General features: G+C 71.4%; 53 protein-coding genes and 1 tRNA gene (2 of these 54 only partly in view). 30 read left to right on the forward strand and 24 right to left on the reverse strand.

The genetic code is table 11. From position 1 onward, the window contains the following. A protein-coding gene (locus FLL47_RS33365; protein WP_186316059.1) for a DUF2264 domain-containing protein crosses the window boundary here: on the reverse strand, positions 1–1453 show its 5' portion. 278 nt of this gene lie to the left of the window's left edge; only the first 1453 of its 1731 coding nucleotides appear in the window; the start codon lies at positions 1451–1453; the stop codon falls past the left edge of the window. 136 nt (positions 1454–1589) lie between these two features. Here FLL47_RS33365 and FLL47_RS33370 point away from each other — a divergent pair, with 136 nt between their 5' ends. Beyond that, positions 1590–3164, forward strand: a complete 1575-nt coding sequence (locus FLL47_RS33370; RefSeq protein WP_144126623.1) for a dolichyl-phosphate-mannose--protein mannosyltransferase — start codon at positions 1590–1592, stop codon at positions 3162–3164. Here FLL47_RS33370 and FLL47_RS33375 read toward each other — a convergent pair whose 3' ends face one another. Next, the gene (locus tag FLL47_RS33375; protein ID WP_144126624.1) at positions 3165–4079 is read right to left on the reverse strand and encodes a transglycosylase SLT domain-containing protein; all 915 of its coding nucleotides are present in this window, start codon (positions 4077–4079) and stop codon (positions 3165–3167) included. A 118-nt stretch (positions 4080–4197) separates the two neighbouring features. Here FLL47_RS33375 and FLL47_RS33380 point away from each other — a divergent pair, with 118 nt between their 5' ends. Next, positions 4198–4818, forward strand: a complete 621-nt coding sequence (locus FLL47_RS33380) for an L-threonylcarbamoyladenylate synthase (RefSeq protein WP_144126625.1) — start codon at positions 4198–4200, stop codon at positions 4816–4818. Positions 4819–4974: 156 nt separating this feature from the next. Then, the gene (locus FLL47_RS33385; RefSeq protein ID WP_144126626.1) at positions 4975–5679 is read left to right on the forward strand and encodes a suppressor of fused domain protein; all 705 of its coding nucleotides are present in this window, start codon (positions 4975–4977) and stop codon (positions 5677–5679) included. Between the two features lie 72 nt (positions 5680–5751). Here FLL47_RS33385 and FLL47_RS33390 read toward each other — a convergent pair whose 3' ends face one another. From FLL47_RS33390 to FLL47_RS43260, 3 genes are all read right to left on the reverse strand, one after another. Beyond that, positions 5752–6657 carry a bifunctional helix-turn-helix transcriptional regulator/GNAT family N-acetyltransferase gene (locus tag FLL47_RS33390; protein ID WP_144126627.1) on the reverse strand — a complete coding sequence of 302 codons (906 nt, stop codon included), beginning with the start codon at positions 6655–6657 and terminating at the stop codon, positions 5752–5754. Between the two features lie 109 nt (positions 6658–6766). Beyond that, complete coding sequence (locus tag FLL47_RS33395; protein ID WP_144126628.1) at positions 6767–7588, reverse strand: hypothetical protein; 822 nt, start codon at positions 7586–7588, stop codon at positions 6767–6769. 123 nt (positions 7589–7711) lie between these two features. Then, the gene (locus tag FLL47_RS43260; RefSeq protein WP_186316060.1) at positions 7712–7873 is read right to left on the reverse strand and encodes a hypothetical protein; all 162 of its coding nucleotides are present in this window, start codon (positions 7871–7873) and stop codon (positions 7712–7714) included. Between the two features lie 9 nt (positions 7874–7882). Here FLL47_RS43260 and FLL47_RS33400 point away from each other — a divergent pair, with 9 nt between their 5' ends. Beyond that, positions 7883–11398: an NACHT domain-containing protein gene (locus tag FLL47_RS33400; RefSeq protein ID WP_144126629.1), complete on the forward strand. Its 3516-nt coding sequence runs from the start codon at positions 7883–7885 to the stop codon at positions 11396–11398. Between the two features lie 74 nt (positions 11399–11472). On the opposite strand, the gene FLL47_RS33405 is transcribed toward FLL47_RS33400, so the two are convergent. After that, complete coding sequence (locus tag FLL47_RS33405) at positions 11473–12948, reverse strand: MFS transporter (protein ID WP_144126630.1); 1476 nt, start codon at positions 12946–12948, stop codon at positions 11473–11475. Between the two features lie 63 nt (positions 12949–13011). On the opposite strand from FLL47_RS33405, the gene FLL47_RS33410 reads away from it, so the two are divergent. From FLL47_RS33410 to FLL47_RS33420, 3 genes are all read left to right on the forward strand, one after another. Further along, positions 13012–13971, forward strand: coding sequence for a helix-turn-helix transcriptional regulator (locus FLL47_RS33410; RefSeq protein ID WP_144126631.1), 960 nt, complete (start codon positions 13012–13014; stop codon positions 13969–13971). 119 nt (positions 13972–14090) lie between these two features. Beyond that, a complete protein-coding gene (locus FLL47_RS33415) occupies positions 14091–14603 on the forward strand; it encodes a hemerythrin domain-containing protein (protein WP_144126632.1) in 513 nt (170 codons plus the stop codon). Then, on the forward strand, positions 14596–15471 hold the full coding sequence (locus tag FLL47_RS33420) for an LLM class flavin-dependent oxidoreductase (RefSeq protein WP_144126633.1): 876 nt from the start codon (positions 14596–14598) through the stop codon (positions 15469–15471). The genes FLL47_RS33415 and FLL47_RS33420 overlap by 8 nt, the downstream gene beginning before the upstream one ends. Before the next feature lie 51 nt (positions 15472–15522). On the opposite strand, the gene FLL47_RS33425 is transcribed toward FLL47_RS33420, so the two are convergent. The 3 genes from FLL47_RS33425 to FLL47_RS33435 form a co-directional block, all read right to left on the reverse strand. Next, complete coding sequence (locus FLL47_RS33425) at positions 15523–16329, reverse strand: MetQ/NlpA family ABC transporter substrate-binding protein (protein ID WP_144126634.1); 807 nt, start codon at positions 16327–16329, stop codon at positions 15523–15525. A gap of 147 nt (positions 16330–16476) precedes the next feature. After that, positions 16477–17097 (reverse strand): methionine ABC transporter permease, encoded by a 621-nt coding sequence (locus tag FLL47_RS33430; RefSeq protein WP_144126635.1) that lies wholly within the window; start codon positions 17095–17097, stop codon positions 16477–16479. Continuing rightward, entirely contained in the window at positions 17097–17804 is a 708-nt protein-coding gene (locus FLL47_RS33435; protein ID WP_281286763.1) for a methionine ABC transporter ATP-binding protein, read from the reverse strand. The genes FLL47_RS33430 and FLL47_RS33435 overlap by 1 nt, the downstream gene beginning before the upstream one ends. A gap of 485 nt (positions 17805–18289) precedes the next feature. On the opposite strand from FLL47_RS33435, the gene FLL47_RS33440 reads away from it, so the two are divergent. From FLL47_RS33440 to FLL47_RS33470, 7 genes are all read left to right on the forward strand, one after another. Next, the gene (locus FLL47_RS33440; RefSeq protein ID WP_144126637.1) at positions 18290–18919 is read left to right on the forward strand and encodes a hypothetical protein; all 630 of its coding nucleotides are present in this window, start codon (positions 18290–18292) and stop codon (positions 18917–18919) included. Continuing rightward, positions 18912–19274, forward strand: coding sequence for a hypothetical protein (locus FLL47_RS33445; RefSeq protein ID WP_144126638.1), 363 nt, complete (start codon positions 18912–18914; stop codon positions 19272–19274). The genes FLL47_RS33440 and FLL47_RS33445 overlap by 8 nt, the downstream gene beginning before the upstream one ends. Positions 19275–19317: 43 nt before the next feature. Beyond that, positions 19318–19827 (forward strand): PH domain-containing protein, encoded by a 510-nt coding sequence (locus tag FLL47_RS33450; protein WP_186316061.1) that lies wholly within the window; start codon positions 19318–19320, stop codon positions 19825–19827. A 153-nt stretch (positions 19828–19980) separates the two neighbouring features. Next, positions 19981–20793 carry an alpha/beta fold hydrolase gene (locus FLL47_RS33455; RefSeq protein ID WP_144126640.1) on the forward strand — a complete coding sequence of 271 codons (813 nt, stop codon included), beginning with the start codon at positions 19981–19983 and terminating at the stop codon, positions 20791–20793. Between the two features lie 251 nt (positions 20794–21044). Beyond that, entirely contained in the window at positions 21045–21980 is a 936-nt protein-coding gene (locus FLL47_RS33460; RefSeq protein ID WP_246158986.1) for a DUF2332 domain-containing protein, read from the forward strand. 130 nt (positions 21981–22110) lie between these two features. Next, the gene (locus FLL47_RS33465) at positions 22111–22491 is read left to right on the forward strand and encodes an effector-associated constant component EACC1 (protein WP_144126642.1); all 381 of its coding nucleotides are present in this window, start codon (positions 22111–22113) and stop codon (positions 22489–22491) included. A gap of 2 nt (positions 22492–22493) precedes the next feature. Beyond that, positions 22494–24416, forward strand: a complete 1923-nt coding sequence (locus FLL47_RS33470; RefSeq protein WP_144126643.1) for a caspase, EACC1-associated type — start codon at positions 22494–22496, stop codon at positions 24414–24416. A gap of 45 nt (positions 24417–24461) precedes the next feature. Here FLL47_RS33470 and FLL47_RS33475 read toward each other — a convergent pair whose 3' ends face one another. After that, positions 24462–25145, reverse strand: a complete 684-nt coding sequence (locus FLL47_RS33475) for a hypothetical protein (RefSeq protein ID WP_144126644.1) — start codon at positions 25143–25145, stop codon at positions 24462–24464. A 77-nt stretch (positions 25146–25222) separates the two neighbouring features. After that, on the reverse strand, positions 25223–26377 hold the full coding sequence (locus FLL47_RS33480; RefSeq protein ID WP_144126645.1) for an LLM class flavin-dependent oxidoreductase: 1155 nt from the start codon (positions 26375–26377) through the stop codon (positions 25223–25225). Between the two features lie 291 nt (positions 26378–26668). Here FLL47_RS33480 and ssuE point away from each other — a divergent pair, with 291 nt between their 5' ends. The 6 genes from ssuE (at position 26669) to FLL47_RS33510 (ending at position 32370) form a co-directional block, all read left to right on the forward strand. Further along, complete coding sequence (gene ssuE, locus FLL47_RS33485) at positions 26669–27220, forward strand: NADPH-dependent FMN reductase (RefSeq protein ID WP_144126646.1); 552 nt, start codon at positions 26669–26671, stop codon at positions 27218–27220. Positions 27221–27306: 86 nt separating this feature from the next. Then, entirely contained in the window at positions 27307–27525 is a 219-nt protein-coding gene (locus FLL47_RS33490; RefSeq protein ID WP_144126647.1) for a hypothetical protein, read from the forward strand. A 190-nt stretch (positions 27526–27715) separates the two neighbouring features. Next, the gene (locus FLL47_RS33495; RefSeq protein WP_144126648.1) at positions 27716–29512 is read left to right on the forward strand and encodes an ABC transporter ATP-binding protein; all 1797 of its coding nucleotides are present in this window, start codon (positions 27716–27718) and stop codon (positions 29510–29512) included. Between the two features lie 100 nt (positions 29513–29612). Beyond that, positions 29613–31562: an ABC transporter ATP-binding protein gene (locus FLL47_RS33500; RefSeq protein ID WP_144126649.1), complete on the forward strand. Its 1950-nt coding sequence runs from the start codon at positions 29613–29615 to the stop codon at positions 31560–31562. Positions 31563–31694: 132 nt separating this feature from the next. Next, positions 31695–32237, forward strand: a complete 543-nt coding sequence (locus FLL47_RS33505) for a flavin reductase family protein (protein ID WP_144126650.1) — start codon at positions 31695–31697, stop codon at positions 32235–32237. Between the two features lie 60 nt (positions 32238–32297). Beyond that, positions 32298–32370 (forward strand) — tRNA-Cys (locus FLL47_RS33510). 57 nt (positions 32371–32427) lie between these two features. Here FLL47_RS33510 and FLL47_RS33515 read toward each other — a convergent pair. From FLL47_RS33515 to FLL47_RS33540, 6 genes are all read right to left on the reverse strand, one after another. Then, positions 32428–33147 carry an ABC transporter ATP-binding protein gene (locus FLL47_RS33515; RefSeq protein WP_144126651.1) on the reverse strand — a complete coding sequence of 240 codons (720 nt, stop codon included), beginning with the start codon at positions 33145–33147 and terminating at the stop codon, positions 32428–32430. Further along, positions 33120–33974 carry an ABC transporter permease gene (locus tag FLL47_RS33520; RefSeq protein ID WP_144126652.1) on the reverse strand — a complete coding sequence of 285 codons (855 nt, stop codon included), beginning with the start codon at positions 33972–33974 and terminating at the stop codon, positions 33120–33122. The genes FLL47_RS33515 and FLL47_RS33520 overlap by 28 nt, the downstream gene beginning before the upstream one ends. After that, positions 33971–34936: an aliphatic sulfonate ABC transporter substrate-binding protein gene (locus FLL47_RS33525; protein WP_144126653.1), complete on the reverse strand. Its 966-nt coding sequence runs from the start codon at positions 34934–34936 to the stop codon at positions 33971–33973. The genes FLL47_RS33520 and FLL47_RS33525 overlap by 4 nt, the downstream gene beginning before the upstream one ends. A gap of 233 nt (positions 34937–35169) precedes the next feature. Beyond that, the gene (locus tag FLL47_RS33530) at positions 35170–36918 is read right to left on the reverse strand and encodes a DEAD/DEAH box helicase (RefSeq protein WP_144126654.1); all 1749 of its coding nucleotides are present in this window, start codon (positions 36916–36918) and stop codon (positions 35170–35172) included. Between the two features lie 200 nt (positions 36919–37118). Then, positions 37119–38315 carry an MFS transporter gene (locus FLL47_RS33535; protein ID WP_144126655.1) on the reverse strand — a complete coding sequence of 399 codons (1197 nt, stop codon included), beginning with the start codon at positions 38313–38315 and terminating at the stop codon, positions 37119–37121. A gap of 54 nt (positions 38316–38369) precedes the next feature. Then, the gene (locus tag FLL47_RS33540) at positions 38370–39110 is read right to left on the reverse strand and encodes a LysR substrate-binding domain-containing protein (protein WP_246158989.1); all 741 of its coding nucleotides are present in this window, start codon (positions 39108–39110) and stop codon (positions 38370–38372) included. A gap of 166 nt (positions 39111–39276) precedes the next feature. On the opposite strand from FLL47_RS33540, the gene FLL47_RS33545 reads away from it, so the two are divergent. From FLL47_RS33545 to FLL47_RS33560, 4 genes are all read left to right on the forward strand, one after another. Beyond that, on the forward strand, positions 39277–39756 hold the full coding sequence (locus tag FLL47_RS33545) for a DUF5997 family protein (protein WP_246158991.1): 480 nt from the start codon (positions 39277–39279) through the stop codon (positions 39754–39756). Between the two features lie 107 nt (positions 39757–39863). After that, positions 39864–40424 (forward strand): GNAT family N-acetyltransferase, encoded by a 561-nt coding sequence (locus FLL47_RS33550; protein WP_144126656.1) that lies wholly within the window; start codon positions 39864–39866, stop codon positions 40422–40424. 151 nt (positions 40425–40575) lie between these two features. Next, positions 40576–41379, forward strand: coding sequence for a hypothetical protein (locus tag FLL47_RS33555; protein ID WP_144126657.1), 804 nt, complete (start codon positions 40576–40578; stop codon positions 41377–41379). Between the two features lie 43 nt (positions 41380–41422). Further along, a complete protein-coding gene (locus tag FLL47_RS33560) occupies positions 41423–41998 on the forward strand; it encodes a barstar family protein (RefSeq protein ID WP_144126658.1) in 576 nt (191 codons plus the stop codon). 50 nt (positions 41999–42048) lie between these two features. Here FLL47_RS33560 and FLL47_RS33565 read toward each other — a convergent pair whose 3' ends face one another. After that, entirely contained in the window at positions 42049–42402 is a 354-nt protein-coding gene (locus FLL47_RS33565) for a hypothetical protein (protein WP_144126659.1), read from the reverse strand. 18 nt (positions 42403–42420) lie between these two features. On the opposite strand from FLL47_RS33565, the gene FLL47_RS33570 reads away from it, so the two are divergent. The 3 genes from FLL47_RS33570 (at position 42421) to FLL47_RS33580 (ending at position 44147) form a co-directional block, all read left to right on the forward strand. After that, entirely contained in the window at positions 42421–42936 is a 516-nt protein-coding gene (locus tag FLL47_RS33570; protein ID WP_144126660.1) for a hypothetical protein, read from the forward strand. A 140-nt stretch (positions 42937–43076) separates the two neighbouring features. Beyond that, positions 43077–43622: a hypothetical protein gene (locus FLL47_RS33575; protein ID WP_246158992.1), complete on the forward strand. Its 546-nt coding sequence runs from the start codon at positions 43077–43079 to the stop codon at positions 43620–43622. Between the two features lie 54 nt (positions 43623–43676). Further along, positions 43677–44147, forward strand: coding sequence for a GNAT family N-acetyltransferase (locus FLL47_RS33580; protein WP_186316062.1), 471 nt, complete (start codon positions 43677–43679; stop codon positions 44145–44147). 67 nt (positions 44148–44214) lie between these two features. On the opposite strand, the gene FLL47_RS33585 is transcribed toward FLL47_RS33580, so the two are convergent. From FLL47_RS33585 to FLL47_RS33600, 4 genes are all read right to left on the reverse strand, one after another. After that, complete coding sequence (locus FLL47_RS33585; protein WP_144126661.1) at positions 44215–45270, reverse strand: TerC family protein; 1056 nt, start codon at positions 45268–45270, stop codon at positions 44215–44217. Between the two features lie 370 nt (positions 45271–45640). Next, complete coding sequence (locus FLL47_RS33590; protein ID WP_144126662.1) at positions 45641–46312, reverse strand: class I SAM-dependent methyltransferase; 672 nt, start codon at positions 46310–46312, stop codon at positions 45641–45643. Between the two features lie 56 nt (positions 46313–46368). Next, a complete protein-coding gene (locus FLL47_RS33595) occupies positions 46369–47436 on the reverse strand; it encodes a dipeptidase (RefSeq protein WP_222106309.1) in 1068 nt (355 codons plus the stop codon). Next, positions 47433–48740 (reverse strand): amidohydrolase family protein, encoded by a 1308-nt coding sequence (locus FLL47_RS33600; protein WP_144126663.1) that lies wholly within the window; start codon positions 48738–48740, stop codon positions 47433–47435. Before FLL47_RS33600 ends, FLL47_RS33595 begins: the two co-directional genes overlap by 4 nt. Positions 48741–48820: 80 nt before the next feature. Between FLL47_RS33600 and FLL47_RS33605 the strand changes: the two genes are divergently transcribed. Together FLL47_RS33605 and FLL47_RS33610 are read left to right on the forward strand one after the other, a co-directional pair. After that, positions 48821–49750: an IclR family transcriptional regulator gene (locus tag FLL47_RS33605; protein WP_222106310.1), complete on the forward strand. Its 930-nt coding sequence runs from the start codon at positions 48821–48823 to the stop codon at positions 49748–49750. Next, positions 49747–50688, forward strand: a complete 942-nt coding sequence (locus FLL47_RS33610; RefSeq protein WP_144126664.1) for an ornithine cyclodeaminase family protein — start codon at positions 49747–49749, stop codon at positions 50686–50688. Before FLL47_RS33605 ends, FLL47_RS33610 begins: the two co-directional genes overlap by 4 nt. Here FLL47_RS33610 and fdhA read toward each other — a convergent pair whose 3' ends face one another. After that, positions 50689–51891: a formaldehyde dehydrogenase, glutathione-independent gene (gene fdhA / locus FLL47_RS33615; protein WP_144126665.1), complete on the reverse strand. Its 1203-nt coding sequence runs from the start codon at positions 51889–51891 to the stop codon at positions 50689–50691. 141 nt (positions 51892–52032) lie between these two features. Here fdhA and FLL47_RS33620 point away from each other — a divergent pair, with 141 nt between their 5' ends. Then, positions 52033–54960 (forward strand): poly(A) polymerase, encoded by a 2928-nt coding sequence (locus FLL47_RS33620; RefSeq protein ID WP_144126666.1) that lies wholly within the window; start codon positions 52033–52035, stop codon positions 54958–54960. 75 nt (positions 54961–55035) lie between these two features. Here the strand turns inward: FLL47_RS33620 and FLL47_RS33625 are convergent, their stop codons facing one another. Next, positions 55036–55652: the 3' portion of a universal stress protein gene (locus FLL47_RS33625; RefSeq protein WP_144126667.1), read on the reverse strand. Its footprint extends 235 nt past the window's final position; 617 of the gene's 852 nt are visible here — the last part of the coding sequence; the start codon falls outside the window, past its right edge; it ends in the stop codon at positions 55036–55038.

Raw genomic sequence — 55652 nt, forward strand, 5'->3', positions numbered from 1 at the left:
GGGTCCGGCCGGTGACGACCTCATGGGTGCGCAGGTGCCCGCCGTCGGCGAAGCGCAGCGTCGTCCGGACCGTGACATCAGGCCACGGGTGCCAGGTGAGCAGCAGCGTGTCGCCGTCGAGCACGCAGTCGCCGCCCTCGCGGACCCGCCAGTGCACGCCGTCCTCGCTGAGCGCCAGCGCGCTGTCGTACGCCCCGTGGCCCAGGCCCTCGCCGCCGGTCGGGACACTGAACCCGGCCAGCGTCGAGTACGCGAACTTCGCCGCCTTCGCGGTGCCGCCCCGGGCCCAGGCGTACGCCTCCTGCCCGCACAGCGCCGTGATGTCCCCGGCGGCGTCGCGGCTGACCAGCATCGACGGCGCGGGTTGCAGCTCCACCCGCGGGCGGCGGTCGGCGGGCGCGGCCTCGGCCGTCCAGAAGGGATGGTCGGCGGTCACGGCCAGGGCGGCGAAGAACTTGGTGCCCCAGTACGGCGAGCCGCCGCCCATGTACTGCTCGACCACGCCCGTGTTCGGGTAGCGGTAGCCGACGCTCAGCAGCCCGTCACGGTCGAGGATCGGCTGCTCCCACCACCAGGCCAGGTGCCGTTCCGCCAGGCCGCGGGCCTGGGCCCAGGCGACGGCTGCGAGATCGGCGACAGGCAGGGTGCTCCAGAACGCGCCCTGTGCGAAGCGGTAGCCCAGGCTGCGGCCGTACGGCAGGGCGGAGCCGTCGGCGGCGAACCAGTGCTGGAACTGGGCGGCGAAGGCGGTGGCGCGCTCGCGTACCCGCTGGGCGCGCTGCTCGTCCAGCACGCCGAGGCCCAGCAGCTGCAGCCCGTAGTAGTGGAAGCCGAACGGGTTGTAGTAGTCGCGCTGCTGGCCGTGGCCGTCGAAAAACCAGCCGTCGGCGGCGGCGAACTCCTCGATGCGATCGAGATGCGCGGCGACCGTCGTCTCGTCGACGGCGACGCCGACGGCGCGCAGCCCGGTGGCGGCCAGGACCGGGAAGAAGTGCCAGTTGTTGTCGACCGGCTCGCAAGCCGCAGCCGTGGACAGCCAGGTCGCGAGGTGGTCGCGCTGCGCTCCGGTGAGCGGGTCCCACAGCTCGTGCGGGGCGACGGCGAGGGCGTAGCCGACCGCCGCCGCCTCGACGAGCCGCTGGTTGCGGTCGAAGGGCGGTCCCGCGTACCACGGATGGCCCGGGGCGACCGCGGCAGTGAGCGCGGCACGGAGCTCGTCCCACTGCCGGGGCGCGCGACCGCCCCCGGCGGCGTGCGCGGCCAGGCCCCACAGCGGCCGGGTGACCAGCTCGAACCAGGTCGCGCCCGGGTCGTTGGTGGACGGCGTGCCGGGCTGGTGCGCAGGGCCGCGGGCCGCGAGCGCGGTCGCGGGCGCGACCAGCCGCGCCAACGCCGCGGCCCAGCCCTCACGGCCGGGGCGGAGTTCTCCGTGCAGGTCCTGGGGCGTGGGCATGCGGCTGGTCCTTCGCGGTCGGGAACGGCGGGGACAGCTTGCCATGCGCGACGCCGCGCACGGATGGCGCTCCGGATCTCGACGACCGGGTCCGGGCGGTCGTCCGGTCTCGGCCGGGGCGGATACGATGCGCCGCATGACGCAGACGGCCAGAGTGCCGCGCCCACGGCAGGCGCTCGCCGAACCCGCCCCTTCGTCCGAACCCGCCACCCGGGTCCCCGACGTCGTACGGCGCCGCCTGTCACCGCACGCGCTGGACCCGTACGCCTGGCCGGCCGCCCTGTTCGTCACCCTGCTGGCCGGTCTGCTGCGCCTGAACAACCTGGCCAAACCGCCCGGCAAGATGTTCGACGAGGTCTACTACGCCACCGACGCCCACTGGTTGTGGGAGAAGGGGTTCGAGTGGAACGAGAAGGAGAACACGACCGGCTACGTCGTGCACCCGCCGCTCGGCAAGTGGATCATCGGACTGGGTGAGCAGGTCTTCGGCTACAACGAGCTGGGCTGGCGGATCTCCGCGGCCGTGTTCGGCACCGTGTCGGTGCTGATGCTCACCCGCATCGCCATGCGCATGTTCGGTTCCGTGGTGCTGGGCTGCGCCGCCGGTCTGCTGATGGCCTTCGACGGCATGCACTTCGTGATGTCGCGGGTGGCGATGCTCGACATCTTCCTGATGTTCTTCGTGCTGGCCGCGTTCGGTGCGCTGGTGCTCGACCGCGACCAGCGCCGGACCCGCTGGCTGCGTTTCGTGGCCGGTGGCGGCGATCCGTCGGCCCGGGGACGGCGCGGCCGCCCGGCCGGTGCCGTGCCGTGGTGGCGGCTGGCCGCGGCGCTGCTGTTCGGGTGCGCGCTCGCGGTGAAGTGGTCGGCGCTGGCCTTCGCGCCGGTGTTGGTGCTGCTGGTGCTGTGGTGGGAGGTCGGCGCCCGGCGCAGCGTCGGAGTGCGCCACCCGATCCGCGACACGGTCATCGACGAGACCGGCTGGCTGCTGGCCGGCCTGCCGCTGACCGCGGGCGTGTACCTGGCGAGCTGGTCGGGCTGGCTGTCGACCGACGGCGGCTACGCCCGGCACTTCCTGCGCGACAGCGGCCAGGACGAGCCCGGGTTCTGGGGCGCGCTGCGCAACCTGGCCCACTACCACGAGCTGGCGTACGGCTCACACCAGGCGATCACCGAGGCGCACGCCTACCAGTCGGTGGGCGAGTGGGCCCCGATCCAGTGGCTGCTGCTGGGCCGCCCGGTGCTGTTCTACCGCAGTCCCGACCCGGTGTGCGGCGCCGACCAGTGCAACGCCGACGTGTTGCTGCTCGGCACGCCCCTGCTGTGGTGGGCGTTCATTCCCGCGCTGCTCGCCGCGATCTGGTTCGGCGTCGCCCGCCGCGACTGGCGCGCCGGAGCCGTGCTGGCGATGACCGCGGCGGCGCTGGTGCCGTGGTTCTTCTTCCCGGCGCGCACGATGTTCTACTTCTACGCCCTGCCCGCCGAGCCGTTCCTGATCCTGGCCGTGGTGTTCGTGCTCGGTGCGGCGATGACCCCGCCGCAGGGCCGGCCGAGCGACCCAGACCGGCAGCTGTTCGCGGCCGTCATGGCCGGTGTGTTCGTGCTGCTGGTCGCCGTCGTGTTCGCGTACTACCACCCGATCTACACCGGCGAGTCGCTGCCGTACGAGGACTGGAGCCGGCGCATCCTGCTCGGCAACCTGTGGACCTGATCAGTAGTCCTCCATCAGCGCCCGGACGTTGAGCACGTACGGCGCGTTGGGGTACCACACCTCGTCGCCGTCGTTGATCTCCTTGTCGACGGCGTTCTGCCCGTAGTTGTACGCCGAGATGACCGCGTTGAGCAGGCACCATTCCTTGCTGTCGGCGACGTTCGGGTCGCGGCGGCAGTCCTCCTCGCGCAGCGTGTAGTCCGGCGTGCAGGCCGGGGCCGGCGACACCGCCGGGTCCGGCTCCTCGCAGCCGATGCCGTACTTCATCCCGAAGTACCGGACCAGCCACTGCAGGTAGGCCGAGCCCAGCATCGTGTTGCCGTTGAGCGTGTTGACGTCCTCGTCGAGGGTGAACGGGGAGTCGTCGTTGAGCCACGTCGCAGTGCTCGGCATGACCTGCATGGTGCCGATGCCGCCGTCGCACGCGATGATGGCCGACTGCCAGCCGCTCTCCTGCTTCGCCACCGCCTTGATCAGCTTCGGTGGCAGGCTGATCTGCGAGACCGTCCAGAACCTGCGGGCCGCCGCGGCCTCCAGCGCCGTCTCGACCTCGGCCTTGGGCGCGTTCGTGCCCTTGTAGGTCGGGCACTTGACCCCCGCTGAGGGCGACGGCTTGGGCGCGGGCGGCGGCGGGCCGGGCAGGTCCACCTTCTTCGGGCTCGGCTTCGGTTTGGGCTTCGGCTTGAGCGACTTCGACGGCGACGGCTTCACCGACGGTGACGGCGACGCGCTCGGCGAAGCCTCCGCGGACTCGCTCGGCTCGGGCAGCTCCCCGGTCTCGAACACCGCGCTCGGCCGCGGCTCGGCACCGGTGTCCGGGTCACCGCCGCGGTCCAGGACCAGCACCGCGGCGGCCAGCACCGCGGCGACGACGGTGAACGTGCCGACGACGGCATGCGTACGCGTGAAGCGCATTGGTTTTCCTCCCCAGGGATCCCAAGGCGGCCGAGCCTAGTGCACCTGGCCCCGGTCCGTGCGCCCCCACCTGCCCGTGCGCCGGGCACGCCCGCACGGGGAGGGCTAGTCTCAGCGTGTGGCCAGGTATTTCGACGTGCATCCGGACAACCCGCAGGCCCGCTCCATCCGGCAGGTCGTCGACATCGTGCGGGAGGGCGGGCTGATCGCCTACCCGACCGACTCGTGCTTCGCCTTCGGCTGCAAGCTGGGCGACAAGGACGGGTTGGACCGCATCCGCGACATCCGCAAACTCGACGAGCGGCACCACTTCACCCTGGTATGCCGCGACTTCGCCCAGCTCGGACAGTTCGTGAAGATAGACAACTCGGTCTTCCGCCTGATCAAGGCGGCGACCCCCGGCAGCTACACCTTCATCCTCCCCGCGCTGCGCGAGGTGCCGCGCCGCATGCTGCATCCGAAGAAGCACACCGTCGGCGTACGCATCCCCGACCACCCGGTGGTCCAGGCGCTGCTCGCCGAACTCGGCGAACCGCTGGTCTCCAGCACTCTGCTGCTGCCCGGCGACACCGAGCCGATGACCCAGGGCTGGGAGATCAAGGAGCGCCTCGACCACCTCGTCGACGCCGTCATCGACTCCGGGGACTGCGGCACGGAACCCACCACCGTCATCGACTTCTCCGAAGGCGAACCCGAGATCCTCCGCGTAGGCGCCGGCGACCCCACCCGCTTCGAATGAAGGAAGGGCACCTTCACATCGCCATAGGTAGTGGAAGGTGCCCTTCCTAACGCCGACCCGCCGGTGCAGCACGCTGACCTGCCTGGGCGGCAAGGCTCAGGACAACCGGCTCGGGGCGGCCTGACAGAGCCGATCATGGACTCTACGCTCTGCCGCATGACGACTTCGGACGGGCAGCGCCCGGCAGGCTCGGGCATCCTCCGGCACGCGCCGCGTGAGCAGCAGTGGGAGCCCGCGGTCGGCGGTGACGAAGAAACTGCCGAGGCCATCGACCGCCACATCGAGACCCACTTCGGCCCGATCGCATCGGTATGGCACGAGTTCGCCTCCGACCTGGTGAATCTCCATGTGTACCTGGTCGAGCCCACCCCGGACCGTCCCTATTACACGCTGGTGACCTCGGGCATGAGCGAACTCCCGATGGCCGTGCCGGACGGGCACAGCCCGTACGCCGAGCTGATGATCTCGCTGCCCGCGGACTGGCCGCTCAGCGCCGGGAATTTCCGGGACGATGCCGTGAGCTGGCCGCTCGGGCTGCTGAAGATGGCGGCGCGGCTGCCGCACGAGTACCGCAGCTGGCTCGGGCCCTGGCACTCCATCCCCAACGGGCAGCCGGCCGAGCCCTACGCGCCGGGCGTCCCGTTCGCCGGGGTGCTGATCGCGCCGATGATCCGCTGCGCGGACGAGGCACACACGATCGTGACGGCCGGCGGCAAGGAGATCTCCCTGCTGGCGCTGGTGCCACTGCATCCGGCCGAGATGGACCTGAAGGTCACCAGCGGCACAGACGCGCTGCTCGACGCGTTCAGTCGCGTCGACGTGAGCGAGCTGTTCGACCCGAAGCGTGCCAGCAGCGTCTGACGTGCGTGCCGGTCGTCGCCCGCGTGACGGCGGCCGCCGGGCGGGCCCCGTCCATTTCGGGCACCGTAGCCGCTACAGGGGCGGGGCCGCCGCCGGGTCCAGCGGCTTGGCGAACCAGTGGTGGGCGTACGGGTTGTCGTTGTACGCAGGGATCTCGTGGTAGCCCGAGGTGCGGTAGAGCCGGATCGCCTCGGTCAGGGTCCGGTTGGTGTCCAGCCGCACGGTGTCGGCTCCGGCGGCTGACGCCCGCTGTTCCAGCTCGCCCATGATTCGGCGCCCCACGCCGAGGCCGCGTACGGACTCCGACACCCACACCCGCTTGATCTCGGCGGGTCCGCCGGGGTGCAGGCGCAGCGCACCGCAGCCCACCGGCTCGGCCGACAGCGTGGCGACCAGGAACAGCCCGTTCGGCGGGACCAGTTCCTCGTCGTCCATGCCGCTGCGCGCCGGGTCGAATCCACCGTCGAAGCGGCGGTCCAGTTCGCGTGCATACGCCCGCAGGCACGCCCGCGCCCGCGGGTCGCCGGGATGGCACGGCTGCAGTTCCACCAGCGACGCCATGAGCAGGCGCTCGACCTCGGCCATCGCGCCGGCCAGGCGGGCGCGCTGGCTCTCGCTGAGCGGTGCCAGGATCGACCACGCCAGCTCGTCCGACAGCCGGTCGAGCACGTCCCACTCGGCCCGGCCCGCCGCGGTCAGGCGGGCGGTGCGCACCCGCCCGTCGCCGTCGGCGGAACCCACCATGACGAGACCGTCGCCTTCGAGGGTCCGCAACAGGCGGCTCAGGTATCCGGCGTCGAGGTTCAGCCGGGTGCGCAGGGCGGCGATCTCGGCCCCGGCCGGCCCGATCTCCCAGAGCAGCCGCGCCTGGGCCAGCGGCCTGCCCCGGGTGAGGTAGGCGTCGTCCAGCGCGCCGACACGCTGCGTGACGCTCCGGTTGAAGTGGCGCACCGTCGCCACCAACTGCTCGTCGCTCATATAGCTGACTTTAGTCAGGTAACCAGCTGACACAGGCGTACACCCGGAAAGCAAACGGTGCGCGTGGGCTGCCCACGCGCACCGTCGAACTGCGGCCCGTGCCGCCGGGTCAGACCGAGGTGGTCTTCTTGCGTGCGGTGCGGATCCAGCCGTACGCGGTGTGCCGCGGCACGTCGTAGTGGTCGGCGATGACGCTCGCGCTGTCCCCGGCCTGGCGCAGCACCTGCTCGAAGTCGTCCGGCAGCTTGCGGTAGCTGCGGCTGGCTCCGCTCGGGCGGCCGGTGTCCGGGGTGGACGACGCGGCCTTCTTCGCCGTCGCCTTCGCCGGGGACGCCTTCTTGTCCCGCACGGCGGCCGTGGCGCTGCGCGCGGACGCCTTGGCCCTTACGGCCTTTGCCGCACCTGCCTTGGCCGTGCCCGCCTTCGGTGCACCCGCCGTGGGGGCAGTTGCGTCGGACTTGCCTGCACTCGCCCTGCCCGCGGCCTTGCCGGTGCCCGCCTCGATGAACTTGACCGCAGGCGCCTTCGCCGGCACGGGCTTGGCCGTGGCCTCGATGCCCTTGGCGGCCTTTGCCGCGGCAGGCTTGGCCGTGGTGCGCTTGCGGGTGGCCGCCTTCGGCGCGACCGCCTCGGCGGCAACCGGGGCCTGCATCTCCAGCTCGCCGGGTGCCGCTGCGGGCACAGCCGGTGTGTGCGGCAACGGCCTGGCCGGTGCGGCCGACGGCGCTGCCCCCGAGGTCGCCGCGAGCACGGCGGCGACGAGCTGGTTCAGGTCGAGCACGGGCAGGTCGCCGGGCACCAGACTGCCGCCGGAACCGGGCGACAGGCGCAGCTCGCGCACGGTCGTCGCCGTACCGTCGAGGTCGAGTCGGATCGTCGTGACGGCCTGCCCGGGGTCGTCAGGCGTGATGGTGACGGTGTATTTGGTCATGCGTGCGGCCTCCATGCCTGACGCCGCCGGCGTGCGTCCCCGTCGCGCGCGTCGGCTCTGGCCGTGAGAATTGTTCGCGCTAAGTTACTGCACGAACTGCATACCACCAAATCAGCCGTGAGGTCAGAGCACGGTGAGCGCGACCGGTGCGTCACCGGTGACCGCGATCGTGTGCTCGGCGAACGCGGATCTCGCGCTGCCGCTGGGAACGACCTGGACGCCCGGTCGGACGGCGCATGCGGAGTAATCGATGGGGTGATGCCGCTCCTCCTGGATCTGGACCATGATGTCCGAATGCGACTCAAGTCCAGGTCGACCTGGTGGTATGCCGCAGCCGCACTCATGACCGCTGGTTCTCTGACCTTGCTGGTCCGGTTGGTGCTCTTCCTGATCGGGCAGACACTCGGCGAGGCGGACAGTTGGATGAGCATCGCCGGCGGCCTGGCGGCCCTGGCCGGCGCGGCAGTGGGGCTGGTGGGCTGGCTGCTCCACCGGGGCCGGTCGGCGCTCGACGAGGAGACCAGCTTGGCCGGCCGGATCGCGGGCTGGGAGGCGTCGCGTCTGGCCTACGGGACTGCCGTGCGCAGGCGCTACCAGACCATCGACCTGGAGGTGCTGACACCGCTGTCGGAACAGGACGAGCACCCGCCGCTCCGGCTGGGCGAAATCTTCGTGGGCCAGCTCGTGAAGAGCGACCCGCCCGCCGTGGAGCTCCCCCGCGAGCTGATGCTGCGCCTGGCCCAGGACGACCTCCAGGAGCTGCGCGACCTGCCGCCCGACATCGATCGGACGCTGCTGGCCGAGGTGCGCTCGGCCTACACCCAACGCGCGCCCTCGCCCGTGCTGGAACTGCTCGCCGGCGAGGGCACCCGCCTCGTCCTGCTGGGCGATCCGGGCGCGGGCAAGACGACCCTCACGAAATATGTCGTCTACACGCTGAGCGGGCAGGTGCAGCCCACAGACCCGCTGGCCCCGCTCGCCGGGTGGCTGCCGTTGATCGTGGAGCTGCGAGAGTTCTCCCGGGTGCTGAGCGCCGACCCATGGGACGCGTTCGCTCGGTACTGGCAGCAGCGGCACGCCGAAGGGACCGGGCTGCCCCCGGACGAGCTGGCGCGCCACCTGCTCGCCGACGGCCGGGCGGTGGTCTTCTTCGACGGGCTCGACGAGGTGTTCGAACCCGAACTTCGTGACCGCGTGGAACGGCACATCGTCGGCTTCGCCGACACCCATCCACGGGCCCGAGTCGTGGTCACCTCCCGTCCCGTCGGGTACCAGGGCGACAACCTGAGGGCGGCCGGGTTCGCAAAGGCCAAGATCCAGGATCTCGACAAGGAGCAGATCCGCGAATTCGTGACTCGCTGGTATCAGGTGACCTGCCGCGCCGAGCCCGTCCAGGGCGAGCAGCTCGCGAACCGGCTACTCAAGGCGATAGGCAACTCCGCGGCGGTGGCCGAGGTCGCAGGCAACCCGATGCTGCTGACGATCCTCGCCATCATCGGGCGGCGGCGGGCCCTGCCGCGCGACCGCAGCAGCGTCTTCGAGCATGCGGTCACGGTCATGGTGGAGCACTGGGACCCGAGTAAGTTCCTGAACCAGGAGCTGCCCTCGGCGAACCTGCCCTACCTGGACGCCACCGACAAACTGGAGTTGCTGCGCCTGGTCGCCCGGCGGATGCAGGACAGCCCGGCCGGGCTGTCGGGCAATTTCATCAGCGGGCACGACCTGACCAGCGAGTTCGCCGAATTCCTGCGGGAGCGCGACCCGGGTCATGTGCCTCTCGACAAGGCCAAGCAGGCCGCTGCGTACATGCTCCAGCAGTTCCGGGATCGAAACTTCATCCTGAGCCGCTTCGGTGGCAACGTGTATGGATTCGTGCACCGATCCTTCCTGGAGTACCTCGCCGCGGCGGACATCGTGGATCGTTTCCACCGCACTCGCGAGCTGACCGAGGATCAGCTCGTCAATGACGTCTTCCTGCGCCGCTGGCGGGACCCGGCGTGGCACGAGGTGCTGCTCCTGATCACGGGCATGCTCGGCGAGAGCACCGCCGAGCTCTGCATCCTCGGCCTGCTCGACCAGGATCCGCGCTGGGGCGTCAGGCAGGACGTCCCACCGACCCACCTCACGCTCGCCGTGCGGTGCCTGGCCGAGGTGCGCAGGCTGAGCCGGCTGACGGTGGCAGGGCCCGCCACGCTTCGCCACGTCATCCACGCGCTGGAGATGTTCTCTCTCAGCTCGCGGCACAACATGTTCGGCGGTCGTGCACTCACGGCTGTCTGCCGCATCGTTGTGCCGACGATCGCGGGGTTGGGGACCACGCTTCCCGGGTGGGAGGCCTACCTTTCATGGTTCCGACGGCGGAGGCTGAGCCTGACGTACGGCAGTGCGGCGCCGGCGGCGGAGCTGGCGAACGCCTACCGGGAGCCTGACGCGAATATGGACCACCTGGTCGAGCTCGCGACTCAGCACCCGACGCCCATGGTGCGCCAGGAAGCGTTCGAGATCCTGAAATCGCAGAACCGTCAGCCTGTCCTGTTGGCGGACATGCGTGACGTGATCGCACGGGAGCCTGAACCGTACGGGCGTGCTGCCGCGATTTCGGTGATCGGGTCGGGCTGGCGTGGGGATCCTGATGCGTTGGCATTCCTCCGCGACATCGCCATTGGTGATGACGACGGGCGAGTGCGTGCCGCCGCGGTGGACGTGATCGAGGTGGGCTGGCAGGGAGATCCGGCTGCGTTCGCCCTACTACGTGATCTCGCAGCGAACGTCGGGGACAGCCGCGTGCGCTGCGCGGCCGTGTCGGCGATCGGGTCGGGTTGGCAGGACCACCCGGAGGCGTCGGCACTGGTCAGGCGGATCGCCCTCGCCGATGACGACGTCAATGTGCGGGTAACCGCTGTTCAAACTCTGGACACGGGTTGGCCGGAGGATGCCAACGCTTTCCCGCTGCTGTTCGACCTCGTGTTGAACGGCGGTGAGGCGAGCCTGCGTGCGGCCTCGGTCATGGCGATCTCCGCCCCCCGAGAAGATCAGGACGTGCTGGGCCTGCTGCGACGGCTGGCGACGGAGGACGTAGATGCGGAAGTGCGCCGATCCGCGCTGATTGCCATCAGGCAAGCCTGGCTCGACGACCCGAGCACCCTGCAGTTGGCGAGTGAGATCGCCGCACGTGATTCTGACGGGTTCGTGCGCTCCGCGGCGACCTCCATCATGGGGCGTTGCGGAAAGGGGAGTGCCGAGGCACTGGCGTCGTTGCACGGGATGGTGTCGAACGACGGCGATGCGATCGTGCGTCAGGCGGCGATGCGGGCGATCGTGCAGGGCTGGCCGACGGATCCAGGCACACTTTCGATGCTGTGTGACCGCGCGTTGAACGACGACGACTGGTGGACGCAGGTCGAAGCGGTGAACGCGATGGCCACCGACTGGCCAGGCGACGCCAGAACACTCCCTGTGCTGCAGCGGCTTTCGACCGTGGTCGTCAGCCCGGAACCATTCGCGTCCGTCGGGACGACAATCGTGAGCTCGGCGGCGATCAGGGCCGTCGCGGCCGGTTGGTCCGATGACCGGCAGACGCGGGTCATGCTGCGTGGTCTCGCGGTGAAGGCCATCGACGAGTCTGATCGGACGAATGCGCTGGTGCTGCTCGCCATGGGCTGGTGGGACGACCCGAGCACGTTGCCTCTTCTGCGGGACCTGGCCCAGACCGGGCGGCCGGACTCGATCCGCGAGGTCGCGCAGGCGGCAGTAGCCGTGGTGAAGGCGATCGTCCCGCCGCATTCGGCCGAACGCGCCCCCCGCCAATAGGCCGGTGAGGGGCGCGTGAACCACTGCCGGCGGAGCCATCATGTGGATAGGTGATGGCTCCGCTCCCGTCGGGTCTACACCAGCGCGGGGACCCGCTCCGGCGTGGCGGGGACGGCCGCCGACGGTGCCTGCGGCTGGTGCTGGCGCACTCGGCGCGGCAGCAGGAACGCCAGCCCGAACGCGACCACGGTCAGTGCGATCGTCACCAGGGTGACCCGCTGCGAGGCGTGCAGGAACCCGGTCGCCTGCCCCGTCACCCCGGCCACGGTGAAGAAGACGGTGCCCAGCGCGGCCACGCCCAGCGAGGAGCCGAGCTGCTGGATCGACTCCAGGATGCCGGACGCCGAACCGACCTCGTGGTCGGCGATGTCACCCATGATCACGTCGAACAGCGGCACGAAGATCATGCCCATGCCCAGGCCGTAGGCGAACAGCGGCAGCGCCAGGCTCCAGCCGCCGATGGCCGTGCCGTACGTGGAGAACATGGCGTAGAGCAGGATCAGGCCGACGGTCATCAGGGCCAGGCCCAGGTGCAGGATGCGCCGTCCGAGCTTCGCCATCGCGCCCGCGCTGAAGCCCGAGCCGAGGAACGCGCCGACCGCCCACGCCGACATGGTCACGCTCGCCCGGACCGGGCTGTAGCTGAGACCGAGTTGCAGGAACAGCCCGACGGCGAGCGAGAAGCCGATGATCGCGCCGAAGAACACCAGCACGAACAGCGTTCCCGAGGCGTACGAGCGCTTCGTGAACACGCTCAGCTCGACCAGCGGCGTACGCCCGGAGGCCTGGCGGCGGCGCTGGTAGGCGGCGAACGCGCCGAGCACCGCGACCGATGCGGCCAGCATGACCCACGTCCACGCGGGCCAGCCGTGCTCGCGGCCCTGCATCAGCGGGAAGACCAGCAGGAACATGCCGGCGGCGGCGAGCAGCGCACCGAGGGTGTCCAGCCGTCGGGCCCGTGCCGGGCTGATCCCCGCCGGCAGCGCACGCAGGCCCGCGACCAGTGCGAACAGTCCGAGCGGCAGGTTGATCGCGAACACCATGCGCCAGCCCGTGCCGAACAGGTCGGCGTCGACGAGCACCCCGGACACCACCGGCCCGAGGATGGTGGACAGGCCGATGGCCGGGCCGAAGACCCCGAACGCCTTGCCGACGTCGGCGGGTCCGAACAGGTCGCGGATCAGGCCGAAGCCTTGCGGGATCATGACCGCGCCGAACAGGCCCTGCACCACTCGCGCGCCGATCAGCGACTCCGGTGACCAGGCCGCCGCGCACAGTGCCGAGGCGGCGACGAAGCCGACCACGCCGACCAGCAGGACCCGGCGGCGGCCGAACATGTCGCCGAGCCGCCCGCCGGTGAGCAGGCCAACGGCCAGCGCCAGGGTGTATCCGGCGGCGATCCACTGCAGGTCGCCGTAGGTGCCGTCGAGGTCGGCCAGGATGGACGGCGCGGCCACGTTGACGACGGTCGAGTCGAGCAGGTTCATGAGGGTCGCGGCGAGGATCGCCACGAGGCCGAGCCAGCGGCGGCCGTTGCTGATGTTCTCCATGCCGATGACCCTGCCAGGCCATTAGGAACAGTTCGTTCCTAATGGCCTGGCAGAATGCAGAACATGTTGGAGACATCCGCGCGACTGCTGAAACTGCTCTCCCTCCTGCAGAGCCCGCGGGAGTGGAGCGGCACCGAACTCGCCGGCCGCCTCGAGGTCAGCACCCGGACCGTGCGCAACGACGTGGAGCGGCTGCGCAACCTCGGCTATCCCGTGCACGCCACCCGCGGCGCGGTGGGCGGCTACCGGCTGGGCGCGGGGGCGAACCTGCCGCCGCTGCTGCTCGACGACGAGGAGGCGGTCGCCGTCGCGGTCGGGCTGCGTACGGCCGCGGCCGGGTCGATCGCCGGAGTCGAGGACACCTCGCTGCGGGCGCTGGCCAAAGTGGAGCAGGTGCTGCCGGTGCGGCTGCGGCGGCGGGTGAACGCGCTGCAGACGTACACGGTGGCGGTTCCGGCCCGGCGGCGCGGCCCGGAGGTCGACCCGCAGGTGCTGACCGCGCTCGCCGCGGCGTGCCGCGACCACGAGCGCATCCGGTTCGACTACCGCGCCCACGACGGCACTGCGACCAGGCGCGACGCCGAGCCGTACCGGCTGGTCAACTGGGGTCGCAAGTGGTATCTCGTCGCCTACGACGTGCAGCGCGGCGACTGGCGCACCTTCCGCGTCGACCGGATCGAGCCGTGCCCGCCCGGCGGACCCCGCTTCGCGCCGCGCCCACTGCCGGCCGAGGACCTCGCAGCGTACGTTTCCCGCGGGGTGTCCACCGCGACCTGGCACTACCGGGCCCGGATCGTGGTGCACGCACCCGCTGACGTGATCGCGCAGCGGCTGCCTGCCACCGCCGGGTCCGTCGAGGTGATCGACGAGCAGACCTGCGCCGTGACCACCGGCGCGGACACCGCCGAGTCCATGGCGATGTGGATCGGCCTGCTCGACGCCGACTTCACGGTGCAGGACGCCCCGGAGCTGTCGGCCGCGCTGCGCCGTCTCGCCGACCGTTACCGGCGCGCGGCGGGATGATTGCGGCTTACTTTATGTAAGTGACTAACCTGCGGTTTGCGGTGGACGCTCGTCAGCGACCAAGCTGAGGGAGCGCCGTGAGCACTGCGGCGTTCCCCTGGCGAACGAGACGTGTGGCGATGACGAGACAACGATCGACCAACGACAACCCCTTGCTGGCAGAACTGCAATGGGTGCACGGCATGCTGCGCCGAGACCTGGCGACCGTGCGCAGGCTCGCCGACGAGGCGGCCGGCGGCGCCCCGGCCCGTGAACTCCAGCAGGGCCTGCGCAAGCTGCAGAGCAACGGCCCGCTGTTCCAGCTGAAAATCAACTGTCTGAGCTACTGCCAGTTCGTGCACCACCATCACCAGGCCGAGGACGCCATGCTGTTCCCGGCGGTACGCCGCGCTGCACCGCAGCTGCGGGCCACCGTGGACCGGTTGGAGGCCGATCACCGGGTGGTGTCGGACCTGCTCGACCAGGTCGAGGGCGCGGCTCGGGCGTTGGGCGGCGGTGACGCGGAGATACGCGCGAAGCTGGTGGTGGCCCTGCGCACGCTCTCGGACCGGCTGCTCGAACACCTGGAGTTCGAGGAGGGAGTACTGGGGCCGGTGCTGAAGACCTGGAAGAGGTGGCCGTTCCATGGCTGACAAACTGCAGTTCGGGATCGCGGTCACGCCGACCGCGGGCGACGTCGCCGGCATGACCGCGCTGGCCCACGACGCCGACGAGGCCGGGCTCGACCTGATCGCGGTGCAGGACCACCCGTACCAACCGGGGCACCTGGACACCGTCACGGCGCTGGCGCACCTCGGCGCGCTCACCACCCGGGTGCGTCTGCTCACCGACGTCGCCGACATGGCGCTGCGGCCCGTGCCGATGCTGGCCAAGGCCGCCGCATCCCTGGACGTGCTGACCCGCGGCCGGTTCGAACTGGGCGCCGGCTCGGGCGGATTCCCGGACGCGGTCGCGGCGATGGGCGGCAACGCGGTACGCGGCGGCGCCGCCGTCGAGTTCACCGCCGAGGCGCTGCGGCTGCTGCGGGCGGCGCTCGACGCCGAGGGCCCGATCGCGATGGACGGCCGCCACCACCGGATCGGCGGATACGAACCCGGGCCTGCCCCGGCGCACCGGGTGCCGGTGTGGCTGGGCGCGCAGGGTCCGCGCATGCTCGGCCTGATCGGCGAGCTGGCCGACGGCTGGATCAGCCCGCTGAACGTGTACGTGCCGCCCGCCGAGGTCCCCGCCAAGCAGGATCTGATCGACGACGCGGCGGCGCGGGCCGGACGGGACCCAGCGCGGGTGCGCCGCCTCTACAACGTGCTCGGCCTGATCGGTGGTTCGCACCGGGGCAAGGGCCTGTTCGGTTCGGCCGAGACGTGGGCGCAGACGCTGGCCGGATGGGCGCAGGGGTTGCGGTTCGACACCTTCGTCTTCTGGCCCGCGATGGCCGAGCGGGACCAGCTGCAGCGCTTCGCGCAGGAGGTCGTGCCGAGGGTGCGGGAACTCACCGAGTGACCAGGGCCGACCGGCGGCGGCACAGCCCGTCGGGCCGTGCCGCCCCCGGGGTCAGGAGGCGGGGATGACCGCGCCGTCGTAGGTGGACTCGATGAACTTCTTGATCTCGGGAGAGGCCAGCACCTGGGCCAGCCGCTGGATGCGCTGGTCGGTCTCGCGACCCCGCTTGACCACCAGCAGGTTCGCGTACGGGTTGTCCTTCGCGGCCTCCAGCGCCAGCGCGTCCGTGGCCGGCTTGAGCCCGGCCTGCAGCGCGAAGTTCCCGTTGATCACGGCGAGGTCGACGTCTTCGAGGGAGCGCGGCAGCTGCGCCGCCTCCAGCGCGGTGATCTTCAGCTGCTTCGGGTTGGTCGCGATGTCCCGCTCGGTGGCCTTGACGCCCGCGCCGTCCTTGAGCGTGATGAGGCCCTGTCCGGCCAGCAGCGCGAGCGCCCGCCCGCCGTTGGTGGCGTCCGCCGGGATCGCCACGTCGGCGCCCGGCGCCAGCTCCGCGAGGGACTTCACCTTCTTCGAGTACGCCCCCAGCGGCTCGATGTGCACCGGCGCCACCGCGACCAGGTGCACGGGGTTGGCGGCGGCGAAGTCGTCCAGGTAGGCCTGGTGCTGGAAGTAGTTGGCGTCCAACTCGCCGCTCTCGGTGGCGAGATTCGGCTGCACGTAGTCGTCGAACTCCTTGATCTGCAGCTTCAGGTCCGGGACGAGATTGGCGGCCTCGGCCAGGATCTGCGCGTGCGGCGCGGAACTGGCCCCGATGAGCAGGACGTCGGTGGGTTTGTCGGCGGCCGGCGTGCCGCACGCCGCGAGGGCGAGTCCGGCGAGCAGGGCGAGCGGTATGGCCACGAGGGCACGGCGGTTCACGATGGTTCTCCTTGGGGTGTGGTCTGCCGGACCGTGATCGACGCGGCAGTGGGCACGGTGGGCGAGCGGTGACTGGTGGGTATGCGCTGACGCGTGCTCGTTTGGGGACGCTCAAGCGTCCGGAAACGAGCATCCGCGGAAGTGTGGTCAGCGCCGGTCGAGCCTGCGGGCCAACTGGTCGCCGGTGAACTGGACGAGCTGCACCAGGGCGACCAGCACAACGACGGTGGCGAGCATGACGTCGGTCTCGAAGCGCTGGTAGCCGTAGCGGATGGCGAGGTACCCGAGCCCGCCGCCGCCGATCACACCGGCCATGGCCGAGTAGCCGACGAGCGCGACCGCGGTGACGGTCAGACCCCGGACCAGGGCGGGCAGCGCCTCCGGCAGCAGGATGCGGGCGACGATCTGCGCCCGCGTGGCCCCGAACGCGTGCCCGGCCTCGGTCAGGCCCGGGTCGACGTCGCGCAGCGCGCCCTCGACCAGGCGGGCGAAGAACGGGATCGCGCCGAGGGTCAGCGGCACCACCGCGGCGGCCGTGCCGATCGAGGTGCCCAGCAGGGCGCGGGTCAGCGGGATGACCGCGATCATCAGGATGACGAACGGCACCGACCGTCCGACGTTCGCGATCGCGCCGAGCACCGGCCGGACCGGCGCGGGTCCGTAGCCGAGCAGCACCCCCAGAGGTAGCCCGCAGAGCACGGTGAACAGCGTGGCCAGGCCGACCATGTGCAGGGTCTCGCCGGTGGCCGGCAGCAGCAGGTCGATCATCAGCGCACCGCCTGGGCCAGCGCCGCCAGCGCGGATCCGGGTCGCCCGAGCAGGCCGTCGACCGGGCCTGATTCGACCAGGCGGCCCGCTTCGAGCACCCCCGCCCGGTCGCAGATCCGCTCGACGACCCCCAGGTCATGGGTGATGAGCAGGATGGTGAGGCCGAGCCGCCGGTTGAGGTCGCGCAGCAGATGCAGGATCTCGACCGTGGTGTACGGGTCCAGCGCGCTGGTCGCCTCGTCGCACAGCAGGACCGCCGGATCCGTGGCCAGCGCCCGGGCGATGGCCACGCGCTGGCGCTGCCCACCGGACAGCCGTCCCGGGTACTCGCGGGCCTTGTCGGCCAGACCGACCAGGTCGAGCAGTTCGCGGACCCGCCCGGCCCGCTGCGAACGCGGCACGCCGGCCAGTTCGAGCGGCAGCGCGACGTTGGCGGCGACCGTTCGGGCGGACAGCAGGTGGAACTGCTGGAAGATCATGCCGATGCGGCGGCGGGCGGCGCGCAGCTCGCCCGGGGCGAGGGCGGTCAGCTCCCGACCGGCGACGCGCACGGTGCCGCTGTCGGGGCGTTCGAGCAGGTTGACGGCGCGCAGCAGGGTGCTCTTGCCCGCGCCGCTGCGGCCGACGACGCCGTAGACCTCGCCCGGGGCGACGTGCAGGTCGACGCCGTCGAGCGCGGCCACGCCGCCGGGGTACGTTTTTCGCAAACGGTGCAATTCGATCATCGCTGGGTACGACTCTTCCCGGAACTGATTACGCAGGGTGCACGAAGGCCGCAGCGGGACGGCCGGAGGTGACCGCGGGCCGACGCCGGACGGGCGTGGACGCGGGAGGCGAGTCGAGACTCACGGGGCGGGTGCGGCCGCGGTGCAGATGGGCGCGGCAGTGCTCGCTTCGGGGCGCGAGCGGACGATGGCCCTCGTCAGCGACACATTCGACACGTACGACGCGGGGCGCCGGCGGCCATCAGGGCCGGGCGCGCGAAGAACCGCGAAGACGTGGACATGCCGCAGAGCCTAGGACTCGCACCGTGTCGACCGCTACCCAGCGTGACGTAAGCAACGTCGGGCCAAACCCCCACGATGGCCCATGGCGAGGGCGTCATGTCCTGTTATGTGGGCTATCAGGTGAACCATGGCACTATTCACATGTCTCGGGATGAGCGGCCGGCACATGACTGCTTGAAACCCGCATGACTGATCAAGCGAAGACCTCCACCGGCCACCACCACTGGTCGACGTACGGCGTCCTCACCGCCGTCGTGCTGCCGTTGCTGGCCATCGGCGCGTCGATCGTCGTCGGGATCATCACCGCCAACGCCAAGGCACGCGCGTCGGCGGTCGTCGTGGAGCAGCGTGCCGCGCAGCAGGCGAGCGCACCCGTCGACGCCGCCCCGGTCGACCGATGCCTGGTCGGGCTGTGGCGACTGCACCCCGCGGACGCCCCCGACTCGATCGTCATGGACGGTGCGGTGGCGGTGCCGAAAGCCGCCGCGACCGGAGCCATCACCATGCGCTTTGGCGGCGACGGACGCGGATCCGTCGAGTTCGCCTACCAGCTCACCGGCAAGCGCACGGACGACGGCACGCGGATGGAACAGACCCTGCTCGGCCACAACGAGTTCACGTACCGGGTGGACGGTGACATGGTCACCCTGGCGCAGGTCTCCGAGCAGTCGAACATGACCACCACGGTCGACGGCAGGCAGGTCGACCGACGCGAGATCGTGTGGACCTGGTGGCTCAGCAGCCGCTACGTCTGCTCGCCGACCCACCTGACCACCGAGGACGCCACCGAGTCGGTCCGCTTCGAACGTGTCTGATCCTCCGGCCTCCACCGGGGCTGCCGACGACGCGCAGGTGCGTCATCATGCGGGGATGGATCAGTCCGGACAGGCATGGTCGCTGCTCAAGGTCGAGGCCGTCGGGATCGACGACGGCTTTCCAGGCTGGCTCCGGACATCGCTGGTGGACGCCAGTGGCACCTCCTGGACGTTCGCGGACCGGGCGACGAACCTCGTCGGGGGAGACGAGCCGGTCCCGAGGTCGTTCCCGGCGCCTGCACACCTGCGGTGCCGGGTCCGCCGCACCGAGCGCGACGCGCAAGGCCGAAACATCCTGACCGCCCGGCCTTTTCGTGGCACTTCTCCGGTTGCCGATATTCATGTGAATGGATAGCCTCGGGCGAGGCACTTCCGGGTCCGTTCATGGGGGCAGTCGCGTGGCATTTCCGGACGAGCTCCTGGTCGGGAGCGAAGAGGTCGTCGAGCGGTTCAGCCCGTCGTGGGTCGACTACATCGTGGCCGAGCTGCTGCGGTTCGTCGGGTACTCCAGCGCCGTCTGCGTGCTCTGGGCGGTCGTCTCGTCGCAGTGGCTGACCGACCCGTTTCTGACCGGGGCTGTCGTGATCCTGCTGCTCGTCATCGGCTTCGCGCTGGTGGTGTCCGCCGCCGTGCGGGCGCTGCGCTGCACGACCACCCGGTATGCGATCACCGATCAGCGGCTGCTGGTGCGCGAGGGGATCCTGAGCCGGCACGACCGCACCGTCCCGCTGAACATGATCCGCGGCATCGACGTCCACCAGGATCTGCTCGACCGGATGGTCGGCAAGGGCAGCCTCCGGGTGAACACCGCCGTGCTGCAGGACCAGGGCGTGACCGTGCTGCGCGACGTGCACAGACCCAGGGACCTGCAGCGTCGCCTCCGCGAGCTGGCCCAGGGCGCGGCGTAAGCGCGCAACCTCGATCCTCGGCCACGTCGCCGCTCGCCGTCGTGCCCGGTCGGCGGGCATCCGGGAAGATTCTCCTCGGGGCAGCGATGAGTTCGCCGCGCCCGACCCGTCAGAGCAGATGTAGACACATCCGCGAGACACGAGGAGATCACCATGAGCGCGACCGCATCGACCGGCGACGGCCGCTACGCCGAGGTGAACGGCATCAACCTGTACTACGAGACGCACGGCTCGGGCCGTCCGATGATCCTGCTGCACGGCGGGCTCGGCTCGGGGGAGATGTTCGGGCCGATCCTGCCCGCGCTCACCGAGCGCCACCAGGTGATCGCCGTCGACCTGCAGGGCCACGGCCGCACCGCCGACATCGACCGGCCGCTCGAGGTGCCGCTGATGGCCGACGACATCGCAGCGCTCATCGAGCACCTCGGGCTCGACCGCCCCGACGTGGTCGGTTTCTCCCTCGGCGGCGGCGTCGCCCTGCTGACCGCGATCCGGCACCCCGGCAAGGTCGGCCGCCTGGTGTCCGCATCGGCGAACATCCGCCGCGACGCGATCTACCCCGACATGCTCGGGCAGCAGGGCCAGGTGAGCGCGGCCGCGGCCGAGTTCATGAAGGACACCCCGATGTACGAGCTGTATCAGCGCGTCGCCCCGCGCCCGGAGGACTTCCCGCGGCTGCTCGACAAGATCGGTGCGGCGATGGCGCGGGATTTCGACTACACCGACGAGGTACGCGGCCTGCAGGTGCCGACGCTGATCGTCGCCGCGGACGCCGACATGGCCCCGCCGAGCCACTTCGTGGAGGTCTTCAGCCTGCTCGACGGCGGTCTGCGGGACGGCGGCTGGATGGGCGACGGCCGGCCCAAGGGTGGCCACGCCCTGGCGATCCTGCCCGGCCTGACGCACTACAACCTGGTCGACTCGCCGCTGTTCGCTGCGACCGCCCTGGCCTTCCTCGACCAGTAGGACTGAACGCCCAGCACTGCAGGCCGCCGACTCTCGTGTGATCGTCGGCATCGTGGAACCGGCCCATGCCGGCCACGGTGCCGGCTTTTGCGGGCCGTGCGCCGTGCCGACCGCCGACAGGGCGGGCTCGGTCGCCGGTGCCGGATCCCGCGAATCGCGTCTCGCGCGTCGCCCCTCGCCCGGGAGCACAGCTGTCGGCGGCCTTCCCCTCAGGGCCAGCGCATGCGGAGGGGCCGTGCCATCATCGGCAGGTGACCCTGTCATCGAGATATGCAGAGTTCGCAGTCCGCGAAGCGCGGGGAGTGTCCCCGACGTACGAAAAGCTGGCGCAGGCGGTCTCCGCCGACGAGAAGGTCCTGGCACTGCTGGAGACCGTGCCCGAGCCGAAACAGCAACCGAATCTGCTGCTCGGTGTAGTGCGCCTGCTCGGTGGCCCGGTCGACGACCCGGCCGACTTCCACGACTTCACGGTGACGAATTGGCCGGCGATCGAGGCCGAACTCCGCAGCCGGGCGACACAGACCAACGAAGCCGGCCGGTGTGCGCTGCTGCTGCCCGTACTCTCGTCCCTGCCGCAGCCGTTGGCGCTGTTGGAAGTCGGCGCGGCGGCCGGATTGGGGCTCTACCCCGACCGCTACACCTACCGGTACGGAGATCACGAGATCGGATCCGGTGGTCCCGTCCTCGACTGCGCGCTCACCGGAACGACCCCGCCGACGCTGCTGCCCGAGGTGGTGTGGCGGGCCGGGCTGGACCTGAACCCGCTCCAGATCACCGTGCCGGCCGACGTCGCCTGGCTGGAGGCGCTGATCTGGCCGGAACACCAGCACCGGCGGGACCGGCTGCGTGCCGCGGCCGCTGTCGCCGCCGCGGACCCGCCCACGCTCATCCGCGGCGACCTCGTGGACGACCTGCTCGGTCTGGCCGCTCGGGCGCCGGCCGACGCGACGCTCGTCGTGTTCCACACCTCCGTGCTGTATCAGGTGCCTGCGGCCCGCCGCGCGGCGTTCGTGGCCCTGGTCCGCGAACTGCCCGGGCACTGGATCTCGGTCGAGGGCCCGGACGTCATGGCCTACCGGGGACTGCCGTCCGCCCCGGACGGCGCCCTGCACAACGTGCTCGCGCTCGACGGGACACCACTGGCCTGGACCCGCGGCCACGGGCAGGCGATGGCGTGGTTCGCCTGAGCGGGTCCTCGCATCCGCCTGGCGGCCGAAGAGGATGACGGGGTTCTGACACTTCTGGCACTTGTATGCACGTGTTGCTGCTCTGTTGACTTGGCGAGGGTTACCGATCGGCGTCAGCGATGGAGTGCCAATGGAGATCCGGCTAGCGGTCGACGGTCGTGACGGCGACCTCCAATCCCTGTGGGAGTGGCTGCGCAGTGAGCATCAACTGCGCGGAAAGGTCCGTGAGGAGCGGATACCGGCGAGCGCGGGCACCATGGGCAGCACCGCCGAACTGATCGTTCTGCTCGCATCGACCAACGCTGCGACGGCTCTCGCCCAGTCGGTTGCCGTTTGGCTGATCCAGCGTCGCTCTCACGTCACGGTCACCGTGAAACTGCCGGACGGCCGGAGCGTCGCGGTGAAGGCCAGCCGCGCCGCGGACGCCGAGAAACTCGTGCGTACCGTGCTGGAGTCAGCCGTGGTCCAGCCTGTTCTGCCAGGGCAGGCACTGAGCGTCGACGAAGGATAGCCATGCGCCTGCCCGATCCCGCGCGTTCGTACGCGGTACTGATCGGTGTGAGCGACTACCGATCGGCCGAACTGCCGTCGCTACCCGCGGTGCGAAACAACCTGAGCGATCTTCAGCGAGTCCTTTCCGATCCTCTGCTCGGTGGCCTTTCACCAGAACGATGCGTGGTGGTGCCTGACCCCGCCACGGTGCACGAGGCCGCCCGGGTGCTACGCGAATACGCCGATGCGGCCGAGGACACCCTGGTGTTCTACTTCGCCGGGCATGGGTATCGAGACATGCGGCACACGCTTTACCTTGCTTTCGGCGAGACGGATCTCGACCACCTGCAGGTCACGGCGTTGGCATACGACACAGTGCGGGAGGTGCTGACCGACAGCCCCGCCGAGAACAAGGTCGTCATCCTCGACTGCTGCTTCAGCGGACAGGCCATTGCCGGGATGAGTGGCGGACGAGGCGTCGTCGGCCAGCTCGACATAGCGGGCACCTACACGCTCACCTCGGTGTCGGCCACGGAGATCTCGCTGGCGCCCGAGGGAGCGCGCTACACCACTTTCACCGGCGCGTTGCTGCGCGTGCTGCAGCAGGGGATCCCCAGCGCCTCCGAATACCTGACCTACAACATGGTCTACCGGCGGCTGCGTCAGCGGATGGCGGCGCTGAGGATGCCGATTCCGCACCAGCGTGGCACCGGAACGGCAAACCACCTTGCGCTGGCTCGTAACCCCGCATTCGCCCCGTCACGGTCGGCGCCCGGCCTACTCGCCGATGCGAACTCGGACGGACCCCCGGCGAGCACGCGGCAGCCGCCATCGCCCCGCCGGCCGCTGGTACGTCACCGGCAGCATCAGCTTGTCGCCGCTGCGGCGACCGTCGCGGCGATCGCTGTCGCGATCGCGGTGTCGGTGGTGCAGCCGTGGCAGCAAGGTCGAGTCGTTCCGAGTTCGATCGCCTCCTCCGGCCCGGCTGAGAGGCCCACGCAGTCGTTGCCCGCACCAATGTCGTTGACCTACGCCCGTACGCAGATCCTGACCGAGCGAGGAAAGACATCGACCAGTGTCGCGTTCGACCAAGCCGAACGGGTTCTTGTCGGCGGCGACGGCGGCGGCAACCTTCGGCTGTGGCATCTGGGCATCGTCGAACCGGTCGCCGCGGTGCAGGTCGAGGAGGAGTCGGTCATCGATGTCGCACTCAGCCCTGACGGCGAGACCGTGGCGAGTACCGGGTACGACGGGACATTGCGGCTGTGGTCGGCGGCGTCGGGAGCCCCGGTGCGGGAGTGGCCGAGTGGACAGGGTCGCCCGGTACACAGTGTGGCATTCAGTCCGAAGGGCGATGTGCTTGCGAGCGCAAGCCAGGACGGGACCATCGCCCTGTGGAACCTGCGCACCCATCAGCAGATTCGGCTCGTCAAAGCCGGCGACAAGGCCATCCGTGCGGTCGCGTTCAGCCCGAGCGGCGAGTTGTTGGCCAGCGGAGGGTACGACCGGACGGTGCGGTTGTGGGACCCGTCGTCCGGCCGGCCCGTGGGAGTTGCGATGACCGGGCATGGAGCGCTCGTGACGGATGTGTCCTTCAGTCCCGACGGTACGTTGCTCGCCAGTACCAGCCATGACGGCACCGCCCGGTTGTGGGATCCGGCTGCCCGAGCCGCGGTGGGCCGGCCACTCCCCGCGCGTTCGAAGGAAGTATGGTCGGCGGCGTTCCACCCCAACGGCCGAGTGCTCGCGGTCGCGGACGGTGTCGCCGATGAGCACGACGGCGCGGTCCAGTTCTGGAACCTGGCCACCGGCGCGCAAGTGGGCACACCCATCACGCAGACCAGCAGGATGGTAGCGGTGTCGATCAGCAAAAGCGGGCTACTGGTCACCGGTGACGGCGACGGCATCGTGACGTTGTGGCAGTTGGCCGTTCACGGCGCATGATCAGCTGACGTTGCCGAATCCCGGTGCGTGACCTCGCCACGGTGTTCACGGACCTTGGGCGGTCGTGTATTCCGCGATCGCGGTCAGCCATTCCGCGGCCCGGTGCGGGTCGGGGTGGGTCAGGCCATACAGGTCGGTCACCGCGCGGGCGGCCGGGACCCAGTCGCCGTCGCACAGCGCGGTGCAGGCTCGTGCCGCCGCGTAGTCCCACCACGCCTGCCGGTCGGCGGGCGGCTGCGGCCAACCGGTCTCGAACCTGGTCAGCCGACGGTACGCCGCGTCGCACGCGCTGCGCAGCCACGCCTGTTCCGTCGCCGACACCGCCTCACCGGCGGCTGCGATGGCCAGCGGCCGCCGCCACGACGTGGGCAGCAGTGCGTCGTCGATCGTGCGCAGCGCGCCCACCACGAGGCCACGCCGGGTGTCGTCGTCCGCCCCGTCCAGGTGCCGGGCGGCCCAGCCGAGCCGGGCGAACACGTCAGCGTCGGGGAACGGCACCCACGAGTCGAGCTCGCTGAACGCGTGCGCGAGGTCGGCGTGCGCCCCGGCCGCGCCGAGTGCCACCGCCTGCCGTACGCCGATGGTCTGCCCGCGGGTGAGCAGTCCGGCGGCGGGGGTCAGACGGACTCGCCGGTGTGGGGCCGACCGGGGATGGAATCCCAGGTCGAGCGCCCAGCACCAGCGGTCGGGCCGCGCGGCATGGGGGATCAGCCGGCCGAGCGGACCCATCGACGACACCGGCGGACAGCGGTGGGCACCACTTTCACTGCTCAGGTGGTTCGTCGATCCGGTCATGGGGTCACCGCCTAACGGGACTGCGCGGTGGCGAAGGGGATCTTCGGCAGTTCACGCGCCGGGTCGCCGGCCGGGTGCGTCCACAGGCCCCGGTCGCGCAGGATCGGCAGCACCCCCTCGCCGAACCAGTACGCCTCCTCGACGTGCGGGTGTCCGGAGAGGATGAACTCGCTGATGCCGAGGTCGGCGTACTCGGCGATGCGGTCGGCGATCTCGGTGTGGCTGCCCACCAGTGCGGTGCCCGCGCCGCCGCGGACCAGGCCCACCCCTGCCCACAGGTTCGGGGCGATCTGCAGGCCGTCCCGCTTGCCGCCGTGCAGGGCGAGCATGCGCTTCTGCCCCTCGGACTCGCTGCGGGCCAGGCCCGCCTGCACCGCGGCGATGTCGTCGTCGCTGATCCCGTCGAGCAGTTTGCGGGCCTGTGCCCAGGCCTCGTCGGCGGTGTCGCGCGCGATGACGTGCAACCGGATGCCGTAGCGCAGCTCCCGGCCCTCCTCGGCGGCGAGTTTGCGGATCCAGTCGAGCTTGCCCGCGACCTGCGCGGGCGGCTCGCCCCAGGTGAGGTAGACGTCGGCGTGTTTGGCGGCGACGGGCCCGGCGGCCTGGGACGAGCCGCCGAAGTAGATCGGCGGCACCGGGTCGGGCACCCGGGGCAGCGTCGCGCCCTCGATGCGGTGGTGCTCGCCGGTGAAGTCGACGCTGCCGCCCCGCCACAGCGAGCGGGTGACGTGCAGGAACTCGTCGGCGCGGGCATAGCGGGCGTCCTTGTCGAGCCAGTCGCCGTACGCCCGCTGCTCGTGGGTCTCGCCGCCCACGACGACGTTGAGCAGCAGCCTTCCGTCGGAGTGGCGCTGGAAGGTGGCGGCCATCTGCGCGGCCAGGGTCGGTGACAGCAGGCCGGGGCGGAACGCGACGAGGAACTTCAGCCGCTCGGTCACCTCGCTGAGCATCGCGGTGGACAGCCAGGCGTCCTCGCACCAGCCGCCGGTCGGGGTGAGCGCGCCGACGAAGCCCAGCTGCTCGGCGGTGCGGGCGATCTGGCCGAGGTAGGCCAGGGTCGCCGGGCGCGCGCCGCCGGCCACGCCCGCGGGCATGCCGTGGCCGCCGCCGACGATGAACCGGCTGTCGCCGTAGGTGGGCAGGAACCAGTGGAAGGTGAGGCTCATGTGCTGTCTCCGTGCTGTTCGGATTGGTCGCGTTCCGAGGTTTGCATGCGCAGGTGGGCAGCACAATCCATCGAGCAGATATTTCATATTAATTCCATGGGATATATGGGAGAACTATGTGATCCCGGTCACAAAAGCCTGGACGCTCTTGCCCGGGCGCTCATACGGTCCCTAGCCATACAACCTCGTCTACCTGGACACCGACGGCATCCCGGCGCCCGTCCTCGCGATCCCGCCGCGCTCTCGGCCACCACGCCCGCAACCCGTGCCCGTCGGCTGAGGAGGAACCCCATGCCCTCGATCCTCGCGATCTCCGGATCTCCGTCACCCACCTCCAAGACCGCGCGCGTGCTGCGGTACGTGACCGACAACCTGCCCGGCACCGGCTCCTATGAGGTCAGCCATCTCGCGGTGCGGGACCTGCCCGCCGAGGCGCTGCTCGGCGCGGACGTGCGCCACCCGGCGATCCTGTCGGTCGGTGCGGCGCTCGCAGCCGCCGACGGCGTCATCGTCGCGACGCCCGTATACAAGGCCGCGTACAGCGGAGTCCTCAAGTCGCTGCTGGACCTGCTGCCGCAGTACGCGCTGGCCGGCAAGGTCGTGCTGCCGCTGGCCACCGGCGGCACCCCGGCCCACGTGCTGGCCATCGACTACGCGCTGCGGCCGGTGCTGTCCAGCATGGGCGCGACGCACATCGTCGCCGGGTGCTTCATCCACGACAAGACCATCGTCGACACCGACGGCGGCGGCATCCTGCTCGACGCGACCGGGCAGTCTTTCCTGAACACCGTCGTCACCGGCTTCACCGACGCGCTCGCCGCGCGCTTCCTGCAGGCGGCGTAGCGTGCCGACCGCAGTGCCGGGGCTGACCCGTCCGGCCAGCCGGTACACCACCGAGCCCACCGCGGTCTGACGGAGAAGAGCGGAACATGACGCCGTGCCGGCCCTTCGGCCGCACCCTGTACCAGCTGCGCCGGCCCGGGGCCGACACCGACTTCGACGGGAACCCGTCGCGGGACGTGCTGGACCGCATCGACGAGATCGTGCCGCCGGACACCGTGCTCAATCAGGCCGACGCCGGCTACCAGCCGCCCGCGATCACCGACCCGACGCTGCGCCGCCGGCGGGAGGTCACCCCGGCGCGGTAACCCGTCGCGTCCGGTCCTCCGGCTGTGCCATGGTGGCATGGAGGGCCGGGCTGTTCCGGAACGGACTCTCGCTCGTGCTCGCTCGTTTCGGGACGCTCATGAGTCCCGAAACGAGCGGGCCCCGGGCGATGAGGCCATGCCCGCACCGCCGGTCCCTTGCTGGGAGAACAACTCCACCCCCTGGAGAGTGATGTCAGCGCCTGCGCAGTATCCGGCCCCGAAGTCGACCATCGATCCCGACCGGAGCCGGTCCTGGCTGCGGCGCGCGCTGCCGATCGTCCTTGCGCACCGGTGGCTGCTGCTGACCTCGCTCAGCCTGTCGCTGGTGGGCCTGCTGGTGCAGGTGCAGATCCCCAACGTGATGCGGCTGGGCATCGACGACGCACTGGTCGCACGCACCACGAGCCTCACCGGCTACGTGTGGTGGCTGGCCGGCCTCGCCGTGGTCGCGGGTCTGGTCAACTACCTGGCCCGCCGCTACCTGCTGCGCACCGCGTACGAGATCGAGTACGACCTGCGCAACATCATGTACACCCACCTGATCCGTTTGCCGTACGGCTTCTACGATCGGGTGCAGACCGGTGAGCTGATGTCCCGGTCCAGTTCGGACATCCGTGCGGTGCAGATGTACCTGGCGTTCGGGCCGTCGATCCTGGTGCAGTGCCTGATCGCGGTGTTCGCGTTCGCACTGATGGTGTCGATCGACCCACTGCTGGCGGTGGTCGCGATGGCCACCATGCCGGTGATCGCGCTGCTGGGCGTATGGATGCGCAAGGCGATCTTCCCGGTGTCCTGGCTGATCCAGTCCCGGCTGGCGCAGGTGGCCACGGTCGTCGACGAGAACATCAACGGGGTGCGCATCGTCAAGGCGTTCGCCGGTGAGCAGCGCCAGGTCACCCTACTGGCGTCGGCCGCCGACCGGGTGCGCTGGGCGTACCGGCGCGACGCGTACATCCGCAGCCGCTGGTCGCCGACCCTGGAGAACCTGCCGCGGCTGGGCCTGGCGCTGGTGCTGCTGTGCGGCGGCTGGATGGTGATCGAGGGCCGGGCCACGGTCGGCGCGATCGTCGCGTTCAACTCGTACGTCCTGATGCTCCAACCGCCGTTCCGCATGCTCGGCATGATGATCATGATGGGGCAGCGGGCCGCCGCCTCCGCGCAGCGCATCTACGAGGTGCTCGACACCCGCAGCGAGATCACCGAGCGAAGTGACCCGGTGCGCACCCGCATCCGGGGCGAGGTCGAGTTCGCGGGGGTCGAGTTCGCCTACCCCGACGGCACGGTCGCGCTGCGAGGTCTGGACCTGCGTGTGCCCACCGGAACCACGGTCGCCGTGGTGGGGCGCACCGGCTCGGGCAAGTCCACCGTCGGACGCCTACTGGCCCGTTACTACGACACCACCGCGGGCAGCGTCCGCGTCGACGGCCGTGACGTGCGGGAGTACGCCCTGGACAGTCTGCGCGATCAGATCGGCATCGTGCCGGACGAGCCGTTCCTGTTCTCGGTGTCCATCCGCGACAACATCGCCTTCGGCCGGCCGGACGCCGACCTGGCCGACGTCGTCGCCGCCGCGGAGGCGGCCGGGGCCGACGGCTTCGTCCGGGCGCTGCCCGACGGTTACGACACGGTGATCGGCGAACGCGGGTACACGCTGTCGGGCGGGCAGCGCCAGCGCGTCGCGATCGCCCGCGCGCTGCTGGTCAACCCGCCGGTGCTGGTGCTCGACGACGCGACCAGCGCGGTGGACGTGCACGTCGAGCAGCGCATCCACGGCGCGCTGCGCGACCTGCTCCAGGACCGCACCACGATCATCGTCGCGCACCGGTTGTCCACCATCGCGCTGGCCGACACGGTCGTGCTGATCGACGACGGCCGCGTGGCCGCCCAGGGCACCCACGAGGAGCTGCTGGCCGGGGAGCCGCGTTACCGCGACGTGCTGGCCACCCTGGCGACCGGGTCGGACGTGGACGAGCAGGTGGCCGCATGACCTGGCGGAAAGGACGAGCCGAGGCGACCCGTCGGGCCGATGGGCGTCGTGAGGTGGCCGTCGGCAGCGGCGTTGCCGACGAGCGAGGGCAGGAGCGGGCATGAGCATGTTCGGTGGCGGGTTCGGCGGGCCGGGTGGGGGACCGGGCAGCGGCCCGATGGGCGGGCTCAGCGCGGTCGGGGCGGGCCGCGGGGCCCGGCGCACCGGTGACACGCTGCCGTTCGCCGGGGTGCCGGACGAGCTCGCCGCGGGGGTGCGCCGCCTGGAGGAGGGCGAGCCCGACCACGGGCTCCCGGCGGACCGGTTCGGGCACCGGCCCGCGGTCGGGACCACGCTGAGCCTGCTGTCGCTGCTGACCCGCCGCCGCGGGGTGTTCGCGGCGGCGTGCCTGACCATCCTGGCCGAGACGCTGCTGCTGCAGGCGGGGCCGTTCCTCGTGCAGATCGGCATCGACCGCGGCATTGTCGCGCGCGACCTGCCGGTGCTGCTGTGGTCGGCGGGCGTGTTCACGGCCGCGGTGCTGGCCGGTTGGGTCACCACGACCGCGCGCATGCGCCAGACCGGCGCGCTGGCCGCCGACGCCATGCGCGACCTGCGGGTACGCGTTTTCACACATCTGCAGCGGCTGTCCATGGACTACTACACCGAGGAGAAGGCCGGGGTCATCATGACCCGGATGTCGTCGGACATCGAGTCGCTCCAGCAGTTGCTGCAGGAGGGCCTGGCCCAGTTCGCGGTGCAGGGGCTGACCATGGTCGTGGTGACCGCGGTGCTGTTCCACTACGACGCCGGGCTGGCCGCGGTCACGCTGCTGCTGGTGGTCCCGCTGCTGTTCGCGGCGTCGGTGTGGTTCCGGCGGGCTTCCGACGTCGGGTACGCCCGCCAGCGCGACGCCATCGCGGCGATGTTCACCGACCTGGCCGAAAGCCTGCACGGCGTGCGCGTGGTGACCGCGTACCACCGCGAGGACCGCAACATCGCCCAGCACCGTACGGTGGTCGGCCGCTATCGCGACGCGAACGACTTCACCGGCCACATCAGCGCGATCTACGGCCCCGGCACCTCGGTCATCGGCCTGGTCGGCATGGCGCTGCTGCTGCTGATCGGCGGACGGATGGTGCTGCGCGGCGAGCTGAGCATCGGCGAACTGACCGCGTTCGTGCTCTACCTCAACGCGTTCTTCGCCCCGGTGCAGCAGCTGGTGCAGCTGTACACGAACTACCAGCAGAGCCGGGCCGCGGTGGCTAAGCTGCGTGCGCTGCTGGGGCAGGCGCCGACGGTGCGCGAGCGCGCCGACCCGGTCGAGCTGCCGCCGGTGGTGGGCGGGATCGTGTTCGAGCGGGTCGTGTTCGGGTACGACCCGGCGCGGCCGGTGCTGCGCGGGGTGGACCTGCGCATCGAACCGGGCGAGACGATCGCCTGCGTCGGGCCGACCGGGGCGGGCAAGTCGACGCTGGCCAAACTGGTCACCCGGCTGCACGACCCGGACTCCGGCCGGGTCCTGATCGACGGTCATGACCTGCGCGACGTCAGCCTGGTCTCGCTGCGCCGCCAGATCGGGGTGGTGCCGCAGGAGCCGTTCATGTTCGCGGGGTCGATCCGCGACAACGTGGCGTTCGCGCGGCCGGAGGCGAGCGAGGCCGAGATCTGGGCGGCCGTCGACGCGGTCGGCCTGCGCGACCTGGTCGAGCGGACCGATGCCGGGCTGGACGCGACGCTGCACGAGCGCGGGCAGTCGGTGTCGTCGGGGCAGCGGCAGCTGCTGGCCCTGGCCCGCGCGTTCCTGGCCCAGCCCCGGGTGGTGGTGCTGGACGAGGCGACCTCCAACCTGGACCTGCGCTCGGAGCTGCGCGTGGAGCAGGCCCTGGACCGGCTGCTGGAGGGGCGTACCGCGCTGCTCATCGCGCACCGGCTGTCCACCGCGATGCGGGCCGACCGGATCGTGGTGCTCGACGAGTCGGGTGTCGTCGAGATCGGATCGCACGCCGAGCTGCTGGCCGCCGAGGGCCGCTACGCGGACATGTTCGCGACCTGGTCCCGGCACCATTGAGATAAAGCCTATAATTCCCATAGGAGATAGTGACTTGGCGGCTTCGCGCTGCTAGCGTCGGGGCATGAGCGCGAAGCGATGTCGGCGGTGACGCCCCCCGTCACCGTCACCTGCGCCCCGAGAGGCACCCCCATGACGCTCACCGCCCTGCCACCGACCGCCTCCGCTGACGACCTGCCCGACCACGCTGTCACCGGCATCGAACTGCACCGCCATCTCGGCCTGCTGCGCCGGCACGCCACCACGGTCACCGTGGTGACCGCGCCGGGTCAGGCCGGCGGCCCGCCGGTCGGGTTCACCGCGACCTCGTTCACCTCGGTGTCCCTGCGGCCGCAACTCGTCTCGTTCTGCCTCGACCGCGACTCGACGAGCTGGCCCGCCGTCGCGCGGACCCGGCACGTCGCCATCCACCTGCTGGCCGAGGGGCAGCAGGAGGTCGCCCGGATCTTCGCCACCCGCGGCGTCGACCGCTTCGCCGACACGAGCCTGTGGCGACAGGGTCCCTACGGGCTGCCGCTGCTGCACGGGGCGCTCGCCGTGCTGACCTGCGAGGTCGTGCAGCGCATCCCGGCCGGTGACCACACGATCGTGCTGGGCCGCCCGGTCGGCGCCGAGCACCGCGACGGTGAGCCGCTGCTGTACCACATGGGCGGCTACGCCAGCCTGGCTCGCTGACCGGCACGACCGGCCCCTGTCGCGGGTGGACGCGGCAGGGGCCTAAACTCCCGCAGGAACGGGGCCGTAGCGCAGAAGTCGTCGCGCCCGCCTGCACAGCGGGAGGACGCCGGTGCAAATCCGGCCGGCCCCACGACCTCGTCACACCGCGCCGGGCGGGCGCCGCGAGTGGTGCACGGGCACGACCTGGTCACGCCACGACGCCCAGCCTCCCCAGCAGGTGGCGGCGCAGCGTGCCGAAGGCCGGGTCGTCGGGCGTACGCGGGTGCGCCAGCGGGACCGGGGCGTCCTCGACGAGTCGGCCGCCCTCCAGCACCAGGGTGCGGTCGGCCAGCAGCAGCGCCTCGTCCACGTCGTGCGTGACCAGCAGCGCCGCGAAGCCGTGCAGTTCGCGCAGCCGGCTGAACAGCTGCTGCATGCGCAGCCGGGTCAGCGCGTCCAGCGCGCCGAACGGCTCGTCGAGCAGCAGCAGTTCGGGTTCGCGTACCAGCGCGCGGGCGACCGCGACACGCTGCGCCTGCCCGCCGGACAGCTCCGCTGGCCAGGCGGTGTCGCGGTCGGGCAGGCCGACCTCTGCCAGCGCCGCCCGTGCCCGGGCGCGAACGTCCGGCCCGGACAGCCCGAGCGAAACGTTGTCGATGACCCGCTTCCACGGCAGCAGCCGGTGCTCCTGAAACACCACGGCCTGGTGGGGTGGCCGCCGCACGGCCCCGGTGGCGTCCGGGTCGAGCCCGGCGAGGATGCGCAGCAGCGTGCTCTTGCCCGACCCGCTGCCGCCGAGCAGCGCGACGACCTCGCCGGGCGCGATGTTCAGGTCGACGCCGTCGAGCACGAGTGCGGCGCCGAACGAGCGCCGCACGCCGCCGGCGGTCAGCACCGGCCTCAGGTCGCCTTTAGTCCGCGTCGCCACGACAGCGTCCTCCTCTCCGCGAGCCGCAACAACAGGTCCGACAGCAGGCCGAGCAGCGCGTACACCAGCAGCCCGAGCAGCACCACGTCGGTCTGGGCGAACTCGCGCGCCTCCATCATCAGGAAGCCGATGCCGGTCTGCGCGTTGACCTGCTCGCCGACGACCAGGCTGAGCCAGGCCGCGCCGATGGCCAGGCGCAGGCCGAGCAGCAGGGAGGGCAGCGCGCCGGGCAGCACCACGTGCCGCAGCCGGGCGAGCTGGCCGAGTCCGCAGGTGCGGGCGGCTTCGACGAGGCGCTCGTCGATGTCGCGGATACCGGCGTAGGTGTTGAAGTAGATCGGGAAGAACGCGCCCAGTGCGACCAGCGTGATCTTCAGCTCCTCGCCGATGCCGACCCAGATGATCAGCAGCGGCACCAGGCCCAGGTGCGGCAGCATCCGGGCCATCTGCACGGGCGGGTCGACCAGGTCGTCGCCGAGGCGCAGCAGGCCCGCGACCGCGCCCAGCAGCAGGGCCAGCCCGCCGCCGAGGGCCAGCCCGATCGCGGCGCGCTGCAGTGAGTCCAGCAGGTGCACGGCGAGCGTGCCCTCGGCGGCCAGTCGCCAGCCGGTGCTCAGTACCTCGCTGGGCGCGGGCAGCTTCTCCGGTGGCAGCAGCCCGGTCCGCGCGGCGGCTTCCCAGGCGGCCACCAGCACGATCGGGCTCACGATGCGCAGTGTGCGGCGCCCATGGCGCGGCCGCGCGGCCAGGCCTGGTGCGGCTGTCGCGGGGTCGGCCGGGGTGGCGCGGACGGCGGCGGGCGCCGCCGTCCGCGGTGCGGCTGTCATCGCAGCGACTCGTTGAAGCGGCCGTCGATGCGGGATTTGATGTCGATCTTCTCGGGGATCAGCTGGAGCGCGGCGAAGCCGTCGGCGATGGCCTGCAGTTCGTCGCCGATCTCCGGCGTGATCGCGGCGAGCGGCTGGGCGCTGCGCTCCAGCGCGCGGGTGGTGACGTCGAGCGGGATCTTCAGCTCCGGGGCGAGCACCGCCGCGCGTTCGGCCGGGTGGGCGATGCCCCAGTCGGTCACCGTCCGGTACTGCTTCAGGAACTCCGCGAGCTGGTCGGTCTTCTGCTCGAGTGCGGTCGGGTCGACGAGCAGGTATTCGCGGTTGCTCGCCAGCCCGGTGGCGTCCTCCAGCACGACCACGCCGGGCTGCTCGGCCAGGGCGAAGTAGGGGTCCCAGATGATCCAGGCGTCGACCTGGTCGCCGTCGAAGGCCGGTCGTGCCTCGGCGGGCTTGAGGTACTTGACGTCGATGTCGGTGATCTTGAGCTGGTACTTCTCCAGCAGCTTCACCAGCAGCCAGTTGACGTTGGAGCCCTTGTTCAGGGCGACCTTCATGCCCTTGAGGTCGGCGAAGGTCTTGAACCCCTTGGCCTGCTTGACCAGCACGGCCTCGCCCTTGGGCACCGGCGCGGAGGTGCCGATGATCTTGAAGTCGATCTTTCCGGCCGCAGCGAAGATCGGCGGGGCCTCGCCGGTCTGTCCGATGTCGATCGCCCTGCCCTTGAGGCCTTCGGTGAGCGCGGGCCCGCTCTCGAACAGCGACCAGGTGGCCTTGGGGTCGGCGGCGTTGCGTGCCTTGACCAGGCTGAGCCCGCCGAAGCGCTGGTAGCCGATGCGCAGCGGCTGCCCGGCCGCGGCCGGTTCGTCGCCGCCGCAGGCGGACAGCAGGGTCGCGGACAGCGGTGCCGCCGCGAGCGCGGCCAGTAGCGTGCGGCGGGAAAGTCCAGGCTGAGCCTGCATGAGGGATCTCCTGAAGGGTCGGAGCGAAGTCTCGTCACCGATGACGGGGGAGCGTGCCCGGTCGTGTGGAATGCCGTGACAGCCCACACGCGGTGGAGAAAGGCTATCAACCCCATAGGATTTATGGGAATAGCGTCTGACCTGGAACGCGGTCATAGACCCATGCTCACACAGGCAGAGGGCCGTTCCTGTCCGGAGACAGGAACGGCCCTCTGGCGGATGTCGGGTGGTGCTTACCAGCGCTGGCGGCGCGGTGCCGCCTCCCGGTCGCGGTCGCGGCGGGCACTGACCCGCTTGCCCTTGATCGTCGCGGTGCGCAGCGCCTGGATGACGTCGTCAGCCGCCTCCGCCGGGACCTCGACCAGCGAGAACCGGTCGGCGATCTCGATCGCACCGATGTCGCGCCCCGGCAGACCGGCCTCGCCGGCGATCGCACCCACCAGGTCCTGCGGGCGTACGCCGTTGCGCCGCCCGAGTCCGATGAAGAGCTTGACCGCGCCGGCCGCGGGACCGCGTGAACCGCCGCGGCGCCCGTCAGCCTGGCCGGGTCGTTCGCGGCGCTCGGCGGGCTCGGCGATGTCGGGGATCACCTCGTCATCGGGGGCGTTGCCCATCGCCTCGTGTGCCACCTTCACCGCGGCCAGCGCGACCTCGACGATGTCGTACTCGTCGGCCAGGCTCTCCACGACGACCCGGAACCGGTCCAGGTCGTCCTCGAGCAGGCTCTCGTGCACCGCCGCCCGGGTCATCTCCAGCCGCCGGGCGTGCAGGTCGGCGACGCTGGGGATCTTCTCCATGGTGATGCGCTGCCGGGTGACCCGCTCGATCGCCTTGAGCATGCGGTGCTCGCGCGGCTCGGCGAGGGTCACCGCGACGCCTTCGCGCCCGGCGCGGCCGACCCGGCCGATCCGGTGCACGTACGCCTCGGGGGCGGACGGCACGTCGTAGTTGATCACGTGGGTGAGCTGTTCGATGTCCAGGCCGCGGGCGGCCACGTCGGTGGCGACCAGCAGGTCGGCGGTGCCGGCGCGCAGCCGCCCCATCACCCGGTCGCGCTGCTCCTGGCTCATGCCGCCGTGCAGCGCCTCGGCCCGGTAGCCGCGGCCGTTCATCGTCTCGGTGAGCTGGTCGACCTCTTCGCGGGTGCGGCAGAACACGATCGCGGCGGTGGGCGCCTCGACGTCGAGCACGCGGCCGAGCGCGGCCGGCTTGTGCGCGCGGGCCACCACGTACGCGCTCTGGCGGACCTTCGGCGACTCGCCCGGGGCCTGCGTGGCCCGGCCCATCTGGATCCGCGCCGCGTCGCGCAGGTAGCGCTTGACCAGGCCCTCCACCCGAGACGGCATGGTGGCCGAGAACAGCACGGTCTGCCGGCTGTCCGGCGTCTCCTGCAGGATCGCCTCGATGTCCTCGGCGAAGCCCATGTCGAGCATCTCGTCGGCCTCGTCGAGCACGACGGTGCGCAGGTTGGCCAGCTGCAGCGTGCCGCGGCCGATGTGGTCCAGCGCGCGGCCGGGCGTGGCCACCACGACGTCGACGCCGCGCCGCAGCGTCTGCAGCTGGCGGCCGATGGGCTGCCCGCCGTAGATCGGCAGCACTCGCACGCCGAGGTCGCGGCCGTAGCGGTGGACCGCCTCGGAGACCTGCACGGCCAGCTCACGGGTGGGCACGAGGATGAGGGCCGTGGGGTCGACGCTGGTGCGGCCGTCGGCGCTGTCGGCCCAGTGCTGCAGCACCGGCAGGGCGAACGCGGCGGTCTTGCCGGTGCCGGTGGCGGCCTGCCCGAGCAGGTCCCGGCCTGCCAGCAGCGGGCCGATCGCCTCGCGCTGGATCGGCGTCGGCTCCTCGTAGCCCAGCGCCGAGAGCGCCTTCGTCAACTCTGGCCGCAGGCCGAGATCGGCGAAGGTGATGGTCTCCTCGGACGCGGCCGCTGAGGGCTCCTGGCTCAATGTTCCGCCTTCTGCTCGACAATTCCGGGTCATCGGTACGCTACCCGGGCAGAACTGCCACCCTGGACGGTACCCTGCGATCGTGCCCTCGCGGGCGTGTGCTGCGCAGATCGCCCCATCGAGCCGTCGTGTCGCGTTCCGGCGGCCCGCGGATGACCGAAACCTCGGCTGAACTGGCACTGCTCAGGCGGCGAGCAGCGCGACAGCCGGGCCGACCGGCTGCCGAAGCCCGCTCACCCGATCGGCTGCGGATGCCGCACGCGGGTCGCGGCCAGGTACGCGGCGATCAGCGCGGCCGCCAGCACGACGAGGCTGAGGCCGAGCGCGTTGACGCCCCAGACGCCCAGCACCACGCCGATGATCGCGGGGATGATCGAGCCGCCGAGCCCCGCGCCCGCCATCTGCAGGCCGATGGTCCGGTCGGCGTGCGCCGCCCCGACCCGCTCCGCCGTCAGCAAGGTGAACAGTGGGAACACCGCCGCCGCCGCGAAGCCGATCACCATGAATCCGAACGCGGCCAGCCAGCCCGGTCCGGGGATCGCGACCAGCACCGCTCCCGCGGCCATGCCGCCGATCGACCACACGACGGTCTGGCCCGGCAGGAACCGGTGCGCGGCGAAGCCCTGCAGCACCCGGCCCACGAACAGGCTGCCCCAGTACAGCGACACGCAGATGCCCGCGACCGCGTCGCTCATGCCCCGGCCCTCGGTGAGCAGCTGGTACGCGAACAGGCCCGCGCCGACCTCCAGCGCGACATACACCGCGATGGTCAGCACGCTGAACCAGACCGCGGGCAGCTTCAACGTGTCCCGGGCCCGGATCGGTCCGGCGTGCGCCTCGTGGGCGGCGTGCTCGGGAACCGGTCGCTGCGCCCACTGCCGCGCGGTGAGCACGAACGCCACGGCCAGCACCGCCTGCCCGGACGCGACCACGAGGTAGCCGGCTCGCCAGGCATCGCCGTACTGGATGGCGGCCGTCATGATCAGCGGCCCCATCGCGACGCCGAGCCCGAAGAAAGCGTGCAGCCAGTTCATGTGCCGCGGCCCGAACGCCGACGCCGCGTACGCGTTGAGGCCCGCGTCGATCGCGCCGCCCGCGAAACCGGCGAACAGCGCGGCCGCCATGGTGAACGCGAACGCCGGTGACAGCGCGTACCCGAACAGTGCCAGGCTGGCCAGCGCGGTGCTGCTGGCCAGCAGCCGGCCGACGCCGAGTTTGGACAGCACGAACCCGGCCGTCACGCTGGAGATCAGGTAGCCGCAGGTGGACGGGATCAGCAGCAGGCCGATCGTCTCGAGGGGCACGTCCAGTTCGGCGCTCATCGACGGCCAGCCCACGCCGAGCAGGCCGTCGGGCAGGCCCAGGCTGATGAAAGCGAAGTACGACAGGGCGAGCACGGACAGGCGGATCGGGGTCCTGGGGGAACTCACTTCGTGATCATGCCTGATGGCCGCTGCGTCCGTCGGCCGGGCGGCACGTTGCGGTCACCGCCCCCGGCGCTTGGGAGGCGTGCGCGGGTTCGTGCCGCTGCGGCGGGCACCCGTCTGCCCGGTTGCGGGCTTGGGCCGGTTCGTGCTCCTGGCCGCGGGTGCGGGCGGCTCGGCCGGGGTCCGGCCACGGGTGCTGTTCGCGGTCCGGCCGCGGACGATCCCGATCATCTCCTCGACCAGGTCGGTGTACCGGTCGCGCGACCACACCAGCGCGACCGACGACGTCGGGGCGTCGCTGATCACGCGGTAGGTGAGGTCGCGGCGGTGATGGGCGCGGGCCAGCGACTGCGGCACGACGAGCACACCGACCCCGGCGGCGACGAGTTCGACGGCGTCGGCCGTGGTGGCGGGGCGGTGCTCGGCCACCGTGCCGGGCACACCCGCCGGACCCGTCCAGTCGATCACGCCGTCGTCGGGCAGCAGCAGCGTCTCGTCGGCGAGATCGGCGACGGTGACCTCGTCGGCCGCGGCGAACAGGTGCTCGCGCTGCACCACGACGACCGTCGTCTCCGTGTACAGCGAAATGGCGTGGAAGGCGTCCTGATCGACCGGCAGCCGCAGCAGCCCGGCGTCGGCCTCGGCGGACAGCAGCGCGGCGGCCTGCGCGACCTCGACGGGCACCAGCTCCAGGCCCACCTTCGGCTGCCGCTCGGACCACAGGCGGCTCCACTTGTCCATGGTGACGCCGGGGACGACCAGCAGACGGAACGTCGCGGGAGGGCGATCATCGGGCACGGTTACCTCCGGAGCGTCGACCGGTCGGACGCCGGCGATCGGGCCGCGCTCATCTCATGCGCAACCTGGTCAGGGTACCGGGCGGCCCGCCACCCGGCCGGTGACAGTCGGCACGCCGGTCAGGGGCGACCGGCCCGGCCGACCGCCGGGTCGCTAGGCTGAGGTGGTGACCAAGCCCAAAAAGTCCCAGGTGATGAAGCCCGCCACGGCGGCGCTGAAGCTTGACGTCTACCTGCCCGCCACGCCGCAGGAGTTCCAGGAGAGCTTGGTATCGCGTGAGGAGCTCGACGAGCTCCAGCGCAACCCCCCGCAGTGGCTGTCCGACCTGCGCCGCGACGGCCCGCACCCGCGCAACGTGGTCGCCGCGCGGCTGCGGGTGTCCAACAGCGGCCTGGCCCGTGCGGGCATCACCGAGGCGCTCACCACCGCCCAGATCGCGGACCTGGCCGCCGACCCGCCGGAGTGGCTGATCCGCGAGCGCGCGACCCACGCGGAGACGCAGCGGGAGCAGCGGCGGCTGCAGGAACTGCAGAACGACGCCGCCGCCGAGAAGATCACGGTTCCCGCCAAGCCCGCCAAGGCGGCCAAACCCGCCGCGCGCCGCAAGACCCCGACGAGCCGGGGCGGCCGGTCGCCGCGGCGCTGACCGACCTGGGCGCAGCGCCTCAGGACCTTGCTGCGTGCACAGTCGCCCGCACCGGGCTGCTGCGATATCCGGTGGCGGGCCCTGCCTTCGGCAGTGAGGATCGCGACATGCATGTCTTCCTGGAGACCGAACGGCTCGTGCTGCGCCCGTTCACCGACGCCGACGCCGACCATCTCCACGCACTGGACAACGACCCCGAGGTCATGCGCTTCATCAACGGTGGCAAGCCGGCCAGTCGCGAGACCATCCAGGGGCAGACCCTGCCACGGCTCCTCCACGACTACCCGTGCTTCGGCACCCGCGGCTACTGGGCCGCTGAGGAGAAGTCCACCGGAACGTTTCTGGGCTGGTTCGAGTTCCGCCCCCTGGACGAGCACAGCGCCGCCGTGGTCGAGCTCGGCTACCGGCTGAACAAGGCCACCTGGGGCAAGGGGTACGCCGCAGAGGGATCCCGGGCGCTGATCAGCAAAGGGTTCACCGACCTCGGGGTCGAACGGATCACCGCGAACACCATGGCGGTCAACACCCGGTCCAGGCGCGTGATGGAGAAGGCGGGCCTGCTGTTCCTGCGGAACTTCACCGGCGACTGGCCTGAGGCGATCGAAGGCTCCGAGCACGGCGAAGTCGAGTACGACCTCACCCGGACCGACTGGGAGCAGCGGCGGTAGCCGTCACCTGCCCGGCCGAAGCAGCGGCTCCGTGTCTGATGCCAGACTGAGCGACTCGCGCTTGGGCGGACGACGGTCGGCCAGACTGCCGCGTCCACCTGGAGCCGCGATGTTCCACCGATGCCGCCGCGCCACTGGTTCTGGAGCGAAGATGAAGTCAAAGGCAGTCGTGCTGAGCGTATGCACAGCACTCGTCTTCGGTGTCCTGGGCGCGGCACTCGGCGGCTGGCTCGGATGGCGCGACGCACCCGCGCTGCCCACCACCGAGCAAGCGCAGGCGATCGCCGCGACGGCCTTCCCCGGCGTGCCGATCACGAAGACAGAGGTCGATCCCAGCACGTTCGACTACGACCCGGGCCAGTCCCCGGTCCAGGTCGCGCTGGTGGGCGGCGATGACTACTACTCCGGATACGTCGTGCTGACACTGGCGACCGACGCCGATCCGGTCCGGTTCGTCCAGACAGCCGCGGACCGGCTCGCGGCCGCGGGCTGGGAAGTCGACAACGTGCCCGACTACGGATACGCCGCCCGCAAAGACCAGTGGCACCTGACCATCCACGACAGCGGAGGATTCCCCGCCACCGCCACCTCGGCCGACGTGGACCTGGTGATCGAACGCGCCGAACCCGGCCCAGTGCCAAGCCTGACCCTGCTCGGAGCGCTGCTGGGCATCGCCCTGGGCTGGCTGCTGTCGGCGCAGCCACGCAGGCGGCCGGTATCCCCCTGGGGCAGAGGGCCCTGGATCGCTGGGCTGGTCCTGCTGGTTCCCGCAGCCGTCGTTGTCGTCTCGATCGCGGTCACCCAGTACCTACTCAACCCGGCCACCGTCGAACCCATGCCCATCTGGGACCCGATCATGACGGCAGGCGTCCGGGGCTGCACGCTGCTCGGTATCGTGCTACTGCTCGCCGGCATGATCGTCACGCGCGTCGTCGGCGAGGCACGGCCGCGGTGACGCGAGGCGAAACAGTCGTGTACACCCGTGCAAGGATTCGGGCATGAGCACCCCGACCCTCACCGAGCGCAGGTCGCCATGGGTCGTCTTCACCCGCGCTGACGACCCGTGGGTGAGCGCCGAAGTCACCCAGCTTCGGGATCAGGGCGGACGCGTGTTCCGGCTGGACGGCAAGGAACTGCGAGAGCCGGCATCGCTGTTCGCCGCCTTCGCCCGCGAGATGTCCTTCCCTGGCTACTTCGGCCACAACTGGGACGCGCTCGCGGACTGCCTGCACGACTGGCACGGCCACGGGAGCAGCACGAAGAACGTCGCGATCGTGATCGACAACGCCGACGAACTGCTCGGTGCCAAGTTTCTGGGCCTGTTCGTCTCGGTGCTCTGCCAGGCGGCGTGGCAGGCCAACCTTCAGCTCGACGCCGACGGCGTCCCGCTCGGGGACAGGCCGCCGTTCTCCCTGCACTTCGTCTTCCTCCTCGCCGACACCCTGCCCGCCGCCTTCGTCGACGCTGCGGCAAGCGGCATGGACGTCGGCGTGACTCTCAAGGACGGGCGCCTGGCCGTGACCCTCACCGGCGAGGACTGGCCCGGAGCCGCGGGCGAGTCCGGCTGGTTTTGACGGGTTACGGGAACATGGCGGCAACGCCGCCGGTCCAAGATCGCGTCTGGTCAGCGCGCGTCGTTGATCGACGCGACGAGGGAGCGCAGACGGTCCACGGCTGCCAGCCGTTCAGCCCAACCCGCGGACTCCCAAGACTCAAGAGCAAAGAAAAGATCGACTTCCTGCCCATGCAGGGGCCGCGTCTGCGTGACCTGATCAACGGCGGCTCTGAACGCATAGGTGAAGTCGATGACAGATGTCTCGCCCCTCAGGAAGGGCGCAGCGGCATCCCGGACCAGTTCGTGCACGACTTGAGGCATGTGCAGATGATGCGCTTTGATGCCTCTCCGCTCCTGGATCATTCCGTGCGTGTTCCGTGGCGTCCGACGCCGATCTCGAATCCGCATCACCGGCTCGATCATGTAGCGCCAGGTACCGCCATGACCCAGAATTCGGCTGTGGCCTTCTCGCCCTTCACTCCCGCTGGCAGCAATCGCCTGACACCGGACGTCCCGCAGCGGCTCCTCATGTTGATGGGTTACTGGATCGGTGTTGTGCAATCGGTGGCGATAGGGATCGCTGCGGTAGTGGAACGAGGGTCGGACCTCGTCGAGGCCGCCCCGTTGATGGCCCCGTTCATGGTCCTGGCCTGGTTCTGCCGCCGGGCGTTGTCCGTGGGCGTCTTCGCCGACGAGACAGCTCTCCGGCTGCACGCCGGGCGTCAGCCTCTGATGATCGAGTATGACCGGGTCGAGGCGTTCACCGTTCGGCCCCACCGGGAGAAGTCTCGCGTGCTCTGGGTCGACCTGCGGGATGGGCGGCGCTATCCGACACCGGCCTTCGTCGGCACCGGCGTCCGAGCGGGCATGGTCGCGCTGACCGATGCCGAGATGGCCACTCTGCTTGCAGAGTTGACCCGGCGCGCAGCCCTACCCCAACCCGCGGCCAAGCTGTAAGCCTGGCGAACCGTGAACCTACGGATCGCCTGGCCAGCGGGGCAGGCCGTGTCCGATGGCCTGGTCGCTGGCGAGGACTGAAAGTCTCTGGGAAGAGCTACCGGGATTCGAATCCTCCGCCCGTTGGTTAAGGTGTGCCGGTGGGAAGCGGTGCGGTGGACGACTCGGATCGGGTCGCGGGCTCGCTGCAGGCGTGGCTCGCCACGGTGACCTTCACGGATCGCGACGCGGACCAGGTCACCGAGCTGCTGACCGAGGCCGTGCTGGCGTGGGGGAGCGCGCAGGGTTGGCGGGTCTACCGCCGGGCCCGCAGCGTGGTGAAGCTGCCCCCGCCGTACGAGGACCGGCACTCCTGGGTCGACGTGGGCGTCGCCCGCTCCGGTGAGGCCCCGATCGTGGTCGAGATCGACCAGTCGGAGCGGCGCCGCACCCTGGAGAAGCTGACCGCCGAAGCCGCCGAGGGCCGCGTCGCGGTCTGGCTGCGCTGGGGAACCGGTCCGTTCACCGCCCCCGACGGGCTCGTGCGGCTGGTGACGTGCGAGGTGACCAGCCGCAAGGATGCTTCCGGGCGGCGGCTGTTCTCGGCCCCGGTCGCGGCCAGGCCGGCACCAGTGCACAGCGGCATCGACCTCGCCGCGGCCGACCAGGGCGACCTGTTCGCCACCGGCGGCCCGAACCCGGCTTGACCGGCCCGTATTCGGGCAGGCGCTGCCGCGTCGCCTGACTGTTAGGCTCGCCGCATGGCCGTGGCCCTCCGCGAGATCACCGACGGCAACCGCGACGCGGTCCTCGAACTGCGCGTCGCACCCGGACAGGAACGGTTCGTCTCGTCGGTGCGCGGTTCGCTGCGGGAAGCTGTCGAGTACCCCCAGGCCAAGCCGTGGTACAGGGCGGTCTACGCGAACGACGAGCCGGTCGGGTTCGTGATGCTGAGCTGGAACGTGGAGCCGCAGCCACCGGAGATCAACGGGCCGTGGTTTCTGTGGAAACTACTCGTCGACGAGCGCCACCAGGGCCGCGGCTACGGCTTCGAGGTCGTGCGGCAGATCGTGGAACTCGTAAGGGCCGAAGGCGCGACGGAACTGCTGACGAGTTACGTGCCGGACGACGGCGGTCCGGCCGGGTTCTACGAGCGCCTCGGGTTCATCCCGACCGGCGAGGTCGACCCGCACGGCGAAGTCATCATGCGCCTGGTGCTGCCCCGGGCATAGGTCCATCGTGAGATGGCCTGTTCGTGGCCGTTGTGCCGACAGAGCTGTACCCGATCCAGCCGGCTTGTCAGCGTCGCGGGCCGTGGGCGGCTGCGGGCAACGGGGTTTCGTGCTGCTCGTCTCCGGCCGCCGCGTCGAGCGCGCGGGCGTCACGGCGGTTGGCGGCCAGGCTCGCGAGCGTGACGGTGACCAGCACGCCGATGATGACGCCCAGGGACAGCAGCGTCGGCACCTCCGGCAGCACCGGCCAGACCCCGTGCGCCCAGTGCAGCACCAGCTTGACGCCGATGAACGCGAGGATGAGCGCCAGGCCGTGGTTGAGGTAGCGCAGGCTGCTCAGCGCGTTGTGCAGCACGAAGTACAGCGCTCGCAGGCCCAGCAGGGCGAACGCGTTGGTGGCGAAGACGAGGTAGGGGTCCTCGGTCACGCCGTACACGGCGGGTACCGAGTCGACGGCGAACACCACGTCGGTCATGAAGACCGCGGCGACGACCAGCGCCATCGGGGTCAGCGCGCGCACGCCGCCGCGGCGCACCGTCAGGCGCGAGCCGTGGTACTCGTCGGTGACCGGCATGAACCTGCGCAGCAGCCGTACGCTGCGCATCCGGTCGATGTCGAGTTCGTGTGCGCCGCCGCGGAGCGCGTCGCGCAGCACCTTCCCCGCGGTGGCCAGCAGCACGCCGCCGAACAGCACGAACGCCCAGGTGCCCGTCTGCAGCACGGCGGCGCCGGCGGCGATGAACACCGCGCGCAGCACGAGCGCACCGACGATGCCGTACAGCAGCACCCGCTGGGCGAGCTGCGACGGCACCGCGAACGCGGCCAGCAGCAGCATGAACACGAACAGGTTGTCGACCGACAGGGACTTCTCGACGACGTACCCGGTGAAGAACTCGACCGCGGGCGTGCCGCCGAAGCGCCACCACACGAAGAATCCGAACGCGACCGGCAGCGCGAGGTAGAAGACGCTCCAGCCGACGGCCTCGCGCATGCTCACGGCGTGCGGGCGGCGCGTGATGAGGAAATCGACGGCGAGCAGCCCGAGCAGGACGAGGAGGGTGGCCGCCCACAGCCACGGGGTGCCGATGGTGGTCAGGGAGGAGGCAGCGGTTTCGCCAGGCATGCGGAGACTCCAGACGTATACGTCTGAGGTCTCCCTCACCCGCGAGACGCGGGCGACCGTCCGGGGCCGGATGGCCGGCCGTAATGACCGGAGCGGTCTGCTGAGGTACTCCCCTCGCAGTGGTCAGCGTACCGCTGCCGACTGTGAGTTTGCTGAGGGTGACCGGTGGGACGGATGTGCTTGCCGGGGCCGGGCAGGCCGGTGATCGTGGAAGGGGAACGTCGTTCGGAGGAGGCGACGATGATCGAGTTCATGATCACCTTGTTGCTGCTGGCGTGCGGGATCATCGCCGGGCTGGCGCTGATGGGCCCGCCGTACCGCGGCCCCGGCGAGGGCCGCCTGCGTCACCGCTGGCACTGATGCGGTGCGGTCAGGGTTTGACGGCGACGAAGCCGAACAGGTCCGGAACGGCTCCGCCACCGGCCTCGGCCACCCGTTCCAGGCGCAGGCCGGCAGCCATGACGGCGTTGAGCAGGTCGGCGAGCGGGATGTGCCAGCCGCCGACACGGGCGCGTACGCCGTGCGGGTTCCAGGTCTCGAAGGTGTGCTCACGCTCGGCATAACGTTCGTCGACGACGACCCGCGGCCGGCCGCTCCAGTCGGCGAACGCGCCGATGAAACACGGGTGCACGCCCAGGTGCACGAACCGGCCGCCGGTTCGCAGCACCCGCCCGATGTCGCGGATCACCGCGCCGTAGTCGGGCACGTCGGTGCTGGCCAGTACGCATACGGCGGCGGGCAGTGCGGCGTCGCCGAACGGCAGCGCCGTGGCGTCGGCCACGGCGGCGGGCAGCCGGTGCATGGCATGGCGTAGTTGCCCGGCGGACAGGTCCACGCCGACCGGTGTCCAGCCCAGACCCGCGACGGCGGGCACGTGCGCGCCCGTGCCGCAGCAGACGTCGAGGCAGATCCCGTCGCCGGGACCCAGCAGGTCGGCGATCGTGCCGTGTACCCGGCGCAGGTATTCGCCCGCGGCGGGTGACATGTAGTCGTTGTACCAGTCGGCATGCGCGTCGTACGCGGCGGTCGTTCCAGTCCCCATGCCGTCCGAGCCTAGGCAGGGGACCGCCGGGTGGCGGTCCCCGTTCGCTCAGGGCGTCAGGCGGCCCAGATGCGGTCGGCGTAGTCGAGGAAGTTGCGGCCCATGATCTTCTCGATCCGGGTGGAACTGAAACCGCGCTGCTCCATCAGCCGGATCAGTTTGTGGAACTGGTCCACGCCGCGCAGGTCCTCGACGAACGGGAACGTGTCGGCGCGCTCGCCGGCCGCGCCGACGCCCGCCGCCTGCCGGTGCGCCACGTGCTCGGCGAGCTGCGCCCGGTAGCCGTCGAGGTCGTCGATGGAGGTGACGGTGCCGTCGGTGCCGATGCCGACGAAGTCCTCACCGCACACGTCGACCGCGTGCGCGATGTGGTCGACGACGTCGGTGGCGCGGGCGTGGCCGGTGGCGTTGACGAACGGCATGAAGTAGATCCCGACGAAGCCGCCGCGCTCGGCGACCAGGCGCAGTTCCTCGTCGGTCTTGTTGCGCGGCAGGTCGACCAGGGCGCGGCAGCCGGTGTGGTTGATGGACACCGGCAGCTTCGCCGCGCGGGTGGCTTCCAGGCAGGTGTTCTCGCCGCTGTGCGACAGGTCGACCATGATCCGGCTTTCGCAGAGCGCCTCGACGACCTCGTGCCCGAACGCGGTGAGCCCCCGGTTCTGCGGGGCCATCGAGCCGTCGCCGATGTGGTTGGCCTGGTTGTAGGTCAGCTGGATGACGCGTACGCCCAGGTGGTGGAACTGGGCGACGCGGGTGGCGTCGTCGCCGACGGCGACGGCGTTCTGGAAGCCGTAGATGATGCCGACCTTGCCGTCGCGGTGTGCGCCGCGGATGTCGTCGGTGGTGAGCACCTTCACCAGTTCGGCGGGGTTGTCGGCGACGAAGCGGTCCCAGACCTCGATCTCGCGCAGGGTGTGGGCGTACGGCTCGGCGTCGCCCATGGTGTAGCCGAGGGTGATGTTGACCGCGGTCAGGCCGGAGGCGTGCGCGTCGGCGATGGTGCGCGCGTCGATGGTGAGGTCGTCGCTGTCCTGGACGAGCTTGTGCGCGGCGGCGAGGGAGTGCTCCGCGTTGGGATTGTCGAGGATGCCCAGCGCGTTGATGATCATGTAGTCGGTGCTCACTGCTCGTCCTTCCGGAAGTCGCCGCGGTCGAAGCGGCGGCCGCGCTTGACGGTGTACTCGATGCTGTCCAGGTTGGCCATGTCGGCGCGCGGGTCTCGGGCCAGCACGACGAAGTTGGCCAGCTTGCCCGCCTCGACGGTGCCCATGACGTCCTGCGCGCCCATGCTGATCGCGCCGACCAGCGTCGCGCAGCGGATGACCTCCTCGGCGGGGATGTCACAGCGGTCGGCCAGGAACGCCATCTCGGCGTGCAGGGACGGGAACGGGTGCGCGGGGTCGGTCTCGTAGTCGGTGCCCGTCGAGACCAGCACGCCCGCGCGGAACGCGTCGCCGGTCAGCTTCGCCGACAGCACGTCGTTGGCGAGCGCCCGTGCCTTGCCCTCGGCGTCGTCGGCGTTTTCGGCCATCCACGTCCACATGCTGCCGGTCGCGTCCAGCACGGTGCCGCGCTGGCGCATCAGCGCGTAGAGGGCGTCCAGGCGGGGGTCGCCGTCGCGCACCAGCCGCTCGACGTCCACCGGAGCTTTCGTCTTGTACGACGTCAGCGGCTCGTCCGCGGTCTCCTGGGCGAGCAGGGTCACGTGCGAGACGGCGTCCACGCCGGACGCGACGACCTGGGTGGGCGTCGCCGGGAACACCGCGGCGTGCGCCCACACCGCGATGCCCTGCCGCTTGGCCTCCGCGGTGATCGCCGCGACGGTCGCGCCGGGCAGCTCCGCGTACACCTTGATCGCCGTGGCGTGCGTGCCGCGGGCCATCGCGACCGCGAGGGGCAGGTCGGTCTCGTCGTCGATGGCCTGCATCCACGGCACGTGGCCGGGGGTGCCGCCCTGGGACACCTGCCAGGTGCGCGGGTCGTCGAAGAAGGTGGGCCCGGCCATCAGCGACGCGTAGTGGATGTCGGGGCCGGGGATCTCGCCGATCCGGGTGGCCCGGGTCAGATCGGCGATCTGGCGCAGGTCGTCGGCCATGTCACGGATCGCGGTGACGCCGCCGTACACCTGCCGGCGCAGCGCCGCCTCGGCGACCGGCCGGTTCGGCGGGGTGGCCAGGTGCTGGTGGGAGTCGATGAGGCCGGGGATCACGAACGCGCCGCCGACGTCGACCGTGGCCACGCCGTCGGGCACGGTGGCCGCCTCGTCCGGCACGACCTCGATGATCGCCTCGCCGTCGACCACGATCGTGGTGCCGGGGCGGGCCGGGCCCCCGGTGCCGTCGATGAGCGTCGCGTTGCGGTACGCGGTGACCGAGCCGGGCTCGGGCGGGGCGTACGGGGTCGGCGCGGGCTCGTCCACGTGGGCCATCGGTGCTCCCTTGTTACAACAGATGTAACGTCTGTATCGTTACCTGAAACGTCACTGCACTGTACCCCAGGAGGCGATCCGTGCCGAGATCCGCCAGCTCGGCGGTGGACAAGGCGCTCGACCTCATCGAGGCCGTCGCCCGCGCCGACCGACCGCTCCGGCTCGGTGAGCTGGCACAGGCCGTCGGCCTGCACCGTGCCACGGCCTACCGGGTGCTGCTCGACCTCGTCCGCCGTGGCTGGGTGCAGCGCGCCGGGGAGCACTACCTGCCCGGCTCCGTGGCGTTGCAGGTGTCCCGCGCGGCGGCGACGCGCTCGCTGGCCGCGCTGTGCCGTCCCACGCTCGAGGACCTCGCCGAGCGCACCGGGATGATGGTCAACCTGCAGGTCCTCGAAGCCGACCGGTCCCGCGTGATCGACGTGGTGCGCCCACCGCGCCTGGAGATGATCAGCGACCTGCGCGACGAGGCGCTGCCCGTGCACCGGTTCGCCGGGCCGCTCGCCCTGGTCGCCCAGCTCGACGACCAGGCCCGCGGGCCGTATCTGGCCGTCGCGCAGGCGGCCGGGCACCCGCTGGACGGTCCCGGCGGCCTGCTCGCCGACCTGACCCGGGTCCGCGAGACCGGGTTCGCCGTCGAGCACGGCCGCAACGACAAGGTGATCGGCTCGATGAGCCGGGCCGTCGTCGCACCGGGCGGCGCGCCGCTGTGCGCGGTCACCCTCGTCGGACCCGACGCCGAATTCGCCGAACCCCGCCTGTCCGAGCTGGCACGGGCACTCGCCGACGCCACCACCGCGCTGGCCGCCACCCTGACCGCGCCCGCGGCGACCGTTCCTGGCGCAACCGCGCCTTCGGTGACCGCGACCCCGGAGGCCGAACCCGCGGTCACCGAGCCCGCTGCCGGGGCGTTGCCCGCCGCAGCACCGCCCGACGAGCCGCAGGACGTTCGTGCGAAGCGAGCCGACCGGACCACCGCCACCCGCCCCGCCGTTGGGAGAAACCGCCGATGAATCACGTGCTCGTGCTGGACAAGGAGCAGACCCGGGGCGGGCTCGACCCGCTGCGGGTGCTGGAGGCGGTGTCGGTCGCGCTGGTCGCGCTCAGCCGGGGCGAGGTCTCCGCGCCGCCGCGGATCGCCGCGCAGGCACCGGGCGGGCTGCTCGGCGCGATGCCCGCCTATGTGCCCGGCGTCGGTCTCGCGGCCAAGCTGGTGTCCGTCTTCGCCACGCCGGGGCAGTCCGGCCGTAGCTCGCACCGAGGCCTGGTGGCGCTGTTCGACGAGCACGACGGCCGGGTGCGTGCACTGCTCGACGCCGAGCCGCTGACCGCCGTACGCACCGCCGCGTCGGCGACGCTGAGCATGCGGGCGCTGCTGCGGTTGCCCACCCGGATCGCCGTGATCGGCACGGGCGTGCAGGCCACCGCCCAGCTCGCCATGCTCGCGGCGCTCGACGCCACGATCCCGGTGGTCGTCGGCGGGCGGGACACCGCCCGTGCGGCGGAGCTGGCTGCGCGGCACCCCACGGCCGAGGCGGCGACCGTCGAGGCTGCGGTGCGCGACGCCGACGTGGTGTTCTGCTGCACCGGCGCGACCGAGCCGGTTTTCCCGCGGGCCTGGCTGCGCGAACACGCGCACGTCAGCTCGGTCGGCGGCTCGCACGGGCACGAACTGGACCCGGCCCTGGTCGCCGAGGCGGCACTGTTCGCGGAGTGGTCCGGAGCGGTGGCCGCACCGCCGCCCGCCGGGGCATACGAGCTGCAGGGCGTCGACCCGGCCCGGGTCACGCTGCTCGGCGCGGTGCTGGACGGCACCCACCCCGGCCGGGCGGGCCGGGGTGGGCTGACGGTGTTCAAATCGACCGGTCACGGCGCCCTCGACGTGGCCGCCGCCGCGGTCGTGCACGACTGGGCACGCGCCCATGGCGTCGGCACGGCCGTCGACATGTAGTCAGACGCCCGCGCCGACCAGCTCGCGGTTCGGGTCCAGCACGTACTTGCTGGCCGCGCCGTGGTCGAAGTCGGTGTAGCCCTTCGGGGCGTCGTCGATCGGCAGCACGGTGGCGTGCACGTTCTTGGCGATGTGCGTGCGGTCGTGCAGGATCGCCATCATCAGCTGCCGGTTGTACTGCTTGACCGGGCACTGGCCGGTGGTGAAGCTGTGCGACTTCGCCCAGCCCAGACCGATGCGTACCCGCAGGCTGCCGACCTTTGCCTCCTCGTCCTTGCCACCGGGGTCGCCGGTGACGTACAGCCCTGGAACACCCAGCCGGGCCGCCGGCCGGGCGATCGACATGATGTCGTTGAGCACGGTGGCGGGCTCCTCGCCGGCGTCCGCGCCGTGCCCGCGAGCCTCGAAGCCGACCGCGTCGACGGCGGCGTCGACCTCCGGGTCCCCGGTGATCTGCTCGATCATGTCGGCCAGGGCGGCGTCCGAGGTCAGGTCGACGGTCTCGCAGCCGAAGCTGCGGGCCTGGGCGAGCCGCTGCTCGTTGAGGTCGCCGACGATGACGACCGCCGCGCCGAGCAGGAACGCCGACGTGGCTGCCGCGAGCCCCACCGGCCCGGCCCCGGCGATGTAGACCGTGGAACCGGTGGTCACGCCCGCCGTGTAGCAGCCGTGGTATCCGGTCGGGAAGATGTCGCTCAGCATGGCCAGGTCCAGGATCTTCTCCTTGGCCCGATCCTTGTCCGGGAACTTCAGCAGGTTGAAGTCCGCGTACGGGACCAGCACGTACTGCGCCTGGCCGCCCAGCCAACCGCCCATGTCCACGTAGCCGTACGCCGCACCGGCGCGGGCCGGGTTGACGTTGAGGCATACGCCCGTGTGGCCCTCCATGCACATGCGGCACCGGCCGCAGGCGATGTTGAACGGCACCGAGCACAGGTCGCCGACCTTGATGAACTCGACGTCCGGTCCGGCCTCGACCACCTCGCCGGTGATCTCGTGGCCGAGCGTCTGCCCCTCCGGGGCGGTGGTGCGGCCGCGGACCATGTGCTGGTCGCTGCCGCAGATGTTGGTGGCGACGACCTTGAGGATCGCGCCGTGATTGATCTTGCGGTGCTGTTCCTGTAGTTCCAGCTTCGGGTAGTCGAGGTCTTCGACGCTGACGTGCCCGGGGCCCTGGTAGACGACGGTCTTGTTGCCCGGCATCGGTGCCCACCCCCTCGTTTAGCGGCACTCAGCTCTATTTTCCCAGTTCACGGCTGATCAATCATGATCGCGACGGAAAATCCGGTGGGGTTGCCGAGGCGTGCCGTCCATACTTGTCTCGATCTTCGACAGGCGGGGGACATGCGTACCAGCGAGCAGATCTACCACCGGGTGCGCTGGGATCCGCGGTTCGACCCGGAGCGCTTCGTGCTCGGCGTACGCCAGCGCGGGGCCGAGCCCAAGCGGGTGCCGCTGCCCGCGTTCGCGCCCGGCGGCGACATCCCGTGGCACCGGGTGCTGTTCATCGAGGCCGACGGGGTTCTCGTCTGGGACCGCGCCACCGGCATTGACCGCGTCGACACCTCCGGTGCGGGCCTGGTGCGCCACCACGGCCTGCTGCCCGCGCCGTTCTTCACACCGGGCACCCCGCACGCCTTTCAGCCGGGCCACGGCTGGCGTCCCGCGCCCACCCCGGAGCCCGGCGCGCCCGGCCGGCTGCGCCTGCTCACCTGGAACACGCTGTGGGACCGGTACGACAGCGACCGCATCGACACCGCCCGGCGGCGGCCACTGCTGCTGGCGGCCCTCCAGGCCGCCGACGCCGACGTCATCGCGCTCCAGGAGGCCGAGCCCGAACTGCTCGCGCTGCTGAGCACCGCGCCCTGGGTCCGCGCCGGGTACACCCTGAGCGCCGCCCCGGACGCCGCCGCCCCCGGTGGACTGGTGCTGCTCAGCCGGCTGCCCGTACGGGAGGCCGGCAGCCACCGGCTCGCCCCGCACAAGGCCGTCCTCGCCGTCGTGGTCGACACCGCGGCCGGGCCGCTGGCCGTCGCGGCGACGCACCTGAGCAGCGACCACTCGGCCGAGGGCGCGCGGCGGCGGCAGGACGAGCTGACCCGGCTCGCCGAGGGCCTGTCCGACATCAAGGCAGACCTGGTGCTGCTCGGCGACTTCAACGACGACGGCGCCGCGCCCACCGCGATGCTCGGCATGGACGACGCCTGGACGCAGGTGCACGGGCCCGGCGACGTCACGCCGACCTTCGACCCGGTCGTCAACCCGCTGGCGGCCGTGTCGTCGCTGTCTGGGGTCGCCCGGCGGCTGGACCGGGTCCTGCTGCGCGGCGGCGCGTCGGCCGTGGCAGCGGCGCTGGTCGGCGACCGGCCGCAGGCCGACGGGCTCTACCCGTCGGACCACTACGGCGTCGTGGTCGACCTGGCCTTCGCCGGGGCGGGGGAGAGCGACGTGCTCGACGTCGCACCGACCGCCCGGACCGCGCTGGCGTGGCTGCCGCCCGAGCGGGTGTGGCCGGCGGTCCAGGAACTGCGCCGCGTCCACGACCCGCAGTTCCACCGCTGGCCGCCGCACGTGAACGTGCTGTTCGGGTTCGTGCCCGAGTCGGACTTCGAGCGGGCCGCGCCGCTGCTGGCCGCGGCCGCCGCGCAGACGCCGCCGTTCCCCGCCCGGCTGCGCGGGGTGCACACGTTCGGCCATCGCGACGACGCGACGATCTGGCTCGACCCGGCCGCCGACGGGGACGCGCCGTGGATTCGGCTGTGGCAGGCGCTGCGGCAGCGTTTCCCGCGCTGCCGGGGCCGCGCCGAGGGCTTCACCCCGCACCTGAGCCTGGGCCGCAGCCGCGACCCGCAGCGCGTCGCCGCCGCCTGCGCCGCCCGGCTCGGCGAATCACGGGCGCAGGTCGGCGAGCTGGTGCTGCTGTCCCGGCGTGGCGACGAGCCGATGCGCCCGCGTGCCGTGCTGGCGCTCGGCACCGGCGACCTGCGCTGGCTGCCCGACCCGGCCTACCCGCAGGCCCCGATCGCCGGGCCGGGTGCGACTTTGTCGGCCGCCGCACCCGGCCGGGCCGCGTCGGTCGCGAGAGGCGGCGCAGCGCGGTCGGCGGCCAAGGACGACCCGGCCACGGCAGTCGCTGAGTTCGGCCCAGCAGGGTCGGCCGCCGAGGCTGACCTGGCTTCGTCGGTTGTCGAGCGGCTGGCGGCGGCGTTCGCGGAGGGCGTCGTGCACGTCACCGGGTCGCGGTGGATGGGCTGCGCCCTGCCCGGAGCCGACCTCGACCTGGTGGCGGCGCTGCCGGGGCGGGTCGACGGGGTCGACGTGACGGCCCGGGTGGCGGCCGCGCTGCCCGACGCCGACGCCGTGCGATCGGTGACCGGGGCACGGGTGCCCAGGGTGCGGCTGTCGGTCCGGGGCTTCGACGTCGACCTGGTGGTCGTCGGCACGGGCGGGCTCGATCCCGCCGAGGGGGTCGCCCGCCGCGCGGAGCTGGGGGAGGAGGCCGCCGTCGCGCTGAGCGCGGTCAGCGACGCCGACGCGGTACTCGCCGCGGTCGGCTCGCGTCACGCCGCGTTCGCGCTGCTCGCCCGGCAGGTGAAGGGCTGGGCAACGGCGAAGGGGCTCGACTCGGCCCCGTTCGGCGGGCTGCCCGGCCTGGCGTGGTCGGTGCTCGCCGCGCGGACCGTGCTCGGCGCACCGGTCGACGCCGCCGCCGAGGCGCTGCTGCAGCGCTTCTTCGCGGACTGGGCGGCCTGGGACTGGCGGCAGGCGGTGGCGCTGGGCGATGCGCCTGGCGGCGTACACCCTAGAGGGACCGTGCTGACCCCGACCGCGCCGGTGCGCAGCTGCGCCGAGCAGCTCGGACCCGGCGGGTTGGACCTGCTCGGTCAGGAGCTCTACCTGGCGTGGGAGGTGCTGGAGCAGGCGTCGAAGACCGGCACGGACCCGTGGCCGGTGCTCACCGAGCCGCCTCCGCTGCACCGCCGTCACGCGTCCTGGGCCGTGGTCGGCGTGCGGGCCGACGACGCCGAGACGCTCGGCCGGGTGCGCGGGCGGATGCGCGCGCTGCTCAGCCTGCTGGACGAGGCCGGGGCCACACAGGTGCACGCCTGGCCGCGGCCGTTCGGGACAGGCCCGGTGACCCGCTACGCCATCGGTCTCGGCCCGGCCGGGGTGGACCCGTCGCTGATCGCGGCCGTCGAGCGGTGGGCCGCCGACCTGCCCGGTGTCGAGGCCGCCCTGGTGGACAACGGGGCTGTGCCGACCCTGTGCTGACCCCGGCACTTGGCGGCGGCAGTCGGACCCGCCCGTTACCGACACCGGGCGGGCACCGCCGACCGCCGACCGCCGTCACCCGTGCACGACCACCACCGGGCAGGCGGCGTGATGCAGCAGAGCGTGGCTGGCCGAGCCCAGGACGAGGCTCGCGAAGCCGCCACGCCCGCGGCAGCCGACGACGACCAGTTCGGCCCCGGCCGATTCGGTGATCAGCGTCCGGGCCGCCGAGTCCCGGCGCAGCACCTTGCGCACCGGCACGTCCGGATAACGCGACACCCATGGCGCGATCGCGTCGTTGAGCACCATCCATGCCTTGACCTCGTACGCGTCCTCCTCGGACAGCCCGGCGGTGGCCTCGGGCAGCGATCCGCGCCAGGCGTGCACGACGGTCAACCCGGTCCGGCGCAGCCGGGCCTCCTCGAAGGCGACCCGGGCCGCGGCGGCCGAGCGGGGCGAGCCGTCGGTGCCGAGCACGATGCGTCCCTGCTCGCCGGCGTCCGCGGCCCGCGGGCGCACCACGGCCACCGGGCACGCGGCGTGCATCGCGGTCTGCAGACTCGTCGAGCCGAGGAGCAGGTCGTGGAAGCCCCCGTGCCCGCGGCTGCCCACCACCAGCATGGTGGCGTCCGCAGCCGCGCGGATCAGCCCGTGCGCGGCACCGTCGCAGACGACGGCGGCGGTGGCGGGCA

It is taken from the genome of Catellatospora sichuanensis (assembly GCF_007483665.1).
GTDB lineage: Bacteria > Actinomycetota > Actinomycetes > Mycobacteriales > Micromonosporaceae > Catellatospora > Catellatospora sichuanensis.

What these genes read in the sequence shown, in the direction of transcription:
- FLL47_RS33590 (WP_144126662.1), bottom strand. Translation starts at nt 46,312, where the DNA reads ATGGGGACTGGAACGACCGCCGCGTACGACGCGCATGCCGACTGGTAC.
- FLL47_RS33390 (WP_144126627.1), bottom strand. Translation starts at nt 6,657, where the DNA reads ATGAGCGACGAGCAGTTGGTGGCGACGGTGCGCCACTTCAACCGGAGC.
- FLL47_RS33520 (WP_144126652.1), bottom strand. Translation starts at nt 33,974, where the DNA reads ATGACAGCCGCACCGCGGACGGCGGCGCCCGCCGCCGTCCGCGCCACC.
- FLL47_RS33580 (WP_186316062.1), top strand. Translation starts at nt 43,677, where the DNA reads ATGGCCGTGGCCCTCCGCGAGATCACCGACGGCAACCGCGACGCGGTC.
- FLL47_RS33550 (WP_144126656.1), top strand. Translation starts at nt 39,864, where the DNA reads ATGCATGTCTTCCTGGAGACCGAACGGCTCGTGCTGCGCCCGTTCACC.
- FLL47_RS33375 (WP_144126624.1), bottom strand. Translation starts at nt 4,079, where the DNA reads ATGCGCTTCACGCGTACGCATGCCGTCGTCGGCACGTTCACCGTCGTC.
- FLL47_RS33475 (WP_144126644.1), bottom strand. Translation starts at nt 25,145, where the DNA reads ATGGGTCCGCTCGGCCGGCTGATCCCCCATGCCGCGCGGCCCGACCGC.
- FLL47_RS43260 (WP_186316060.1), bottom strand. Translation starts at nt 7,873, where the DNA reads ATGGTCCAGATCCAGGAGGAGCGGCATCACCCCATCGATTACTCCGCA.
- FLL47_RS33370 (WP_144126623.1), top strand. Translation starts at nt 1,590, where the DNA reads ATGACGCAGACGGCCAGAGTGCCGCGCCCACGGCAGGCGCTCGCCGAA.
- FLL47_RS33410 (WP_144126631.1), top strand. Translation starts at nt 13,012, where the DNA reads ATGTTGGAGACATCCGCGCGACTGCTGAAACTGCTCTCCCTCCTGCAG.
- FLL47_RS33585 (WP_144126661.1), bottom strand. Translation starts at nt 45,270, where the DNA reads ATGCCTGGCGAAACCGCTGCCTCCTCCCTGACCACCATCGGCACCCCG.
- FLL47_RS33420 (WP_144126633.1), top strand. Translation starts at nt 14,596, where the DNA reads ATGGCTGACAAACTGCAGTTCGGGATCGCGGTCACGCCGACCGCGGGC.
- FLL47_RS33560 (WP_144126658.1), top strand. Translation starts at nt 41,423, where the DNA reads ATGAGCACCCCGACCCTCACCGAGCGCAGGTCGCCATGGGTCGTCTTC.
- ssuE (WP_144126646.1), top strand. Translation starts at nt 26,669, where the DNA reads ATGCCCTCGATCCTCGCGATCTCCGGATCTCCGTCACCCACCTCCAAG.
- FLL47_RS33505 (WP_144126650.1), top strand. Translation starts at nt 31,695, where the DNA reads ATGACGCTCACCGCCCTGCCACCGACCGCCTCCGCTGACGACCTGCCC.
- FLL47_RS33400 (WP_144126629.1), top strand. Translation starts at nt 7,883, where the DNA reads ATGCGACTCAAGTCCAGGTCGACCTGGTGGTATGCCGCAGCCGCACTC.
- FLL47_RS33600 (WP_144126663.1), bottom strand. Translation starts at nt 48,740, where the DNA reads ATGGCCCACGTGGACGAGCCCGCGCCGACCCCGTACGCCCCGCCCGAG.
- FLL47_RS33570 (WP_144126660.1), top strand. Translation starts at nt 42,421, where the DNA reads ATGACCCAGAATTCGGCTGTGGCCTTCTCGCCCTTCACTCCCGCTGGC.
- FLL47_RS33490 (WP_144126647.1), top strand. Translation starts at nt 27,307, where the DNA reads ATGACGCCGTGCCGGCCCTTCGGCCGCACCCTGTACCAGCTGCGCCGG.
- FLL47_RS33415 (WP_144126632.1), top strand. Translation starts at nt 14,091, where the DNA reads ATGACGAGACAACGATCGACCAACGACAACCCCTTGCTGGCAGAACTG.
- FLL47_RS33480 (WP_144126645.1), bottom strand. Translation starts at nt 26,377, where the DNA reads ATGAGCCTCACCTTCCACTGGTTCCTGCCCACCTACGGCGACAGCCGG.
- FLL47_RS33405 (WP_144126630.1), bottom strand. Translation starts at nt 12,948, where the DNA reads ATGGAGAACATCAGCAACGGCCGCCGCTGGCTCGGCCTCGTGGCGATC.
- FLL47_RS33610 (WP_144126664.1), top strand. Translation starts at nt 49,747, where the DNA reads ATGAATCACGTGCTCGTGCTGGACAAGGAGCAGACCCGGGGCGGGCTC.
- FLL47_RS33565 (WP_144126659.1), bottom strand. Translation starts at nt 42,402, where the DNA reads ATGATCGAGCCGGTGATGCGGATTCGAGATCGGCGTCGGACGCCACGG.
- FLL47_RS33440 (WP_144126637.1), top strand. Translation starts at nt 18,290, where the DNA reads ATGACTGATCAAGCGAAGACCTCCACCGGCCACCACCACTGGTCGACG.
- FLL47_RS33395 (WP_144126628.1), bottom strand. Translation starts at nt 7,588, where the DNA reads ATGACCAAATACACCGTCACCATCACGCCTGACGACCCCGGGCAGGCC.
- FLL47_RS33385 (WP_144126626.1), top strand. Translation starts at nt 4,975, where the DNA reads ATGACGACTTCGGACGGGCAGCGCCCGGCAGGCTCGGGCATCCTCCGG.
- FLL47_RS33525 (WP_144126653.1), bottom strand. Translation starts at nt 34,936, where the DNA reads ATGCAGGCTCAGCCTGGACTTTCCCGCCGCACGCTACTGGCCGCGCTC.
- FLL47_RS33530 (WP_144126654.1), bottom strand. Translation starts at nt 36,918, where the DNA reads ATGACCCGGAATTGTCGAGCAGAAGGCGGAACATTGAGCCAGGAGCCC.
- fdhA (WP_144126665.1), bottom strand. Translation starts at nt 51,891, where the DNA reads ATGCCGGGCAACAAGACCGTCGTCTACCAGGGCCCCGGGCACGTCAGC.
- FLL47_RS33500 (WP_144126649.1), top strand. Translation starts at nt 29,613, where the DNA reads ATGAGCATGTTCGGTGGCGGGTTCGGCGGGCCGGGTGGGGGACCGGGC.
- FLL47_RS33620 (WP_144126666.1), top strand. Translation starts at nt 52,033, where the DNA reads ATGCGTACCAGCGAGCAGATCTACCACCGGGTGCGCTGGGATCCGCGG.
- FLL47_RS33430 (WP_144126635.1), bottom strand. Translation starts at nt 17,097, where the DNA reads ATGATCGACCTGCTGCTGCCGGCCACCGGCGAGACCCTGCACATGGTC.
- FLL47_RS33470 (WP_144126643.1), top strand. Translation starts at nt 22,494, where the DNA reads ATGCGCCTGCCCGATCCCGCGCGTTCGTACGCGGTACTGATCGGTGTG.
- FLL47_RS33455 (WP_144126640.1), top strand. Translation starts at nt 19,981, where the DNA reads ATGAGCGCGACCGCATCGACCGGCGACGGCCGCTACGCCGAGGTGAAC.
- FLL47_RS33555 (WP_144126657.1), top strand. Translation starts at nt 40,576, where the DNA reads ATGAAGTCAAAGGCAGTCGTGCTGAGCGTATGCACAGCACTCGTCTTC.
- FLL47_RS33465 (WP_144126642.1), top strand. Translation starts at nt 22,111, where the DNA reads ATGGAGATCCGGCTAGCGGTCGACGGTCGTGACGGCGACCTCCAATCC.
- FLL47_RS33495 (WP_144126648.1), top strand. Translation starts at nt 27,716, where the DNA reads ATGTCAGCGCCTGCGCAGTATCCGGCCCCGAAGTCGACCATCGATCCC.